Genomic DNA, 46372 nt, shown 5'->3' with positions numbered 1-46372 from the left:
CCCGCCTTGCCGTCCAGTACCAGCGCGGCAACTCCGCCCAGCGCCTCGACATGCAGGCGCAGCGAAACGGTAGGAAAGGCAACCGCGAACTCGCGCAGGATCCGCCCCAGCCGCTCGGCCGGCAGCATCACGTCGACCGCCAGGTGGACCTCCGCCTCCAACCCTTCCAGCAGCCCCTTCACCTTGGCGCGCAGCTCGTCGACGCCTTGCGCGATGCCGCGTGCCTCCGTCAGCACCGCACGCCCCGCCTCGGTCAGCTGCGGCTTGCGCGTCCCCTCCCGGTCGAACAGGCTCAGCCCCAGCTGTTCCTCCAGATTGCCGATGCCATAGCTGATGACCGACACCGCGCGGTTGAGCCGGCGCCCGGCCGCGGCGAAGCTCCCCGTCTCGACCACCGCCAGAAAGACGCGCAGTTGATCCAGCGTCGGCGTGCCGGGGTTCGCCATTTCAACTCCATCGAACGATGCCCCGCACTTTATCCGACTGATCGAACATGTCGAGGCACGCTATCTCTCTTGGCAACAAGCCGGACCCATCCGGTGCAGGAGACACGAGATGATCGAACTTCGCCCCTTTTCGAGCCTCGGCGGTGCCAACCACGGCTGGCTCGACGCCAAGCACCATTTCTCCTTTGCCAACTATTATGATCCGGCGCGGGAGAGCTGGGGGAGCTTGCGCGTCTGGAACGACGACACCATCGCGCCGCAGTCCGGCTTTCCGCCGCACCCGCATCGCGACATGGAGATCATCACCTATGTCCGCGAAGGCGCCATCACCCACCAGGACAATCTCGGCAACCAGGGCCGGACCGAGGCGGGCGACGTGCAGGTGATGTCCGCCGGCACCGGCATCGCCCATGCCGAATACAACATGGAGGACGTGACCACCCGGATCTTCCAGATCTGGATTCTCCCGACCCGCACCGGCGAGAAGCCGAGCTGGGGTGCCCGCCCCTTCCCCAAGGGCGAACGCTCCGGCCGGTTCGTCACCCTGGCGTCGGGCTTTGCCGAGGACGGTGACGCGCTGCCGATCCGCACCGACGCGCGGGTGGTCGGCGCCTCGCTGAAGGCGGGGGAGAGCATCCGCTACCCGCTCGGCAAGGATCGCCGCGGCTATCTGGTGCCCGCCACCGGTGCGATCGAGGTCGACGGCCAGCGCGCGAATGCCCGCGACGGCGTCGCCATCCGCGATCTCGACGCGTTCACCGTCAGGGCGATCGAGGACAGCGAGATCGTTCTGGTCGACGCTGCCTGACCCCTTCTCCGCCGGGCTCCGGCCCGGCGGATCCTTTTAGCAGGAGCCCCCCATGTCCATCCGATCCAGCGATATCGAAGGCGTCGAGCAGGTCATCCTGCCGCCGGTCCGCGACCTTGGCGACGGCTTCACCGTGCGCCGCGCGCTGCCTTCCGCGCATCGCCGCATGGTGGGTCCGTTCATTTTCTTCGACCAGATGGGCCCGGCGGCGTTTCGCGGTGGCGAGGGGCTGGACGTGCGCCCTCATCCCCACATCGGCCTCGCGACCGTCACCTATCTGCTCGAAGGCGAGATTCTGCACCGCGACAGCGTGGGCTCGGTGCAGGCGATCCGGCCGGGCGAGGTCAATTGGATGACGGCGGGCTCCGGCATCGTCCATTCGGAACGCGCCGGCCCGGAAACTCGCGCCGCCGGGGGCGGGCTGTTCGGCCTGCAGACGTGGCTGGCGCTGCCCGCGGACCAGGAGGAGGCAGCCCCCGAGTTCGCCCACTACAAGGCGGCCGATATTCCGGTGATCGAGGACGCGGGCACGCGCCTGACGCTGATCGCCGGCACCTCCGACGGGCTGCGTTCGCCGGTGAAGGCCTTTTCCGACCTGGTCTATGCCGACATTCAGCTTGGCACCGGCGCGCGCTACCAGCTGAAGGGCGAGCATGTCGAACGCGCCATCTATGTCGTTGCCGGTGCGATCGAGGTGGTCGGCCAGACCGGCGGCTTTGCGACCGGCGAGCTGGTGGTGTTCAAGCCGGGCGCCGAGATCATCGTCCACGCGCCCCAGGGTGCGAGGCTGATGCTGATCGGCGGCGAGCCCTTCCCCGAACGCCGCCACATCTTCTGGAACTTCGTGTCGTCGCGCGAAGACCGGATCGAGCAGGCCAAGGCCGACTGGCGCGAGGACCGTTTCGCTCATGTGCCCGGCGAGCAGGAGTTCATCCCGCTGCCCGCCGATCCCCGCCCCGTCCGCTATCCGTGAGCAAAACGGGCGAATAGGTTCGGAGCCGTCATCACAATTTCATCGAACGTGCGTAGCAGAGCGCCCGCGTCGCCCAAGAACAACACAGAAGAGGCGGCGCACTATAGGGAGGAACAGCTTTGCGGAACTGGAACAAGGTGGCGGCTCTGATCGGCGCGGCACCGACGGCACTCATCCTGGCAGCCGCGCCGGCGCTGGCGCAGGATGCGCAGCCGGCGATGGACGCCACCTCGCAGGCCCAGGCCGACGCGTCGGGGGACGCGCTGGGCGAGATCATCGTGACCGCCGAACGCCGCGAGCAGAACCTGCAGCGCGTGCCGATCTCGGTCGGGGTGCTGGGCGGCGACAGCCTGCGTGACTTCCAGGCAGGCGGCGACGACACGCTGCTGGCGCTGTCGGGCCGCGTGCCGAGCCTCTATGTCGAGACCACGACCGGCCGCATCTTCCCGCGCTTCTACATCCGCGGCCTCGGCAACATCGACTTTTACCTGGGCGCCTCGCAGCCGGTGTCGATCGTGCAGGACGATGTCGTCCTCGAACACGTCATCCTGAAGTCGAACCCCGTGTTCGACGTCCAGCAGGTCGAGGTGCTGCGCGGGCCGCAGGGCTCGCTGTTCGGCCGCAACACGACGGCCGGCATCATCAAGTTCGATACCTACAAGCCCACCCAGGATTTCCAGGGCCGCGCGCAGCTGAGCGCCGGCAGCTATGGCACGGTGAGCATGGACGCCGGCGTCGGCGGCGCGATCGTCCCCGACGTGCTGGCCGTGCGGGTCTCCACCCTGCTCCAGCACCGCGCAAACTGGGTCGACAACGTCTATGCCGGCCCCAGCGCCGACAGCACGCCCGTGCCGATGAAGAACGCGATGGGCGGCTATGACGACCGTAACGTCCGCGTCCAGCTGCTGTTCACGCCGACCGAGCGCCTGTCGTTCGAAGCGTCGGGCCATGTCCGCTCCTATAAGGGCACCTCGACGCTGTTCCATCGCGGCGCGCTGACCAAGGGCTCGAACGACGTCTCGGACGAGCCGCGCACCCGCGTCGCCTATGACGAGGCGAACAACAATCCCCAGGCGTACGACACCTATGGTGCGTCGCTGAAGGCGAGCTACGACTTGGGCGGCGCGACGCTGACCTCGATCACCGCCTATGAGACCAGCTCGGGCTACAGCCGCGGCGATACCGACGGCGGTGCCGCGGTCAACTTCCCGGTGGGCGGCGTCGCCAACGGCTATGGCGAGTCACAGGGCAATCTGCGCGACCTCGATCAGTGGACGCAGGAAGTGCGCCTCGCGAGTTCGGGCGACGGGCGCTTCACCTGGCAGGTCGGCGGCATGTATTTCGACAGCCGCGACATCACCGACTTCTATCAGCGCGCGTACTTCCTGACGACATCGGCCCGTAACCCCAACAACTGGGTGCGGCTGCACAACGTCAACACGTCCTGGGCGGGCTTCGGCCAGGTAAGCTACGAGCTGGTGCCCGACCTGACGCTGACCGCCGGCGGCCGCATCACCAAGGACACCAAGGTCACGGACCTGCTCAAGACCGCGGACACCGCGGCTGGCGCCGTCACCTATCGCGGCCGCACCCATGTGCGCCTGTCCAACACCGAGCCGAGCTGGGACGTGAGCCTGCTCTATGGGGTGAGCCCCGACGTCAGCCTCTACACGCGCGTCGCCCGCGGCTTTCGCGGGCCCACCATCCAGGGGCGCTCGGCGGTGTTCAACGCGGACTTCACCACCGCGGAGTCCGAGAGCAACCTGTCGTGGGAAGCCGGCGTGAAGAGCCGGTTGTTCGACAACACGCTGCAGCTCAACGCCACCGTCTTTGCCTATCGCGTCAGCGACATCCAGCTGAACGGCAATGACGTGAACGGCAATGGCGTGCTGTTCAACGCCGACAAGGCAGAGGCCTATGGCGCCGAGGCCGAGGCGACCTGGCGTCCGGTCCCCAACCTCACCATCGGCCTGGGCGCAAGCTGGCTGCATAGCGAGATCAAGGACAAGAACGTCTATGCTCAGGTCTGCGCGCTCAACGGGCAGGTCGTCTGCACCGTCGAAAACCCGACCATCACCCGCGGCACCAACGTCTTCGCCCAGATCGACGGCGAGCCGCTGCCGAACGCGCCGGAATACAACCTCGACCTGACCGCTCGCTATGACCAGCCGCTCTCGGACGGCGGCCGCGCGTTCATCTCGACCGACTGGAATCTGCAGGGCTACACCCAGTTCGTGCTCTACCGGACCAAGGAGTTCACCGCGAACGGCAACTTCGAAGGCGGTCTGAAGATCGGCTATGCGGCGCCCGACGACGCCTGGGAGCTGGCAGCCTTCGCCCGCAACATCACGAACGAGAAGAACCTGAAGGGCGTGATCGAGAACTACATGGCCGCGGTGTTCAACGAACCGCGCGTCATCGGCGTCTCGCTCAGCGGCAAGTTCCGCTGAGAACAGGGCGCGGCGGCCGGAACGGTCGCCGCGCCTTGTCCGCAATCCGCTCCGGCCAGGTGCCGGACCGGCGATTGTCGCGTTACGACCCGCTCAGCGCGCGCTTGGCGTCGAAGATCGCGTCGGCCGCCTTGTTCCCCACCCGCTCGGTGTCCTTGTCGAACTGCGCGGCGATGGCGGGCGTGGTCAGGCCATCCAGGCCCTGACGATATAGTCGCTGGAACTCGGCACGGTCGTTCGCCTTCGCAAAGGTGCGCGCGCGATATTCGGCGATCGCGGCTTCCACCTTCAGCCGGTCGCGCGGGCCCACGTCCTTCTTGGCGGCGCTCAACGTGCGCTCGAACGCTTCCTGGCTGCTGCCGTCGATGACCGTGGCACCCTGCTGCCCGCTACAGGCGACCAGCATCACGCACGCAACCACAGGCATCAGACGACGCATATCGCACTCCCTCACCAACGATACCGAAACGGCCTGCTGAGCAATGGGTTGCCTGCCGCTCCAGGCAGCCCCCTCGAAAGACCGATGGGTTGCGAGCGTCTTGATAGTACCTTTTCAGTGCAATCGACATACCAGTTAAAGTAATGCGCCGCTTTCCAGGGGACCTGGTAAGTACCTGCCCTCAACTAAGCAGATCTGCCGACTAATCTTAAAAGAAAATGCTTTACGATTAGGTGCGGGAAGCTATCCTTGGCCTCAGATGCCCGCCGCAAGAGCGGGCCTGAGGAGAGGTACCATGAACGTGCAGAAGGGGATCCTGCTGTCGGCCGTGTCTGGCTTGACGGTCATCTTCGCGTCGCCGGCCGCAGCGCAGACAGTTGCGCCCGTGTCGTCAGCACCATCTGAATCCGCCGGCGAAGCCCCGGCGTCGGCCGGAACGGACGAAGTCGTCGTCACCGGCCTTCGCCGCAGCCTTCAGAGCGCACAGGCGCTCAAGCGCAACTCGGACCAGATCGTCGACGCGGTCGTGGCCGAGGACATCGGCAAGCTGCCCGACAACAACGCGTCCGAGGCGCTGGCGCGCATCACCGGCGTCCAGGTCAACCGCGGCAGCGACGAAGCCGGCGGCGTGCAGGTCCGCGGCCTGCCCGACCTCACCACCACCTTCAACGGCCGCGAGGTCTTCACGGCGGAAATGCGCAACGTCGCGCTGCAGGACTTCCCCGCCGGGGCGCTTGCGGGGATCGAGGTATACAAGTCCACCACCGCCGACCAGATCGAGGGCGGCATCGCTGGCCTCATCAACGTGCGCTCGCGCCGCCCGTTCGACTTCCAGGGCTTCCAGATCGCCGGCGCGGTGCGCGGCACCTATGGCGACCAGGCGAAGAAGTACGACCCCAATTTCAACGTGCTGGTGACCGACCGCTGGGAAACCGGCATCGGTGAGATCGGCGCGCTGGTGAACGTGTCCTACACCCAGCTCCACTATCTGACATCGTCGCGCTACATCAACGGCAACATCGTCTCGCCCGGCGCCAACCAGCCGGTCGACGGCGCGCGCGACTTCGTGCTGCCGGAATCGATCGGCGTCTATTACGACCGCGGCAAGCGCTGGCGGCCCTCGGTCAACGGATCGCTCCAGTGGCGGCCCGCGCATAATGTCGAGATCTATGTCGACGGCCTGTTCCAGGGTGCGCGCACCAATGTCGAGAACGACTTCGCCGGCACGAACCTCGTCAACGACAATCCCGCGCTCACCAACATCGTCCGCAACCCGGACCAGCCGAACACGCTCGACAGCGTCACCGTGACGCCCGATTTCGCCGGCGGCCGCGGCATCGACTTCTCGCGCAGCACGCGCGCGGGCCGCACCAACACCTATCAGGGCGCGATCGGCGGCAGCTGGGAGATCGACGACCGGGCGACGCTCACCACCGACTTCGCCTACACCGACACCCGGGCAACCTATATCGACCACAACATCGACTATGCGCCCGCGACTGCGCAGTCGGCGGATGTCGTGTTCGACGTCGGCGGCGCGGACGGCGGGCCGCAGTTTACGATGCCGGGCTTCGACGCGCTCAATCCGGACAATTTCATCCTGCGCGGCATCTGGGACCGCCGCTCGCTCGCCAAGGGCAAGGGCATCCAGTGGCGCACCGACCTGAAGCTCAAGACCGAGCTGCCCGTCATCACCCAGATCGACTTCGGTTTCCGCTACACCGATCGTGACGCGCGCCTGCGCAGCGGCGGCCGCTATGCGACGCTGCGGTCGCTCGGCATCTCGCTCGCCGACCTCCCAGGCGCGGAGGATGGCGGCCCGATCCACGCCGGCTTCCGCGGCAGCGACGCGCAGCCCTTCCGCCAGTGGTGGGCACCGAGCCGCGACGCGATCTTTGGCAACATCGACGCGATCCGCGACCTGGCGCGTGCCGGCCTGGCGCAGATCGGCACGCCGGGCGCGCTGGAGGAACTGGCGCGCTATCAGTCGGACGTCCCCGCCTATGTCGCCAACGAGAAGTTCGACGCCATCGAGCGCTCCTATGCCGTCTACGGCCAGATCCACTATGGCTTCGACATCGGCACGGTGCCCATCGACGGCATCATCGGCGCACGCATCGTCAACACCACGGCGACCGCCACCGGCATCGGGCTGGTCGACAATGTGCTGACCCCCGCCACCTCGCGGCAGAACTATGTCGACATCCTGCCCAATGCCAGCTTCCGCGCACGGCTGACCGACCAGCTCCAGCTGCGCCTGTCCGCGACCGAGACGCGCAGCCGGCCCAACTTCAACCAGCTGAGCCCCGCGCTTACCTACAGCATCGGCGACACCCTGCCGATCCGCGGAAGCAGCGGCAACATCGACCTGCAGCCGGTGCAGTCAAAGAACTACGACGCGTCGCTGGAATGGTATTTCTCCAACACCGGATCGCTCACCGGCGCGATCTTCCGCCGCGACGTGCAGGGGTTCATCACCTACCTGAACGTGCCGATCACCATCCCCGACGTCGGGCAGGTCATCTTCAACCGGCCGGAGAATGGCGGCAAGGGTCGGCTGCAGGGTGTCGAGGTCGCGTTCCAGACCTTCTTCGACTTCCTGCCCGGCTGGCTGAGCGGCTTCGGCACCCAGCTCAACGCCACCTATATCGACGCGTCGCAGGCGCTGCCCGCGTCGCTGGGCGAAGCCGGCCAGGACACCGCCATCCCGGGCGTGTCCAAGTGGAGCTACAACGCGGTCGGCATCTATGAGAAGGGTCCGGTGTCGGCGCGCCTTGCGTACAACTGGCGCTCGCGCGTGACCAACTTCTTCGCCACCGACGATGAAGGCCAGCTGATCGGCGGCGAGTTCAACCGCCCGATCGAGCGGCTCGACTTCTCGCTCTCGCTGGAGGCGATGAAGGCGCTGACGCTCACCTTCGACGTCAGCAACATCACCGGCAGCCCGTATCGTGCGCTGCGTCAGGCGACCAACCTGCCGGACGTGAGCTATCCGCGCGACGTGCGCTACGAGAGCCGCGTCTTTGCACTCGGCGCGCGGTTCCGCTTCTGATGCGGCAGCCGATCCTCTCGCGCCGCGGCTTCGCGGCGGGTGCTGCCCTGGCCACGCTGCTTGCCGCAGCAGGCCGGGGGGCGCCCGCCGCCTCCCGGGCGGAGCAGTGGCGCGCGGCGATGGAACGCGGCTTCGCCCTGAACGACGGCACCGGCCTCTACCGCGAATACGCGCCGGCAGAAGCCGGCGACGCGAAATACGCGACCGAGTGGCCCTTCTCGCAGGCGCATATCGCCTATCTCGACCTCGCGATGACGGACGCTGCGGGGGCGAGACGCCATGGCGCAGCCCTTGCAAAGGTCCGCGCTGCCGAGCAGCTGTTCTGGTCCGACACCAGCACTAGCGGCCGCGGCGGCTATCTGTCGCGGGTCGTCGCACCGCTCGGCTCGGGGGATGACCTCTATTACGACGACAATGAATGGGTCGGGCTCGCCCAGGTCCAGCATTACCGCTTCACCAGGGACCCCGCCTCGCTGGCGCATGCCAGGGCAGTGTTCGAGCTGATCCGCTCGGGCTGGTCCGACGATGCCAGCCTCCCCTCGCCCGGCGGCGTGCGCTGGACGCAAAAGGCGGACAACGGCGACCGCAACACCGTGTCCAACATGCCCGCCGCACAGCTTGGGCTTCGCCTCCACCAGATCACCGGCGAGCGCGCCTATCTCGACGATGCGCTGCGCTACTATCGCTGGACCAACGCCGTGCTGCAGCGCCCGGACGGCCTTCACCACGATCACCTGAAGACCGACGGCACGATCGAAAAGACGGTCTGGACCTACAACCAGGGGGTTCCGATCGCGGTCAACGCGCTGCTGTCGCAAGTGACCGGCGAGAAGCGCTATCTGGACGAAGCGCAGCGCATCGCGGCTGCCAGTCGGCAACGCTTCACGATCGCGCAGCTGGATCGCCAGCCGCCGCCGTTCAACGCCATCTACTTCAAGAACCTGCTGCTGCTGGACAGCATCGCCCAGACGCGGGAGCATCGGCCCGCGATGCAGGCCTACGCCGATCACATGTGGCGCAATCGCCGCGATGCCGCGACCGGGCTGTGCCGCCCGCGCAAAGGCCGGATGGAACTGATCGACACGGCCGCGATGGTCCAGATCGAAGCGGTGCTGGGCTGGGCACCGGAGCAATGGGGCGGCCTCTACTGATGCAGCCCCGCAGCCGCGGGAGGTTCCCGCAACCAGGAAGGGCAACGCATGCCTGATGCTCATCTGCCGCAAAGCCGCGTCACCCTTGCCATGATCCTGAGCGCTGCCGGTGCGGCGCTCGGCGGCCTGTTGTTCGGCTTCGACACCGCCGTCATCTCCGGCACCACCGCCGCGCTCCAGGAACAGTTCGTGCTCAGCGATGCAGCGCTCGGCTTCACCGTCGCTTCCGCGTTGATTGGCACGGTGATCGGCTCGCTGGTGGCCGGCGCCCCCGCCGACCGGTTCGGGCGCAAGCCGATGCTGCTGGCGATCGCAGTCGCCTATCTGGTGTCGTCGCTCGGCTCAGGCCTGGCGCCCGCCTGGGCAGCGCTGGTGGCGTTCCGCTTTCTCGGCGGGCTCGCGATCGGCGCGGCCTCGGTCGTGACGCCAGTCTACATCGCCGAAGTCTCCCCGACCGAATATCGCGGACGGCTGGTGGCGCTCAACCAGCTCAACATCGTGCTCGGCATCGTGCTGGCGTTCGTGTCCAACTACGTCATCGCCTCGCTCGTCCCGCCGGAGGCGGCATGGCGCTGGATGTTCGGCATCGTCGCCGTGCCCTCTGCGCTGTTCCTGATCGTCACGGCGCTGCTGCCGGACAGCCCGCGCTGGCTGGTCCTCCGTGGCCGCGACACGCTCGCCAGGGGCATCCTTGCACGGCTGGGCTTTGCCGATCCGGACGCAGAGGTCGCGCACATGCGCCAGGCGGCCAGCCGCGTGCCCGATGCCACCGCCGGCCGGCTGTTCCAGCCCGCCTATTCGGTGCCGGTCGCCTGCGCCATCGCCATCGCAATGTTCAACCAGCTCTCGGGCATCAACGCGCTGCTCTACTACGCGCCGCGAATCTTCGCGCTCGGCGGCGCCGGTGCGGATTCCGCCATGCTCCAGTCGATCGCGGTCGGCGGCACCAACCTCGTCTTCACGATCCTCGCCCTGTTCCTGATCGACCGGTTCGGGCGCCGGCCGCTGATGGCGTTCGGATCGGTCGCCACCGCCCTCGCCCTCCTGCTCGTCGGCCTGCAGCTGGAGAGCGCCGCACCCAACGGCACGCTGGTGCTGGTCGGCCTGCTCGGCTTCATCGCCGCCTTTGCCGTGTCACAGGGCGCGGTGATCTGGGTGTTCCTCTCCGAAGTCTTCCCCAGCGCCGTGCGCGGCAAGGGCCAGGCGCTCGGCAGCACCACCCACTGGGTCATGGCCGCCGCCATCACCTGGGCCTTCCCGGTCTTTGCCGCGCGGCTCGGCGGCTGGGTGTTCGGCTTCTTCGGCGCGATGATGCTGCTGCAGTTGCTGTGGGTGTGGAAGTTCATGCCGGAGACCAACGGCGTCGCGCTGGAGGACATGGACTTCGGGCACTGAACGATGGCACCCCAAGCGGTCCGTTCAGGCGATTGACCCCGGAGACAACAGCCGGCGCCTGGTCAGACCCAGGTTCGCATGGATCCGTCTCAGGACAGCTTCACCCGTGTGCGAACACGGCGGTTCAGCGTGTCCGTAAGCCAAAGGAGCGATCCGCGACCAAGGCCGTGTAGGCGCGCCTGATATCGACGATACAGCATGGCATGGCCCAGCTGAGCGACCTTGCCCCGAATGAACCCGCCCTTGAACAGGCCAAAGCGTCCGAGCGTCCCATAGGCATCGTAGCCACCAAGGGACACGAGCGATCCGAAATCACGATAGCTCGCCGGCGGCGCTGCCCCGTCTGCGATCAGCGCCGGAAGGTGTCGGCAAAGGTAATCCGCCTGCTGGCTGGCCGCCTGCGCGGTTGTCGGCACGGGCGCGTCGCGGTTCGGCAGGCGCGGGTTCGCACAGTCGCCAAGCGCGTAGATCCGGGAGTCGCCCGGCGCCGACAACGTCGCCCCGACGACGAGCTGGCCGTTGCGCGATCGTTCGAGGTCGAGCGTGTCGAGTAGCGGCGGCGCCGTCACTCCGGCCGCCCAGACCATGAGCTGCGCGGCGATCGGCTCACCCTCCGCCATAACGAAGCCTTCTGCCTCGACCCCGGTCACCCGGTTGCCGGTCTGGACCATCACCCCGAGCTGTTCCAGCTTGTGCCTGGCTTCGTCTGCGACCTTTTCTGGAAACGCGCCGAGCAGTCGCGGTCCAGCCTCGATCAAAACAACACGCAAGTTCTCGGAGGCGTCTTTTGCACCATAATGCTCAAGCGTCGCGGTGGTCTCGATCAGCTCCGCTGCAAGCTCCACGCCGGTCGCCCCGCCGCCCACGATCCCGATCGTCAACGGCCGGCCGGTTGCCACGCTCTTCACCAGCTCCACCCGCAGCCGCTCGTTGAAGGCGATCGCGTCCGATCGGCAGTCGATGCGCGCACAATGGTCCGCCACGCCCGGGGTGCCGAAGTCGTCGGCGCGGCTGCCCACCGCGAGCACCAGCGTGTCATAGTCGATGCTGCGGGCGGCCGCGATCTCCTCGCCGTCGATCTTCAACGCAGCCAGGCTGACGCGGCGCCGCTCCCGATCGATGGCGACGGCTTCGCCGAACTCGAACCGGAAGCCGTGGCCGAGCGCGTGAGCGGCAAAGACCGTTTCCTGCGCCCCGGCATCCGAAGTGCCGGCAGCCACCGTATGGAGCATCGGTTTCCAGACATAGGCCGGCTCCCGGTCGATCAACGTGATGGCCAGGGGGTGATCGCCCGCCGTCTGGCCCGCAAGGCGGGTGGCGATATCGAGCCCTGCCACGCCGCCGCCGACCACAACCAGACGATGCGGCGTTGGAGCCGGTTCATTGCTCTCGGTCATCTCTTGGGATCCTGTTGGAAGGTCGGCGGCGCAAAGCGCGTGGGCACGCCGGTGATGACGTCAGCGCGCGAGAAAGCCGCCGTCGACCGGATAATAGGTGCCCGTCATGAACGAGGCGCGCTCCGACAGCAGGAAGCTGGTGAGCCCGGCGATCTCGTCCGGCTGCGCCAGGCGATCGACCGCGTGCAACCCGGCAAGGACGGCGCGCTCGTCGTCGGTCATGTCCTTCTGGAGCGCGGGCGTATCGACAAACGCGGGGCCCACCGCGTTGATGCGAACACCCGCCTTCGCGTAATCGAGTGCGGCCGTCTTCGTCATGCCGATGATCGCGTGCTTGGCCGTCACATAGGCGCCGTTGCCGGCCCAGCCGACCGCGCCGAGGATGGAGGCCATGTTGACGATCGCCCCGCCGCCGGCGTTCAGCATCGCCGGGATCTGGTACTTCATGCCATAGAATACGCTGTGCAGGTCGACACCGATCACGCGGTGCCAATCCTCGATCGCCACATCGGCGAGGGGCGTGGTGGGCATGCCGATGCCCGCATTATTCACGGCGAGATGCAGCGCGCCAAACCGTGCGACGGCGAAATCGACCGTCGCCTTCATGCCTTCGGCATCGCTGACGTCCACCTTGATCGCCAGCGCGCGATCCGCACCGAACGGCGCGACGAGCTGGTTTGCAGCGTCCTCGTTGAAGTCGGCAACGACGACCCTGGCGCCTTCGGCCAGAAGATCCCGCACCACAGCTGCACCGATCCCCGAGGCGCCCCCGGTGACGATCGCGACATGATCCTTGAACATCGGCATTCTTGATTCTCCTGCATGTCAGACAGAAAGAGGCGTGCGGAGCCACAAGGCCCTGTGGTCCAGGAAGCTTGCCTGCCTCGTCGTATCCACGGCTTGACGGGTTTAACACGGCTCAAAGTATACGGTTCCGTGTCTTTTTCGGCAGCATGGAGGGAGATGCGGATGAGCGTTGATGAAGAAGGCGCCAGGCCGGGGCGACCGGCCGGTCGCCCGTCAACGGCAGCGGCGGGTCAGCTCGAGGAGGATCTGCTCGATGCCGCACTGGGCGTATTTCTCGCCGGGGGTTTCCAGGCGGCCAGCATGGAAGCAATCGCCCGCGCTGCCGGTGTGACCAAGCGAACGCTCTATCGCCGCGCGCCGGACAAGCAGGCGCTGTTTCGCGAGGTGGTCGGCCGCCACGCCCAGCGTGCCGGGGCGCCGGCATTGCGGCGCATCCAGGGGGAAACCCTCGAAGAGCGCCTGAAGGTTGCAAGCGACGTGATGCTTGCGTGGTTTCTCCAGCCGGCGTCGCTCGCCCTATACCGCACCATCATCGCGGAGGCCGGACGTCATCCAGATCTCGGTCGTCTGGCCGAAGCGCCATTCCGGGAGGCAGCAGAGGCGATCGCCGCGATCCTCGCGGACGGCGACGCGCGCTCGCCCGAGCAGGTCGAACTTGGCGCGCAACTCTTCTTGCGCCTGATCACGGCTGAGCCCCTGGACAAAGCGATACAGGCGATCGAGCCACCAGGAACGTCCCCGGAGAAGCGGGCCAGAGCGCATGCGGCCGTCGACTTCTTCCTGGTGGGCTGGCGGAACTGGTAAATCCGGCAATCAACGGGACGTTGCGGATCGCCCGATCGAACCAAAATCAGCGTGCCGAACCTGCCTGTTCGCCGGCAGCCTGCCACCCGCCGCCGAGCGCCGCCCAGAGCGTGACCAGGTTGTTGATCTGCTCCTCCCGCACCGCGATGGCGTCGAGCTCCACCTGGTAGAGGTTTCGCTGGGCATCGAGCTGCTCGAGGTACGCGGCATAGCCGCCGCGGTAGCGATCGGTCGCGAACCCGAGCGAGCGCTGCAGGATCGCCCGACGTCGAAGCGCCGCATCGAAGCGCTCGCGAAGGGTCCGCTCGCCCGAAAAGGCGTTGTCGACCTCACCCAGGGCGCCGATCGTGGCTCCGCGATACGCAAAGGCGGCCTGGTCGCGCTGCGCGGTGGCGGTGTCGAGATTGGCCCGCAGTGCCCCGCCCTGGAAGATCGGCGCGAGGATGCTGGCGCCAAGCGACCAGATGCTGACCGGATCCCAATCCAGTCCGTCGACGAACAGCGCACCGCCGCTGGCCGACAGCTGCACGTCCGGCAGATATTCGGCGCGGCGCGAGGCAATCGTCTGATCGGCAGCGGCGAGCCGCAGCTCGGCGGCGGCGATGTCCGGGCGGCGGCGCAGCAGCTCGGCGGGGAGCGCTGCCGGAACCGCAGGGAGCTGGATGGCGGGCAGCTTGCCGCGCACGACGGCGCCTGGCGGATCACCCGTCAGTTCCCGCAGCGCATTCTCCTGCACGCGCCGGGCCTGCTCCAGCTGCGGAATGGCGAGTACGATGGCCTCGAATTCCGACTGGGACTGGGTGAGCTCGAGCTGCGAGCTATAGCCGGTTCGCGCGCGATCCTCGGCGATCCGCAGCGCCTCCCGCCGGCTGACGAGCGTGTTGCGCGTCACATCGAGTTGGGCATCGAGCGAGAGGAGCGAGACATAGGCGCGAACCGTGGCGGCGACCACCGACAGCCGCGCGGCGTCGCGGTCGGCCTGCGTTGCCCGATATTGCGCACGTGCCGCACCTTCCAGCGCGCGGACGCGCCCGAACAGATCGAGGTTCCATGCCGCCGAAAGCTGCGGCTGCACCGTCACGCTGTTCGTGCCCAGGCCAGTGATCTGGCTCAGCGACCGCTGCGCGCCCCCCGCCCCGCTGGCGTCGAGGGTCGGCAACCGCCCCGCCCGCGTCAAACGGATTGCGGCTTCGGCCTCCTCGACGCGTGCGACCGCGGTCAGCACGTCGACGTTGTTGGCGACGGCGCGCTCGACCAGCGGGACGAGTGCAGGATCCCCCAGCCGATGCCACCAGCTCGGCTCGACCGGCACCGTGTTCGAAGGGAGGGGATCGCGCCACGTCGTCATCGCGGGCAAGGCCGCGGTGGTGGGAAGCGGGCGCTCGGCCGGTGCACAGGCTGCGAGCGCGGTCCCCGCCAGGAGCAGCGATACCGCCACCCTCATCGGGCAAGCTCCTTGGGAGAGCCGGCGCCGCTGGTATCGACCGATGCCACGATCGACATGCCGGGGCGCAGACGGGCAGCGAGCGGCTGGTTCGGATCGAGCCGGATGCGCACCGGAATGCGCTGCACGATCTTGGTGAAGTTGCCGCTGGCGTTGTCGGCGCGGAGCACGCTGAACTCGGATCCGGTCGCAGGCGCGAGCTGCTCGATCCGCCCGTGCAGCCGCGCGCCCTCGAGTGCGTCGACGGTGAACGTCGCGGGCTGGCCCAGCCGCATGCGCGCGGTCTGCGTCTCCTTGTAATTCGCGACCGCCCAGAGCTGCTCGGGCACAAGGAACATCAGCTGCGAGCCTGCCGAAACATATTGGCCGACGCGCACCGATGCCTCGCTGATCTGTCCGTCACGCGGCGCGCGGATGACCGTGTTGCCGAGGTTGATGCGGGCGAGGTCGACCTGCGCCTCCGCCTGATCCACCTGGCCTTCCAGAGACTCACGCGACACCCGGGTGGACTCGATCGTCTCGCGCTGTGCGGCGATGTTGGCTTGCGCGCGGGTCACCCCCGCCTGTGCGGAAAGCTGGGTGGCACGCACCTGGTCGCGCTCCCGGTGCGACACGGAACCGCGACTGGCAAGCTCGCTTACGCGCTCCAGGTCCGCCGCGGCGCGGACGAGTTCCGCCTGCGCCTGGCCCAGGTCGGCGACGCGCGTCTGCAACGTGGCCTGGTTCTGGCCCAGCGTCTGCTCCCAGTTGGCGAGGTTGGCCTTGGCGACCCGCAACTGGGCCTCTGCCTGGTCGAGCTGCTGCTTGTAGATGCGGTCATCGATCCGCATCAGCACGTCGCCCCGCTTCACCTTCGAGAAGTCGCGGACGCGCACCTCGACGACATAGCCGTTCACCTGCGGCGCCATCGCGGTGATCTGCCCGCGAATATAGGCATTCTCGGTCCGCTGGATCGGGCTGGTGAACGGCCACAGGCGCCAGGCGTAGAGGATAACCACAATGCCAAGAACCAGCACGACCGCCATGATCGCCAGCGTCTTCTTGGACGTCTTCAGCTTCTTGGGGGGCGAGCCGGCGGATTCCTGCGCAGGCGCCTGCTCCTTCTGAGCGACGGCGGCGTCCGTGGTCTCGTCATCATTGTTGGTGCGCGTGTCGGTCATGGTTCAGACTGCTGCTGCGCCGGCGCTGGCGCCGGCAGGTTTGGGGTTCTGCTTCGCCTTGCGCGCCGCAACGGCGACGAGCCCGACGCCGTAGAGGAGGAAGAGCGAGGCGATGATCGCATTGAGCGTGAAGACGTCGTTGTAGGCGCGCACATGCGCCTCGCGCGTGGCCGTCTGGGCAAGCAGCGCCACACCCTGCGCCTGGCGGCGCACCGGATCGGTGATCACCGGCGCATAGACCTGCCCCTGGATCGCGAGGCGCTGCGCGACAACGGGGTCGGACGGCACCAGGTTGGCGGTGATCTGCCCGGAATATTCGTGCTCGCGGACCTGCTGGAAGGTTCCGTAGACGGCCGGCCCCGCGAGGCCGCCCAGCGCCTGGGTGGCCGAGAACAGCACCGCATAGGTGACGATATGGTCCGCGCCACGGCCGAGCGCCTTCATCACGGTGATGATCAGCAGCGGGGCCATGAACAGCCCCGCGGCCGCCGCGATCAGGAACTGGCTCAGCATCATGTCGTGCGGCCGGGTCATGCTCGTGGCGTCGCGATCGAGCAGGCTGCCAATGATCACCAGCACGACGGCGGACAGGATCTGGAGCGGCAGCGCCTTGGGCTTGAACGTCAGCGCGCTGATCGCAGTCCCCGTGGCGATCCCCAGCAGCATGATCAGGTAGAACAGCTGCAACTGGTCCGGCCCCATGCCGAGCTGGCGCAGCAGGCCCACCGCAGCGAAATTCTGCTCGGAAAGCAGCATCCGCATCAGGAACGCCCCGATCATGAAGCGCACCGCGTCCTGGCTTGCGAGCCAGCGGGTCATCACGAGCGGATTGGTGCGATGATGCTCGATCAGCCATGTCAGCGTGAACAGCACCAGCGCGACGATCAGCGCCACGCCCATCCAGGGTTGCTCGGTCCACCATTGGGTACGCCCCTGCGCAAGGACGGCGCCGACGATGGCCATGGCCGGTGCGAGCAGCGCAAAGGTCAGGAAATCCTTGGCTTCGAAGACCTGGATCCGGATGCCTGGCGGCAGCTTAACCGAGATCACCGCGGCAAGCGCGCACGCCGCAAGCCCGAACTCGAACAGGTACAGCGTCTGCCAGTCACCCAGATCGAGCAGCGGCGACGACAACATCCAGGCGACCGGCGTCCAGATCTGCGAGATGCCGAGCGCAATGCAAATGCCTTGGCCGAGCTTCGCCTTGGGAAAGGCTTGCAGCACGTAGAAGATCGCCAGCGTGCTGAGCGGTGCCGAGGCGAAACCAGCGACGGCGCGCACCAGCACCGCGGCGTGATACCCGCTGACGATGAGATAAAGGCCGGTCACGGCGAGATAGGCGACGATGCCCCATTCGGCGAACGTCCGCATGCCGAACTGCTGACGCGCCTTCATCAGGATGAGGTTGGCGCTGATGTTGGTCATCACATAGGCTGCGGGCAGCCACGCGCCTTCCACCGGCGTCAGTCCGAGTTCGCCCTGGATCTGGGGCAGGTTCGCGGACACCAGCGCATTGCCCAGGCCGGCGGCGGCGCTGACCAGCAGCCCCACTGCCAGATACAGGACGCGCATCGCAGGACTGTGTCCGGGCGTGGAGGGAGAACCCGGAAGCGCCGGCCGTTCTTCGTCCGTCCAGTCGGGCAAAGGCTCCAGCGGGGTTTTCGCGGCCGCGCTCATCGTCGCTGCAGACCCCCGACAAGGAGTTCCAGAACCCGGTCGAGCGAGGACAGCAGCGCCTCGTCCGGCGAACTGGTCGGGATCGCGTTGAGCATGGAAAGCACCGACAGGATATCGGCGATTGTCATGTCCGGCCGGCACAGCTGCGCTTCGACTGCACGCTCAAGCATCGGCTCGACGAGCGCGATCAGGCGGCTACGGGCAGCAACCAGCGCAGGACTCGATTGATCGGCGACGCGCCAGTAGCTCGCGAGCGCCGCATGCTCGCGAGCATGGCTGGCGTAGAAGCGAAGAAAGCGAAACAGCAGATTCGCCCCGTCCTGCTCCGCTGCAAATGCCTCCAACCGGTCCAGGGAACGGCCGATCAGCGCAATCAGTAGCGCCTGACGGTCAGGGAAGTGGCGATACAGCGTGCCCTGCCCCACCCCCGCCGCCTTGGCGATGGTGTGCATGTTCGCACCGATGCCATGCTCCGCCACGACAGCTTCCGCGGCCGCCAGCAGCTCGGCACGGTTCCGGACGGCATCCTTCCGAGCAGGTTCCATTCCCCTGAAGTGGACGATTCAATCCGTTTCGTCAATCGCGCAAGGCTTGCCAGATCTGCTGTGTCGCACGAGATGCTCACCCCCCAGGCCGGCAGAAAAAAAGAATTGTGCGTTGCAACCTAAAGGCCCTCGGCGCGTTCAGGCAACCAAAACGGACAGACTTGTCCGTGTCGGGAACGCAAACATGGCTTATGCGAATGCTGTCCGTGCAATCCAGCCGCGATCTGCAGGAAGGGCATCGTCGCTTGCTGGTTTCGGCATTTCCTCTGAGCGCGACGAACCGCTGAAGCGAGGTTTCGATCAGCAGAAGCTCGCCTCCGTACCGGCAGGCAAGCCGAACGTCGGCGCCGAGCCGGTCGGACGCATCCATGATCACGAGCGCGCCTTTGCACGGGATCTGGTCGACGTGACGCCGCGTCTGCAGAGCTTCGCACGCAAGCTCACCCGCGATGCGGCAGCTGCCGAAGACCTCGTGCAGGAAGCGCTGCTTCGAGCCTGGCGTGCGCGCAATCAGTTTCAGCCCGGGACCAGCCTGCGCGCATGGGTGGGCACGATCCTGCGCAACGTGCACATCAGCAGCATGCGCCGGCAGCGCTGGGTCGGCGAGTGGACCGATGAGCTCGAGCGTACCCTTTCAAGCGGCGAGCAGCAGAGTTCGACGATCGCGTTGAAGGAAGTGGTCGCGCTCACGCGGAGATTGCCGCCCGAACAACGTGCGGCATTGCAACTGATCGGCGTCGAACGGCTCTCCTATGAAGAGGCCTCAGCCCGGGCCGGAATCCCCATCGGAACGATCAAGAGCCGGGTTGCTCGCGCACGCGTCGCACTTACCAGCATGATCGAAGGAGCAGCGTTGCCGCCCCTGCCCGCGGCTCCAGCTGCCGAGATCGAGATCAAGGCGAATACACCGCCACTGGATCCCCGTGCCGCGATCGTCGCGCGCTGGCGCGCAGCGAAGACCTCAGGCCAACCCTTTCTGATCGGATGATTACCGGCATCCGGGTGTCGTCGCCCCAGCGATGATCAACGCCCTGCCCGAAGCACCTCACAACCAACAGCCCTCGTTTAGAGAGTAAACGATGCCAACGAAAAGCAGAACAGCGCCACGTCCACCGCGGCTCTATCCCACGATCCTCTTCATCGTTGCGCTCGTGCTCTTGGTCGGTGGCGTGCAGCTCGCCTCTGTCGGCGGCTCTCTCTATTATCTTCTGGCAGGGCTCGCGACGGGCGCCTCGGGCGTGCTGATCTGGAAGGGCAAGCGCGAAGGCGCATGGCTTTTCGCGAGCTTCCTGGTTGCGACGGTGGCCTGGGCCGTATGGGAGGCGGGTTTCAACGGCTGGGCCCTTGTTCCGCGGCTGGCGGCACCCTTGGTGCTGGGGCTCTGGCTCCTGCTGCCGCACTTTTCGAGGCGCCTGCAGTCGGCGAGCGACCGCTCGAGCAGATTTGCTCGCTGGGCCAATCCGGCCGGCTTCCTGGCCGCCGCGGTAGTGGCGGTCATGGTCGGCGCTCTGCTCCACCAGCTTCGGCCTGAACAGACCGATCCGATGTTCACGGTCGCCTCGTCGCCGTCGATGGCCGGTGACCGGACGGCAGCCGCCGGCAATGCGGCAGCCGGTGCCGACTGGACCGAATATGGCGGCGACGCCGGTGGCCGGCGCTACAGCTCGCTGGCGCAGATCACCCCTGCCAACGTATCCGGGCTCGAGCCGGTCTGGACCTATCATGTCGGTGCGGCGCCCAAGAACGCGAAGGCCAGCCTTGAAGTGACGCCGCTCAAGATCGGCGACACGGTGTATATCTGCAGCGGCTTCAACGACGTGATCGCGCTCGATGCGGAGACCGGCAAGCAGCGCTGGCGCTATAACGCGAACAGCAAGACCAAGGGCGTCTACAGCGCCACCTGCCGTGGCGTAGCCTATTACAAGGCGCCCAGCCCGGTCGCGGACTGCCCCGAGCGCATCATCACCAACACGATCGACGCACGCCTGATCGCGCTGGATGCGCGCACTGGCGCTCCCTGCCAGAGCTTTGGCCGCAACGGTGCGGTGTCGCTGCTCGCTGGCATGGGCAAGGTGCTCGACGGCTATTACTACGTCACCTCGGCGCCTGCGATCGTGCGCGGCAAGGTGGTGCTCGGCGGATGGGTGTCCGACGGGCAATATTGGGGCGAACCGTCGGGCGTGATCCGTGGCTTCGACGCGGTCACCGGCAACTTCGCCTGGGCGTTCGACATGGGCCGGCCGGACGAGCATGGCCAGCCGGGTCCCGGCGAGCAATATACCCACTCCACGCCCAACGCCTGGGCGCCGATGAGCGTCGATGAGACGCTGGGCCTCGTCTATGTGCCCACCGGCAACGCGACTCCCGACCAATATGGCGCACAGCGTCGTCCCTTCGACGACAAATACTCGAGCTCCGTTGTGGCGCTCGACGGGGCCTCCGGTGCGGTTCGCTGGAGCTTCCAGACGACCCACCACGACCTGTGGGATTATGACGTCAGCAGCCAGCCGACCCTGGTCGACCTGCCCGCCCCCGACGGCGGCGTGCAGCACGCGCTGCTTCAGGCCACCAAGCGCGGCGAGGTCTTCATGCTCGACCGGGTCACCGGGCGCCCGATCGCCGCAGTCGCCGAAAAGCCGGTGCCGACGAGCGGTGCCGCCCCGGGCGAGCGCGTCTCGCCGACCCAGCCGTTCAGTGTCGGCATGCCGAGCTTCCGCGGACCGGACCTGACCGAATCGATGATGTGGGGCGTGACCCCGATCGACCAGATGATGTGCCGCATCTGGTTCAAGCAGTTGCGCTACGACGGCACCATGACCCCGCCGGGCCTCACCCGCTCGCTCGTCTATCCCGGACCGCTCGGTGGCATGGATTGGGGCGGCGTCTCCGTCGACCCGGTGCGCCAGATCATGGTGGTAAACACCGCGCGTGTCGCGAACACGGCGCAGCTCATCTCTCGCGCCGAAGCCGATCGTCTCGGCATGCAGCCCGCCGGCGTCGGCAAGGCTGCCGGTGCGACCGTCCACGGCGGCGGCGTGCCCCAGGGCGGAACCCCGTTCGGCGCCCTGCCCAAGCTGTTCTTCAGCAAGCTTGGTGCACCTTGCATGCAGCCGCCCTACGGCCTCATGTCCGCCGTCGACCTGAAGACCCGGCGCGTGCTCTGGTCGCGCCCGATCGGCTCCGCGCGCGACAGCGGGCCGCTGGGGCTGCCCTCCTACCTTCCGGTCACGCTCGGCACGCCGAACATCGGCGGATCGGTGGTGACGGCAGGTGGCCTGATCTTCATCGGCGCCACCCAGGAGAAGGCGATCCGCGCGATCGACATCACGACGGGCAAGACGGTCTGGAAGGCACGCCTTCCGGCAGGTGGTCAGGCGACGCCGTCGACCTGGATCTCTCCCAAGACGGGGCGCCAGTTCGTGGTGATCGCGGCAGGCGGCAACATCCCGCTGCAGTCCGGCATGGGGGACGCGATCATCGCCTATGCGTTGCCGAAGCGCTGAACCAGGCGTCGCTGCGGCAGCCATATTGAATTCGTGAGGAGTAACGCGTGAGCACACGTCACTTGCTGGACCCCGAACTGGCGTCTCTGCCAGAGGTCATGCCTGCCTTCTCCTTTGATGAAGGCACGCTCAAGACCGTGCGCGCGCAGGTCGAGGAGCATCTGCCGCCTGACTCGCAGGGTCAGGTGGCGGCAAGCATCCGATCCGCGCCCGGGCGCGACGGGGGGCCGGACGTGCCTGTCCATGTCTATGATCCGCCGAGCGCCGATCGCCGCCGTCCTGCGCTCCTCTACTTCCATGGCGGCGGGATGGTGATGGGCACCGCCGGTATGGCCAGGGTGACGCTCGCGCCGCTCCTTCAGGAAACCGGCGCCGTCGGCATCTCCGTCGAATATCGGCTGGCGCCCGACACGCCCTTTCCGGGGCCTCAGGAGGACGCCTATGCGGCGCTGGAATGGCTCGTCGCCAATGCCGACGCACTGGGCGTGGACCCCGCGCGCATCATCGTGATGGGGGAGAGCGCCGGCGGCGGCATCGCCGCTTCGCTGGCGATCATGGCCCGCGATCGTGGCCAGTACGCGCTTGCCGGCCAGGCATTGTCCATGCCGATGCTGGATTACCGGACGGGAAGTGCGCAGAGCGTGTGGGACAATCCGACGTCGGGAGAGTTCGTCTGGAACCGGGCGGCAAACCAGTTCGGCTGGACCAGCCTGCGCGGCAGCTATGACCTGAACGATGCCCGCCGAGCCTGGTTTTCGCCTGCGCTGGCGGACGATCTTACCGGATTGCCCCCGGCCTATATGTCGGTTGGCGCACTCGACCTCTTTGTCGACGAGGACATGGACTATGCTCGCCGGCTCGCAGGTGCTGGCATACCGGTCGACTTCACCTTGTTCAGCGGAGCTCCGCACGCGTTCGGCGCGATCCCCGACACGGCTCTTGCCAAGCGCTCCCAGGCGGAACTGATCGCTGGGCTGAAGCGGCTGATCGCCCGAAGTGCGCCGGCGGCCGCAACCGCCAGCAAAGCGTCCTGATCATGGGCGGGGACACGACGCCAATGGCAATCGGAACGAGGGCACTGTGAACCAGGGGCTCGCGCCACCAGACTTTCGCGTCTACCATGACGAACATGGAACGACGCTGTCGCTCGAGGGCAACTGGGTAGGCACCAGGCTTGGTGACATCCCGGAGCGGATCGATCGCGACCTGGCGGAGCCCACGCCGCTTCGCGTGGACCTGTCCGGCTTGCGACGCATCGACACGGCCGGCGCCTTCGCCCTGGCACGCGTTCTGGCCGACGGACGCGACCTCAAGGTCGTGGGCGGAAAGCGTCCGGAGTTCGAGCGGCTCGCCGAACTGGTGCGTCAAGGACTTGAACAGCCGGTGGTGGCGCCTGCGCGCAAGCGCTCGCTGTCGGATCTATTTGCCGCCATCGGCCGGCCGGTGGCGGCGGTCGCTGCCGAAGGGTATCGGGGCCAGATCTTCGCCGGCCGGCTCGTGATGGCGGTCGGTCGCGTCCTTCGCCATCCCCGCCGCCTTCGCCTGACCTCGCTGGTTGCGATCATGCAGCAGGCAGGGCTGGCGGCGGTGCCGATCGTGGTCGTCATGACCTTCTTCATCGGCGCGGTACTGGCACTCGTCGGCAGCACCATGCTCCAGACGCTGGGCGTGACGATCTACGCCGTCGAACTGGTCGGCATCGGCATCTTGCGCGAGTTCGGCGCCGTGGTTGCCGCCATCCTGTTCTCCGGCCGGTCTGCCTCGGCCTTCGCAGCTCAGATCGGCTCGATGCGGATGAACCAGGAACTCGATGCCATGCAGGTCATGGGCGTCGACATCTTCGAGGCGCTGGTGGTGCCGCGTGTGCTGGCTGCACTGATCATGCTGCCGCTGCTGACGGTGGTGGCTGACCTGGGCGGCATTGTCGGCGGCATGCTGGTGTCCTGGACATTGCTGGGGATCGAACCTGCCCTGTTCCTTCAGCGGATGGTGGACTCGGTGGGCGCGCAGCAGTTCTGGGTCGGCATGGCAAAGGTGCCGCTGTTCGCCCTTGTCATCGCCGCCACCGGCTGCCGACAGGGGTTGGCCGTGGGGTCCGATGTGGAAGGACTCGGCCTGCGGGTGACAAGTGCGGTCGTGCAGTCGATCTTCCTCATCATCATGTTCGATGCGCTGTTCGCAGTGCTCTTTTACCGGCTCGACCTGTGAGCGCGCGACTGGACGCTCGGCCGCCCGAAGGCCGTGACGAGGAGGCGCCGCCGATCCGGGTTTCCGGACTGCGCACTGCGTTTGGCGAGCATGTCATCCACGACGGGCTCGATCTGGAAATCCGTCGGGGAGAGATCGTCGGCCTGATCGGCGGTTCGGGCACGGGCAAGTCGGTGTTGCTGCGCACCCTCCTGGGTCTCAAGGCGCCGGAGGGCGGGCACGTCGAGCTGTTCGGCGAGAATGTTCATGATCCCGAACAGCAAGGGGTGATCGAGCGTCGGGCCGGCGTCCTCTTTCAGTCGGGCGCGCTTTTCTCCTCGCTCAGCGTGCTGGAGAATGTGGAGGCGCCGATGCTGGAGCACACAAGGATGCCGCCGGCCTTTGTTCGCGAACTGGCCGGCTTCAAGATCAGGCTCGCGGGCCTCGCCGACGAGGCCGCGGCAAAGCGTCCGTCCGAGCTGTCGGGCGGCATGCTGAAGCGCGCCGGTATCGCCCGCGCGATCGCGCTCGATCCCGAGTTGCTCTTCCTTGATGAGCCGACCTCGGGCCTGGATCCGATCGCCGCAGAGGAGTTCGACGGGCTCGTGCGCGGCCTGCGCGACGCGCTTGGGCTGACGGTGCTGATGATCACGCACGACCTCGATTCGCTCTATGCGGTCTGCGACCGGGTGGCGGTGCTTGCCGACAAGAAGGTGCTCGCCTGCGCGCCGCTCGCCGAGCTCGAGCGCTCGGATCACCCATGGCTGAAACGATATCTGCGCGGCCCGCGTGGCCGGGCTGCCCATGACGCGGGCTCTCAACGGGACGAGAACTGATGGAACGGCATGCAAACTATGCGCTGGTCGGCGTGCTGACGACGGTGCTGCTGATCGGCGGGCTGGTGCTCGCGGTGTGGCTCGGCAACGTCCGTGCCGGGCACGACACTGACGTCTACCGCATCATCTTCCAGGGGCCCCTGCGCGGCGTTTCGGTAGGCGGAGAGGTGCAGTTCAACGGCATCAAGGTCGGTGAGGTCCGGTCGGTGCGGCTCTATCCACCCGACACGCGCAAGATCCTGGTCGATGTGGAAGTCGACGAAGCCACGCCGGTCCGCGCGGACTCGCTGGCCAGCACCGAGATGCAGGGGATCTCGGGGATGAATGCGGTCCTGATCAGCGCCGGCACGCCCAGTCGGCCGCTGCTGCGCGACGTTTCGCAGGACGATCCGCCTGTCATCCGCGCCAAGGCCAATGCGCTCGCCTCGCTGCTAAGCGGCGGCGGCAAGGTGGTGGAGAATGCGAACGAGACGCTCGACCGGCTGAACCGCCTGTTGTCGGACCGCAACATCGCGGCCCTGAGCGGAACGCTTGCCGATCTTCGGCTGACCGCCGGTGAAGTAGCGGCGAACCGCGCGATGTTCGCGCAGGCGTCGTCCGCCCTGGCGAAGCTGGACCGCACCATGGACGACGCGCAGCGTACCGTGAACCATGTCGACGGACTGGTTCAGGGCGACGGGCGGCGCGCGGTGGCCAACGCGGCGGACGCAGCCGAGGAGCTGAAGGCGACGATCGCACAGGCACGACAGGTGCTCTCGGGATTGTCCGCGACCAACGGGACGGTCGGCAATTCGCTGCTGCCGCAGGTCAACGACACGATGCGCGGGCTGCAGGAAGTCACGCAGGATCTCGACAGCTTGCTGACGAGCATACGCCAGGACCCGCGCGGAACGCTGCTCAAGGGTCAATCACGCGAACGGGAGTTGAAGCAATGAAGCATGCCGCAGGTGCCCGCGCGGCGGGAGCGATCGCGATGGTCACCCTGTTGGGGGGATGCATGGGTGGATTGCTCGGGGGCGGCAAGCCCGACCAGCTCTACCGCTTCGGCGATCCGCTGGTGGCCGAGGCTGCGGCAACCGCACCAGTGCCGGTACCGCGGCGGACGGTGACGCTCGCGCCCATCCAGCTCCCTGCCGCCGCCGCCGGCGACCGGATCCTGACGATCGAGGGGGCATCCGCCGCCTATGTGAAGGATGTACGCTGGGTGAGCCCCGCGACGTTCCTCTTCAGGGATGCTGTTCGCGGGGCGATGCAGGCGCGTATACCCGACCTTGCCCTGTCCGACCGGGCGAGTGCGCGGCAAACGCAGGGGATCGTGACGGTCCGGCTCAGCCGCTTCGAAGCCGAGTATGACGGCACGTCCGAGCAACCGACGATCCGGGTCGAGGGCGAGGCGGTGCTTGTCGCCCCCGATACGCGCGCCATCCTTGCCCGTCTGACCATCATGGAACGCGAAGTGGCCTCAGGCGGGGGTGCCGAAGCGGTCGCCAGATCGTTCGACACAGCGACCAGGCGTGCGTCCATTGCCGTTGCAGACTGGGTGAATCTCAGCCTGGTAGTCGCACCGGCCGCGCCTCGTAGCTGACCCCGGCTCGTGGTTGGGAGCAACCAGGAACGCTGCACCACCCGTGATACTGGAGCGCACCGGCGACCATGCGGTCGTTCCACGTTTCAGCACGGGTGGGTCGCGGCGCCTGAGGCAAGTCCGTCCACCCGAGTGGTCGTAAGCTGGCGGCCGTCGATCAGCATTTTTCATCGCGTTCGATCCGCGGCAGCGGGAATGCTGGGCGAAAGGTGCGGGGCGAGAACAGCACCCTGCGCTCGGCTTACCTCAAGATGGTCGTCACCGAAGTGCGTGTTGCACGACGAGATCGTGATCTCCGGGCCGTACAGCTTGGCGGAGCGTCACACCCGCGGAGAATGTTGCCGACCTTTCCCGGAAAGCAGCTGCGGCGGCATATAGGTGATCAAGTCGGGCAGGTGCCTGGTTGGCGCAGAAGAGCGACGACACCCCCTGCCCCGCGTACCAGCTGATGCCAGTGCTCGCCTGGGCCGGCGGATTGCCTGCATCACATGATGGATCGTCCAGCTTGCGCTTCTCCAAGCCCCTGGCGCGGTTTACGCTACCGGAATGAGAGCCACTCCCCCTCCGCTGCCTCGATGTCCACGAACTGGCGAACGTGGGGGCGTCGTGGCGGCACTCGGCGCGCTGGACAAGAAGTACGGCTTCACAGAGCGCCTTCGAAAGCAGCTTGATGTAGGCATCGCCGAATTGGAGCGGCAGAAGCAGGCACTGGCCGGGCGCGGAAAGATCCCCGCGCTGCACGCTGCTGGGAACGTGATCGACCTGTTGCGCGACGCCGCTGTTGCCCAGGCTAAGCGGCAGGTTCGAAACCTGGCCTCGACACTCGTACCGCGCTCGGCCCTGCGATGACGGGCGAACGGCGTCGCGCGGCGCTCTTGATGGCAGCCATCGGACTGACGCTGTCGGTGTTGTGCGGATGGCTGCTGGCGGAATCGGTAGCGGCATCTCTCACTGCGTGGCGAGCCGGTGCGCCAGAGGTGCGGATATCGGGTGGCGATTTCGGGATGTTTGCGTTGATGCCGATCCTTGTGGCGTTGGCGGTTTGGGGAACACTGGCCCTGTTCCGAGAGGACGCCGCCGTCAGGCGGATCGGTAACGGGATCGCGGTGGCGGCCATGATTGCAGTGCCCGTCGCGCTCGGTGGATCGTGGGTGTTGCAGGACATTGCGGAGCGGCGGCTTGCGGCGGAAGGCTATGTGCGGTGTAGGACGGAGCGCGCCGGCCGCTTTCCATCATTAACCCTGTGCGCCCGCAAGGTGCCGCCAGCAAAACTGGCACCCGGTGCCCGCGATGCGGCAAACGCGATCCCGCAAACAGACGCCCTACCCCGCAGCACACAAATTAATCAAAACACTGCGCGACTCCCAACTTAGGTCAAAGATGCGGCTGCCTCCTGAACGGTATCAAAGACCCCGCAGGAGGCAGCCATGATAAAAAGCGAGAGGGACTATTTCTACTCACGTGCTGAAGTAGAACTGCGAATGGCGCAGACTGCCCGCGACCCGAACGCGGTGCGGGCGCATTACACCTTGGCCGGACATTATCTGGATCGCGCTTTTGCGGGCAGCGTTGATGAACCGCCGTCCGTTGCTCAGATCAGGGCACAGATCCCGGTCGGCCCCGCCTCGCGGTGATCGTCGGTGCGCAGGAGCGCGCGGATCCTTCCGCCAACTGCCTTCGGGGGAACGTCATGGCGCTCGCCCGGGCTGGCGGCTCCAAAGCGCCAGGGCGGCAAAGCCCAGCAGGCTGGCGCCATGCAGCAGGTAATGCATGGGCCGCCCGGCGCCGGACGAGGCAAGCAGCAGCAAGTCGCCGACCGGGATAAGAGTTGTGCCGGTCAGCACAACGGACAGGGCCTTTCGTTGTCCGGTAACCGCCAGGCCGAGCAGATAGGCGGCAAGCGCCACGTCGCGGAACCCGATCGCGCGAACGTAGAGCATCGCCGCCGGGTCACGGGACGGGAAGCCATAGATGGAGGCGGCGATGCCCGGCATCGCCACGAACAGGCTGCCCAGGATCAGGAACACTCCCGCGAGCAGGCAGACGACCAGGAACAGGGGCTGCCTGAGCGTCATCGATGGGGCGACCATGTCAGGTCCAGATCGACGAGCGGTCCGCCCGGCCGGAGCGGACCAGGTCGGCGATCGCCTTTGCGATCTTCTCGCCGCCTCGTGCGGACGGCTCGATGGGATTGGCATAGTCGGCGGGATCATCGCAGATCAGCCGCAGGTCGACGACGTCCAATCCGCGCGCAAAAGCGACCCGCATGATCGCGTCGTTGAACAGGGACAGCGCGGAAACCACCAGCCGCCGATGCGGCTCGGGATAGTTCGCGTCGTAGATGGTGCAGACCGCAGTCGGCAAACCCAGCGTGAGCACCGCGTCGATCATCGCGCCATAGGATTGCGCGAAGCGTGCCTGCGCTTCCGCGAGGCGGCCTACCGCTTCCGCAACCGATCGGGCGCTCTCGTTGAGGATCGAGGCTCGCCCGAGCGCGTCATTGCCACCGACCGAAATGACGATGTGGCTGGTGCCATCCGGTACCCGGGCAATCTGACGATCCCGCACGTCGCTCGCGACGTGCCCGTCGACCGCCACCAGGCTCACCGTCCAGTCCCTGCCCAGCTGGCTGCGCAACTGCTCCCCGACATCCGGCGCAGGGGCTACATAGACGCGATTGTCGAAGATCGAATCTCCCAGCAGCGCGACGTGGTTCATGGCCAGCTCCAGTGGACGGCGGCAAGGGTCGATGCCGGTTGGTCGGACGGCCTGTGCATGCCCGTGTTCCAGGCGGCTGATGTGCGAACCCACGGCGTCGTCCGGACCAATGAAGTTGAACGGCGGGAGTTCCGGAGTGGCCAGTCCGTCCGCGTTCAGGTCCCGCAGAAGGTGGCCGCCACCCGCTCATGCGGCAGCGGGGGCTCGGCAAGATCGAGAGCGTCGGGTTGATCCTCGAAAGGACGGGAGAGCACGTCCAGCATCCGGTGGAAGGGCGTGTACTCCTGCCTCTCGACCGCGGCGGTGATCATTGCCTCGACCTGATGGTTGCGCGGGATGAAGGCGGGGTTGACCCGGTCCATCGCCGCTCGGCGATCTGCGGCGGCTTGCCCATCGCGCGCGAGGCGTGCGCGCCATTGCGTCGCCCATGCATCGAACGCCGTCGGATCCACGAAGAGCGCGCGTGCCGGTTCGTCCTCACCCGAGGCGGCACGCCCAAGAGCGCGGAACAGCAGCGTGAAGTCCACCTGGTTCTCTGTCATGCGCGTCAAAAGCGCATTCATCAGCTCCATGTCTTCCGGTTCGTCGGACAACAAGCCCACCTTGCGGCGCAGCCCGCCGAAGTAGGTCTGCTCGAACATGGCACCAAAGCCGCCAAGCGCGTCCTGGGCTTGTTCCACCGCCGCGTTCTCATCCTCGTCGAGGAGCGGCAGCAGCGTTTCGGCAAGGCGGGTGAGGTTCCAGTGCGCGATCCGCGGCTGGTTGCCATAGGCATAGCGACCCGCCCGGTCGATCGAGCTGAACACGGTGGCCGCGTCATAGACGTCCATGAAGGCGCAGGGTCCATAGTCGATCGTCTCGCCTGCGACCGACATGTTGTCCGTGTTCATCACCCCATGAATGAAGCCGACCAGCAACCAACGGGCAACGAGCGCCGCCTGGGCGGAAATCACCGCATCCAGAAGCGCTCGATAGGGCTGAGGGTTTTCTGCAGCCGCTGGATAGTGCCGCGCGATGACATGGTCGGCGAGGTGCCGCACCGCCTCTTCGTCGCCCCGCGCGGCGAAGAACTGGAAGGTGCCGACCCGGATGTGGCTCGATGCGACCCGGGTCAGCATGGCTCCGGGCAGGATCGTCTCGCGGACGACCGGCTCGCCTGTGGTCACCGCCGCAAGCGCGCGGGTGGTGGGGATGCCCAGCGCCGCCATGGCTTCGCTGACGAGATATTCCCGGAGCACGGGGCCGAGGGCGGCGCGCCCGTCGCCCCCGCGCGAGAACGGCGTGCGCCCCGCCCCCTTGAGCTGGATGTCGCGGCGGCGACCCGCTCGATCCACGACTTCGCCCAGGAGGATGGCGCGACCATCCCCGAGTTGCGGCACGAAGTTTCCGAACTGGTGCCCGGCATAGGCCTGAGCGATAGGTTCCGACCCTTGCGCGATCGCGCGGCCGGAGAGAACATCGAGACCCGCAGGACTCTTGAGCCACTCGGAATCGATGCCAAGCTCGGCCGCGAGTGCCTCATTCACCTGGATCAGAGCCGGCGAAGGGCTTTGCAGCGGCTGCGCGGCTGCAAAGAACTGCTGGGGCAGACGGGCGTAGCTGTTGTCGAAGGGGATCGGCATGCGTCTAGGAACCGTCTGCGGTCCGTGAAGTTTCGCGTGGTTGAGCAATGTCGCAACTCCTGGCCAGCACAGGTCCGCCGAACATGCTCCGCGATGCTGGCGTCGCGCCCAGGACGCCGGTCGGCCCTGCCGGCAGAGCGATGCCGCACTCCGTCGCCTGGGCCGGCTCTGCGTCAGTGGCAAAAGCAATGGAAAAACAAACGGATGGGAACCCGGCAGGTGACTGCCCGTTAAGCTCCTCCGCGTAGCCCGTGACACCTGTCCCGGCCGCATGGCTGGCAGGGCCCCCACTATGGGAATGGCGATACTCCGGGCAGCGTTCGGCTACCTGTTTCTGGTCCTGATCGTACGCGTGGTCGGCCGGCGGCCCGGCAAACAGCTGACTCCCTTCGAGTTCGTGCTGATCTTCTATCTCGGCGGGCTCACCTTGACCGGAATGGTGGGGAACGAGGCATCGCTCACCAACGCCGTGTGCCAGATCCTGACGATCGCGCTGTGCCACTATGGCCTCTCCTCGCTCCGCTTCCGCTCCGACACGGCCATGAAGCTGCTCGACGGCGTGCCGCTGATCCTGCTGGAGGCGCGCGGGTGGCGGACCGATACGCTCAGCCAGATGATGATCGAGGACGACGACGTCATGAACGTGGCGCGCGAGCAAGGCATTCGCGACCTGTCGGGAATACGAATCGCCGTTCTCGAGACCTACGGGCAGATCAATGTGCTGCCGAAATCCTCTCAGAACAGCAGCGGAGACGCGTGATGGCAGCGGAGCCCCACGTCGACGCCTTGGGCGACACGATCGCCAAGGTGGATGAGGAGGTCGCCGTCGGCGAGAACCTCGACTTCCAGCGCGGGTGGTGGCGATTCGAACGCTGGATCTGGGCCCTGTTCCTGATCGTGATCCTGTGCGACCTCGTCGGCCTGTTTGGCCATGGCTGGCTTTCCAAGGCAACGGCTTCGGTGCCGGACAAGTCGCTGACGGTGGAGTATGAGCGGGTCGAACGGGCCAACACCCCGTCGATGATGACGCTGCGCTTCGGCCCCAGGGCGATCCGGGGCGGACAGGTGCAGGTCTATGTCAGCGATTCGGTGGTCGAGGATCTCGGCGCGCAGCGGATCGCACCGCAGCCTGCGCGTTCGACGGTCGGCGGAAACGGGACCACCTACCTCTTTCCGGCCACGGCAAGCCCTGCGGCGGTTCGCATCCAGCTCCAGCCCGCGCTGCCCGGGCTACGCCGCTTCCGGGTGCAGGTCGTCGGCGCGCCGCCCATCGAGGCGCGCGTCCTGGTGATGCCCTGAACCGCCATGGAATCGATCCCCCGCGCCCTCGCCGGCTATTTCGTCCTGCTGCTCGTCGTCCGCGTCCTGAAGCGCCGCGCCGGTTCGCAGATGACGCTGTTCGAGTTCGTGCTCGTCTTCCTGATGGGCGGCGTGATCATCCTTGCGACCGTCGGCAACGATCGCTCGGTCACCAACTGCACCTGTGCGGTGGTGGCGGTCGCCCTGATCCACCGCACCGTCGCCTGGGCCAAGAGCAAGAGCACGCTGGTCGGGGCCGTGGTCGACGGCACGCCCCTGCTGCTGATCAAGCAGGGCGAGTGGCAGGAGGCGGTGCTGCGCAAGATGCGGATCCGCAAGGAGGACCTTGCGGCCGCAGCGCGCGCGCACGGCATCTCCTGCGTCGACGAGATCGACTATGCAATCCTGGAGCGAAATGGCGGCATCAGCATCATAAAGACGAAGGCCGGCGCCACCGACTCCCCTGCAAGCTGAGCGCCTGAGCCCGGCTCAGCCAGGCAGGTTTTTCGCCCACAAGGATGGCGTCGCGGCGCGGCCCCGCTCCGGGTATGGGATCGATCGGCGGAACGCCTCGCTGAATATGCCGTCGACGCGGATGCTGAAGGACAGGCCGTGCGTCGCATCGGCACCGTGGAACTGGTTGACGGTGTCGAACCACGCCGCGTGGGAGCGGACGTACTGCTTCTCGCCGGTTGCAGGGTCCAGCATGTAGAAGGGCTTGGCGAAGTTCGTCCGGAACCAGACGAACTCGTGGCACAAGTCCGCGCTATCGTGGTCACGGTGCGCCGAGACGGCACGGCCGCTGGGATCGTACAGGATCAGCATGCGTGCGGTCGCCTGGAACGGCAGCGTCGCGATGAAGTCCATCAGCGGCGCGAACTCTGCCGCTTCTTCGCTCCGCTCCCACAGCGCGCACCGGTTCAAATCGTAGTAGTTTTCCGGCGCGCGCGATCGGGACAGGTAGATCATCCGGGTGCCCGGCACCGTAGGAACCTCGCTCCGAAGCAGGAACGGGCCTGTGCAAAAGGCGATGTCGGCCGCGGTCATGCGCGCCTGAATGCGCTCGACGAGGAACGGGTCGAGGGACCGCAACCGCTCCACGTCGATGAAGCGGTCCAGGTCCATGTAGGACGGATAAAGAGCACCCATGGCGGCCCCATGTTCCCCAATGAAGATCCAGCACGAACCAGATTTGAATTAGTTGCTGCTTATATTTATTTATTTGGGTTAACCTACGTTTGGTTTGGAATCCGGCGAAGCTACTACGATCCCGCACAAGAAAACATAACATAGCCAGCGCTTTCTTCGGGGGATGCGGCGGGGCGGAGGATGTCGTGACTGCATGAAGCTCTACGTCAGCGGACTTTATTCCGGGGGCAATCCGCAGCCTGGGATCGGCATCGTGCGCTCGTTGCGCGAGGGCTTCCCCGAAGCCTCCATCGTCGGCGTCGAGTACAGCAACCGCGTGTCGGGCATCCATTGGGAAGAACTGGACGAACTGTGGATCCAGCGCCCGTGGGACGAACTCGACCTTGATGCCTATGGCGAGCGCGTCCGGGAGAAGCTGGATGCCGGGGGGCTGTGGATCTCCGGCAGCGACCTGGAGGCACTGTGGCTGGCCGACCTGTTTCCCGATGGCCACCCCAATCTGCTAGCCCCGTCGATGCCGGCGCTGGACCGGATCACCAAGCCTGCGGTGGAGGCGGCGTCCGGCCTGCCGGTCCGCATCCCGACCTATACGTCGACGGACCGCAGCGATTGGGATCTCCATGCCTTTTGCCGGCAGCACAATTGGCGGGTGTGGCTGAAGGGTCCCTATTACGACGCCGCGCGCACCCCGAGCTGGGACGTGTTCGAAGCGGCCCGCAATGCACTGACCAAAGTGTGGTCCACCGAGCGGCTGTTCCTCCAGGCGCATGTCAGCGGCTATGAAGAGTCGGTGATGCTCAGCGCCTATCGGGGCGAGCTGCTGGGTGCGGTCAGCATGCGCAAGCGCGACATCACGCCCGAGGGCAAGACCTGGGCGGGCGACGTGAGCGACGTGCCCGCCGACTTCCTCGACCCCCTGCGGCAGATGGTGAAGGCGCTCAACTGGACCGGCGGCGGCGAGCTGGAAATGGTTCGCGATGCCGCCGGGCAGCTATGGCTGCTGGAGATGAACCCGCGCTTCCCGGCCTGGGTGCACGGCGCAACGCTTGCCGGGCAGAACCTGCCCGCGCTGCTGGTCGAGCGGGCGAGCGGAATGCGCGCCATGCCGTCGCCGTGCCGCGCCGAGGAGTTCACGCGAGTGGTGCTGGAAGTGCCGGTACGCGCCGAATATCCCCTGCCCCCGCTTCCCGAGCCGTTCGCGGGCGCCGTCGGCCATTCGATGAAGCACCCCTCGGGCCTCACATTGCTCGCCAAGAAGCTGCACAAGGCCAACCCCGAACTATTGGGCGGGAGCGAGCCAGACGGTGAAGCGGGCGACAGGCTCCCGCAGATCCCGGAAACCTTCCTCGCGGATATCCGCAGCTACGACTTCGACACGGTGCAGACCCCGCAGTTCCTGTTCATGGATTCCACCGCGGCCAGCCTGTTCCAGCGCGCGGCCGAACGCTCGCACCGGCTCAGCACCAACGATGTGACGGTGGCGAGCGGCTATTCGATCAAGACCAACCCCGACGCGCGGCTCATCAAGCTTGCGCTCGACAACGGCTTTCATGCCGAGGCGATCAGCCTGCTGGAGGTGCACAAGGCGCTGGAGGTCGGGTTCCGGCCGGATCAGGTGATCCTGAACGGCCCCGGCAAATGGTGGCCCGAGGGGATAATGCCGCGCGAGAAGCTGCACGCGGTGTTCTGCGACAGCATCGCCGATCTCGACCGCGTGGTGGCCGCAGTGGCGGCGGGCGAGATGCAGTCGGCGCACATCGGCATCCGCATCCGCACGCCCAACATCCCCTCGCGCTTCGGCATCCCGCTCGACAGCCCGGCAAACCTTGCCAGGCTGGTGGACGCGGTGAAGCGCCTGCCCCCGGAAAGCGCGTTCGGCATCCACTTCCATATGGCGAGCGCGAACGTCGGCGTGGCGCAATGGTGGCACCTGTTCGAATCCATGCTGAAATGGTGCCAGGCGATCGAGCGGCTCACCGGGCGCACGGTCGAGATCCTCGACATGGGTGGCGGCTGGTTCCCCGACGACTGGCATGCGAGCGAGGACGGCAAGTTCGCGACCGCGGTCGAAAAGGTCCGCGCGATGCTGCCGGGCGTGCGCGAGATCGTGTCGGAGCCTGGCAAGGCGATGGCCCAGCCCTCCATGGCACTCGCGATGCGCGTGCTGGAGATCCAGGAGCATGAGGAGGAAGAGGTCGAAGCGGTGGTGGACGCCTCCATCGCCGAGCTTCCGATGTACTTCTTCTATCCCCATCGGATGCTGCACCAGAATGCCCGGACCGGCGAATTGCAGCCGATCGGTCGTGGCAAGACCCATTTGATGGGGCGACTGTGCATGGAGCACGACATCGTCGCGGCCAACGTTCGCCTGCCCGAAGGGACGCGTGCCGGCGACCTTCTGATCTTCTGCGACGCCGGCGGTTATGACAGGAGCATGTCCTATGTATTTGGACGCGGATAACGGCGTGCCGACGGAGGAGCAGGCTCCCGCTCCTGAACAGCATCCTGGCGGCCGCTGGGAGAACTTCCCCTTCAGCTGCCTGTCCCACCACGGACAGGCATGTTGCGACATCGCGCGCGAATGGGTGATCGCCAATGACTTCGCCCAGTCGAACGGAGGCGACCCGTTGAGCGGTCCGCGCTGGCTGCGGCAGAAGTTCGAATGGGGACCCTCGCTATGGCCGTTGCACTGGTGCGAGGCGGTGGGACGCAAGTCGATCGACTGCGGCGCGCATGCTGCGCTGGCGCATGCGGCATTCACCGCTCGCGGCATCCCCGCCTATCGCGCCCAGTTCGTCCAGCGTTACAGCGCCGAGGCCGCCGGCGAGTGGCGCCGCAAGTGGGGAGCGGATCAGGCGTCCGATCACTGGATCACCGACGACTTCATCTATCATGAGGGCAATGCCGTGCCTGTCGGCGACGGCGAGGTGAAGCTGTGGGACGGGAGCGCCGGCTGGTGGCTCAACCAGCGCCAGGCGGCGGGCGGTTACGGCAGCCTTGCCGCGGTACGGATCTTTGTTGAAGACTGGGACGGATCCGCGTTGCGCTGGGGCCGCCACAGCATCCAGCCCAATTGCTGGCATCAGCTGGAACCACCGCCTGCACAAAGATAGGCGGGTGTCCGACTGGCGGTTGGGGCGCCGAAGGATTAGCCCCGCGCCTCGTCCCGCTCGCGGTCGACGGTCTGCAGGGCGCGGCGAACGTCGAGCAAGCCGCGCCCGGTAAGCGGATCCGGGCCGCGGTCCGCAAGGTCCCGCGCGCTGCCAAGCAGCGCTGCCGCCGCCTCCGGCCCGGTCAGCCCGGGATCGCGGCTGAGCAACAGCGCCGCGGCGCCTGCTGCATAGGACACCGAATAGGAGGTGCCGGACGTGAGGCGGCAAAACCGGGTGGTGCAATTCACCACCACCTGCTCGCCAGGCGCCGCGATGTAGCGGTCAAGGGCAAGGCCGGCCTTGTTCGACCAGCGGGTGAGATCGCCGCGCCTGCTGCTGGCCCCGACCACGATCATCGCGTCCCTGAAGCGGGGGTCGGACGCATAGCGGCCGGGCCAGTGCGGCTGGTCGGAACCATCGTTGCCCGCAGCGGCCACGATGACGACGCCCCTGGCCGCTGCGCGCGCAAGCGCCGGCTCGATCTGGGGTATCGGCCGCCTGGAAGCCATCGGCATTCCGATGACGCGGGCGCCATGATCGACCGCGTACTCGATCGCGCGCGCCAGCACGTCGGCATCGAACGCACAGGTCTTGCGGCAGGAGCCATCCCGGTCGGCGCGGATCGACAGCAGGGTTGCGCCATAGGCAATGCCGAAGGTGCCCGCTCCGTCGAGGCGCCCGGCGAGCAACGACGCAGTCTGGGCTCCATGTTCATGGTCGCCGTCATCTTCATGGCGGTCGGGCACCAGGTCCGTGGAAGCAGGGGAAAGGTCGGCGAAGAGATCCGCAGAGGTGCCGCCGATGCCGGTGTCGATCATCGCGACCACGACACCGCGGCCCGTGACACCCTTGCTATACGCGCGCGCCGCGCGGCTGGCCTCCACACCCCAGCTCAGCCGGTATTCGATGCTTCCCGGCCGAGGCCGGCCGTCTCGCCCTACCCCGGCGGTATCCGCAGGCATGGCAGGGAGCGGAGACGCCAGCGCGCCGACGGCAAGGATGAGGGACAGCGCAGCGGCATACGCGCTGCGAACACGAGAACGGCTCACGATCAGCTCCGGGAGGCGCGCCCGACCGAACTCGGGCGCTACCTGGATGTAGGATGGCCGTAAGCGATTGAAAGATAGGCATTTGCTGGATTGGGGCGAGGCGCCGTCTCGTTCGGGAGCCGCCAGTTCGAACCGGTGCTCGGCGTCGTCCGGTTCCTCCCGGACGCCCGGCGCCATGTGCCGCCCGCCCGTGCTGGTTCAAGCCGTCGACCAGGATGTCGAACCCTCAAGTTCCGCCGACTGTCACCGGAGCACAGATCAGAGCGGGAAAAAACCGGCATGCGGTTTGATGGAAATATTAAAAGTAGATAATCAACATACATCAAGTTGTCATTCGACCTAACCTAAATTGGTCGTGGCGAAATCTTGAAACCATTGCTCCGCGCCTTTGTTGCATTAGAGAATGCTTACAGGGTGGCTTATGTTTCAAGATCTTAGCAAACCGCCTGCCAATTCCGAAGTGCGCCCGCTCGAACTGTGGGGAGGCCACGAGTGCACGGTCAACCGGGTCGGCGACCAGTGGTTCGACCAGACCTTCTGGAGCGGCCACCAGGATCGACTCGAGGATTTGAGCCTGTTTGCAGGACTGGGCATCCGCTCGTTACGATATCCGGCGCTTTGGGAGCGCATCTCCCCCGATAACCCAGATCATCAGGACTTCGCCTGGACCGACGCGCGACTGGCGGAGATACGGCGGCTGGGGATGAACCCGATCCTGACGCTGTGTCATCACGGCAGCGGCCCGCACTATACGTCGCTGCTTGACGAGGGTTTCGCGCCTGGCCTTGCCCGCCACGCCGCAGCGGTCGCTGCTCGGTACCCCTGGGTACGGGATTACACCCCGGTCAACGAACCGCTGACCACCGCCCGCTTCAGCGCCCTGTACGGCTATTGGTACCCCCACAGAACGGACGAGCGATCCATGTGGGTCGCGCTGCTCAACGAGATCGATGCAACGCGGCTGGCCATGCGGGCGATCCGGGAGATCAACCCCGCGGCTCGACTGATCCAGACCGATGATCTCGGCCATTGTCATGCCACCCCTCCGCTCCAGGGCGAGGCGGATTTCCAGAACGAGCGCCGGTGGATGGGATGGGACCTGCTGTGCGGCATGGTCGTACCAGGGCATGCGCTGTTCGAGCGCCTCGCTGGCCTGGGGCTGGCAGACCGCCTGCGCGCCATCGCCGAGGACCCCTGCCCGCCCGACATCATCGGGGTGAACCATTATCTTTCGAGCGAGCGCCTGCTTGACCACCGGATCGAGCGCCACGAGGCACGGTCCTTTGCCGATCGCGAGCTCGGCGAGATCGACGGAGTCGTGCACGTGGATGTGGATGCGATCGCGCACATCGGCGAGGATGCGGTCGGCTTCGCCGCCTTGCTGGAGCAGGCCTGGCAGCGGTATCGGCTGCCAGTGGCGGTAACCGAGTGCCACCTGGGTGGTACGCGCGACGATCAGGCGCGCTGGTTCGTGGAAGTCTGGGAACTCGCGAGCGACCTTCGGCGCCGCGGCGTCGATCTGCGCGCCGTAACCGTCTGGTCCCTGCTTGGAGCCTGGGACTGGAATCGCATGGTTACCCGCCCGGTCGGCCACTATGAAAGCGGTGTGTTCGACGTGCGCATGGGCTCACCCCGCCCGACGATGATGGCCCGCGTGCTGAAGGATCTTGCCCAGGGGCGTCAGCCCGACGTCCCGGGGCTTGGAACGCCCGGCTGGTGGCGGAAAGACCAGGGCTTCGCTCGCGCATCGGCTGTGAGAGGTTCTTCTGCGCCGATCCTGATCGTCGGCACAGGCGCGCTTGCGGAAGCGGCTGCGGCCGCATGTCGCGCCCGCGATCTTCCGCATGTCGAAACGGCAGAGCTGGACACCAGCGCCAGCACGCGGAGGATACCCTGGGCGCTCCTCGACGTCCGCCTCGACGTCACGGACGCTCGACTGGATGCGCTCCACCGGTGGTGCACCGCGCGCGAGATTGGCGGCGTCGTGTTCGGGCGAGCGGAGCTCCCGCCCAGCGGTGGCGCAGGGGACCGCCTGCTGGTGGCAGAAGTGAAGGATAGCTTCACACCGGCCGATGCGTCTGCCCTGCCGGCGCGCATCCTCGACGCGCTGGACGCGGGCGAGCCGATCAAGGTCCATGCGGATTCAACCTGGCACCAGCTCTACGTCCCGGATCTCGCGGATGCCGCGATCGACCTCCTGCTGGACGGGATGACGGGCACCGCCGCGTTCGAGCGCCGCTGCACGGAAGTGGATCTTGCGCGTACCATCGCGCTCATTGCCGACGGCGATCCTTCCTTGCTGAACGAGCGGGGGCGCGGCGATGCTCCAGCGTCAGCAGGGCACGTGGCTTCGCGCTCCTTCATCCCCACCCTCGAGTCCACGATCGAGCGCTTCGTCCGTGAGCGGCGGCAGCTACGCTGCTAGCCTGCCTCTCCCGGGCGGACCGCCTGCCGCAGCCGCCAGGCGGCACCTGCAGCATCCGAAGCTCGGGAGCGGACCTGCTGATTCCGCGATCGGACACAGATCTAGAACCAGCGTCATCATGATGAACCGGTTGAGAATCGAAGTCATTAGGAACGGTGCGGAGGTTGGTTCGCTGAAGCAGGCGAATTCTTCGGAGCACCCACACCATGTTCATGCACAACAAGCGCCTGCAATATACCGTCCGCGTGTCGGAGCCGAACCCGCGGCTGGCGACCATGATGATGGAGCAGTTTGGCGGGGCGGACGGTGAGCTTGCCGCTGCCATGCGCTACTTCACGCAGGGCCTGGGCGAGGACGATGCCGGTCGCAAGGACCTGCTGCTCGACATTGCGACGGAGGAACTGAGCCACCTGGAGGTGATCGGATCGATCGTCGCCATGCTCAACAAGGGCCTCAAGGCGCAGCTGGCCGAGGGTACGATGAAGGAGGCCGATCTCTACATGATGGTCGGCCAGACCGGCAGCAGCGCCAAGGAATCGATCCTGTTCGGCGGCGCGCCGGCGCTGTGCGACTCCGCAGGCGTGCCATGGACGGCGGCCTATGTGGACTCGCGCGGCGAGCCGACCGTGGACCTGCGCTCCAACATCGCGGCAGAGGCGCGTGCCAAGATCGTCTACGAGCGGCTGATCAACATCACCGACGATCCCGGCATCAAGGATGCCCTGGGCTTCCTGATGACGCGCGAGGTCGCGCACCAGAAGTCGTTCGAAAAGGCGCTCTATGCGATCGAGAACAACTTCCCGTCGGGCAAGCTGCCGGGCGTGGAGAAGTACGCGAGCATGTACGTCAACACCTCGCAGGGCGAAGGCGACACGACCGGCCCGTGGAACACCGGCGAGGAATGGGATCGCGTCGACGACTTGGAGCAGGTGATGCCGGTCGATGGCGGCGATGGTACCGCGAGCGTGAAGCTGGGGGCCAAGGACAAGAAGGTTGCCGCCAAGATGGCGGAGCGCACCATGTCCGATCCTGCAGCCGACCCGACCACCGGTGCCGACCTGGGTGCAGGACCCGGCGCGGGCCGCACCAAGAATGGTGACATGGGTGGCGCACCGGACATCGAGTCCGCACCCGCGATTGCGGAAGCGACCACGGCCAAGTGAGGTGAAGGGCAGCGCTCTTCCAAAGGAGCGCTGCCTTTCAACAACGGTCAACGCGTAGGCGGCCCGCCTACGCGTACTGCTATGTCGTCACTCCGGTCCTGCTGCCGGTCCCTGCAAACCCGGTGGGGCGACGCCCTTGGCTTCGGGGTCGATGCCGCGCTGCTGGTCCAGCGTGCGCATGATCGGCGTCACGGTCAGGCCATGCAGCAGGATCGACATCAGCACCACCAGGCCGACGATCCCCCACAGGCGTTCGGCATCCCCCACGGCCATGTGGTTGATCCCGAATGCCATGTAATAGATGGAACCCACACCGCGGATGCCGAAAAAGGCCAGCGTCCGCTTCTCGCCCTGATCCGCGGGATAGCCGATCATCGCGATCCATCCGGTAAGCGGGCGGATCACGAGCAGGATGACCACGGCGACGATGACCTCGCGCCAGCCGACGCTGGCGAGCAGCCCGCTGACCAGGGCGCCGCCGAACAGGATCAGCAGCACCATCATCGCGAGCCGTTCGATCTGTTCCGTGATCGCATGCATCTCAAGCTGGAACTTGTGCTCGCGGTGGGCACTGCGCAGGGTCAGGGCCGTCACGAACACGGCCAGGAACCCATAGACGTGCACGATCTCGGTCAGGCCATAGGATACCAGGGTCGCCGACAACGCGATCAGTCCGTCCCCGGTATGGGCGAGCTTGGCCTTGGACGGCACATGAAAGGTCAGCCATCCGAACACCCGGCCGACGATCCAGCCGCCGACGATCCCGCCGCCGATCTCCCACAGCACGCGGTAGCTCAGCCATTCCAGGAGCCAGGGTTTGCCGCTGGGCAGTGCGACGGCCAGCATGATGGCGAGGTGCACGAACGGGAAGGCGGCACCGTCGTTCAAGCCCGCCTCCGACGTGAGGCCGAACCGGACGTCGTCTTCGTCGCCGGTCTTGGGCGGTCCTACCTGCACATCGGCTGCCAGCACGGGATCGGTCGGGGCCAGGCTTGCCGCAAGCAGCAGGGCGACCGCCAGCGGCAGGCCAAGCATCGTCTGGCCAAGCACGGTGATGGCGACAATGCCAAGCGGCATCGTGATCGCCAGCAGCCGCCAGGTGATGCCCCATCTCCGCCATCCGAACAGGCGATCGATCTTCAGGCCGGCACCCATCAGCGCGATGATGACGACGAACTCGGCAAAGCGTTCGGTGATCTCGGGATAGCGCACCGGCAGGGGCTGCAGCGTCACCCGGGGCAAGAGAAACCCGGCTGCGCCGATACCGATGCAGATGATCGGCAACGACAGCGGCAGGCGTTTGAGCGCCATCGGCAGCCACGCGACCAGAGCGATCAGCACGCCGAGCCCCGTGAGGACGAGAATGTACGGATCCGGGGCTAGGGTCGGCAGCATGGTGATGTAACGATGCATCCATGAAATCGGCGCTGGAAAATCAGCCCGTCTGGCCGGTCCAACGCGAGCTTTCGACGCGTTGCGTCCGAGCGGAGTCTTCGCGCGGGCGCAGCCTTGCCAAGCTGCCCTCCGGCCGGGGTCGAGTAGCTACGATCTCGACTCTGCTCTCCTGCATCGGCGCACCGAGGCGCGGACCTCTGGCCCTGCCGGAGTTCGCCAATGGGGTAGACGCTCACAGGCGACGATGAAGGGCAATCGTGCTGCGGATCTGCAATCGGCGGGATGCGCCGGTCGGGCTGCGCCTTGGCACCTGACCGGGGCCGCGTTCCCATAGATCACGACCGGCATCGAGACTTGAGCCGGCCGGATAGAGCATTTGAAAACCTGCGCCGACCGAGCCGGCGCAGGTTCACAATCATCAGATGACGGGCTTGTCGCTCGTTCCGAAGCCGCTGCGGTTCGTGTCGAGGTCGCTGTCGCGTTCGATCTCGACGTCCGTCCGGCGGACCGTCTCGTCGATGTTCTCGACATGCTCTTCGGCAGTCTTGGAGACCACGACCTCTTCGACGACGCGCGCGTTCTTGCCGACAACGGCTTCCTCGCCGGTTGCCGTCATGTCGATCGTGCGCTCGCGGAACGCATCGCCATCGGCAGCCGAAAGCGGCAGGTCGACCGAGCGGCGCTGTACGTCGACGCGCTCGTTGCGCAGGCGGATCTGCTCGTGGACCGGCGTCTCCGACACGTAGGAACGGACCCGGACGCCACCGCGGCTCACATCGCGCTTGCCGACGACCAGGTTCTCCTCGACGATCGGGATCACCTCCTCGCGCTCGCCGCGCACCGTGTCGCGATCGGTGTCGTTGCCGTAGCTACCGAACGCCGCTGCGGCGCCGGCCGAACCTGCGGCGGCCGTGGCGCCATGGTTCCAGCCCGACGAACGCCACTGGCTGGAGCGGTCGTCGATGTCGACCGTGTTCGCGTCCTCAAGCACGCGGACCGCTTCGTCGATGCAATCGTCGTCCACGTCGGCGGTCAGCAGGGTGCCGCCCCGGCGAACGCCTTCCTCATAGGTGTGGCGGTCTTCGTCCGGCGCGAACGCGTTCTTCACCGAGTCCCAGATGCCGCGATCCTCATGGCTGGAATAGCCGTCCTCGCGGTAGCCGGCGCTCGACTTGTCATGAAGGTGAACGTGATCCGCATCCACCCGGGCATCCTGCAAGCGCTGCTTGGCGGCCTCGGCGTCGGCACGGTTGTCGAACAATGCGGTGATGGTAGTCGCCATGGGTCTTCTCCTGCACTTGTTTTGGGGATTATCGCGCCGTCACCACCAGTTCGGTGCGGCGGTTCTCAAAGCGGCCGCTGGCGGTCGCATTGGTGTCGACCGGATCGTTCTCACCGCCCGAGACGGTTTCGATACGACCGGCGGCGATGCCCTTGCCGACCAGCGCTTCCTTGATGCTGTCCGCGCGGGCCTTGCCGAGCGCGATGTTCGCAGGCTCGGCACCGCGAGCGTCGGCATAGCCGGCGATGCGGATACGGGCGTTCGGATACTGCTGCAGGGTAGCTGCAATCTGGTCGATCTCCGCCGCATCGGCTGCGCGGACTGAACTTTGGGCGGTGTCGAAGTTCAGCTTCTCGAACTGGAACGTGCGCGGGGTCGGCTCGGTGCCGGCAAGAAAGCCGCCGAGCCCGGACGTGCCAGCCACTGCTGCGGAGGTGTCCGCATTGGGCGTCGTGGCAACGACGGCGCCCGCGCCCGCTGCTGCTCCGTTGACGCCCGCGTCCGGCGTTGGCGAAGCAACGGGAGCTACGACGTTCGTCTCATCCCGGTTGCATCGGCTGAGCGCCAGGAGCAGCGCGAGAATGCCAAGTGCGAGCAGCAGCCAGGGCAACCATTTGAAGCCCTTCTTCTTTTCGATGTGAATGTGGCTGGGGGCACCGTCGCGGTGTTCGCCGTTGGGTCCGGGCATCAATGTTCCTCCTGTTGATCGAGTTGCGTCCGCTCGACCTCCACTCGCGTCCGACGCAGCGTCGTGGGCAGCTCGACCGGATCGACGATGACCGTCCGCCGGACATGCAGCTCCTCGACAAGGAACAGGCGTTTCTCGACCACCAGCCGCTCTTCGAAGACCGGTACGATCGTGACGTCGCCTTCGGTGCGAGTTGCAGGCACTTCCGTCACCTCACGCCCGATGGGCACGCGGGTGACATCCACCTGTTCACGGCGCAGCGTCTCACGGACCAGGACCTCTTGTTCCTCGGCCGTCGTGCTGACCCGTACCTTCTCGGTAGCGACCACACGTTTGGAGACGTGTGCCTCTTCCTGAACGATCGGGATGTGAAGGTCGTCGGACATGGCAAGCCTTGCAGTTCGGCTGCCTCAACCACTCGGGGACTCATCCGGGTCCAAGCGGTGCAGAAATACAACGATCCACATTAGTAGATCGATACCAGCGGCCTTAGTACTCCTGGCGCGCGATGCCCCGTCGCGAACGCGGAACAACGACGACGCGAACGCGCTTCCCGGTCATGGGCACACCAATTCCAACCACCTTGGCCGGCGGCACCCTGCAGCACCTGGAGCAGCTGATCGACGGCCTTACCGCCGGCGTCATCCTGATTGATCTGTCCGGCACAATCGTCTGGTGCAATGACGCGGCGCTGGCCATGCACGGCGTCGACGAGGCGGGAGACCTGGGCAGCACCGCGGATGAGTATGCGACGCGTTTCGCGCTCACGTTGCCCAACGGCCATCGGTTGAACACGCGCGAGTATCCGGTGATGCGCGCGCTGGCAGGCGAAAACATCCCAGACCTTACCGTGCGGGTAAGTGCCTCGGGCACAGACGAGCCGCGCTGGACTCACCATGTGCGCGACGTCGTGATGACGGGCGACGATGAGGAGCCCGACTGCATCGCTCTGGTTCTTCAGGACCTGTCAGAACAGACGGAAGCGGAAGCGCGCTTCGAGGCCATGTTCCAGGCGAACCCGGCACCTGCTCTCATTCTGCGGCTGGCCGACCAGCGGTTCGTACGGGCAAACCGCGGGTTCCTGGAAATGACCGGCTATGGGCGTACCGCGGTGATCGGGCGAAGCCTCTACGAGCTGGATGTCCTCAACGAAGCGGAGCGTGTCGAGTTCGCGCGGCAGCGGCTGCTGGAAGGCAAGACGATTCCTCAGATGGAAGCCGAACTGCCGCTTCCCGATGGCCACACCAAGCTCGTGATCCTGGCCGGCCAGCCGATCGAGATCAGCGACGACAAGTGCATGCTGTTCACCTTCGCCGATCTCGAACCGCGCCGGAAGGCGGAGCGCTCGCTGCGTGAAAGCGAAGCTCATTTCTCGACCTTGTTCCGCATGGCCCCGGTGGCGATGGCCCTGACCTCGCCCGATGACCATCGCATGATAGAGGCGAATGACGCGTTCTGGCAGCTGACCGGCTACTCGCCGACGAGCTTCCTGGGTCGCGCGGCAGGCGATCCCGAACTCTGGGCGGATGTGGCGGAGCGGAATGCTGCGGAATCGGAGATCGCGCGAGCCGGAGGACTGCGCAACCGTGACGTGCGCCTGTCGGATGCGGAGGGCCGGCCGGTCGACTGCCTGCTCTCGGCGGAGCGGATGGTGCTGCACGGTGAACGCTGCACCTTGTGGCTGTTCCAGGACATCACCGCGCGCCGGCACAGCGAACTGGATCTGGTGAACGCCATCGAGGCGGTGATGAAGGACGCCAGCTGGTTCAGC

Annotated in this window: 43 protein-coding genes (1 of these 43 running past the window's edge); 26 read left to right on the top strand and 17 right to left on the bottom strand. The window is 66.5% G+C overall.

The genetic code is table 11. The features are described 5' to 3' along the window. Positions 1–446 (bottom strand): LysR family transcriptional regulator (locus tag LK533_RS15395; protein ID WP_229363962.1); only part of this gene is annotated, 446 nt, incomplete at its 3' end. A gap of 109 nt (positions 447–555) precedes the next feature. Here LK533_RS15395 and LK533_RS15390 point away from each other — a divergent pair. From LK533_RS15390 to LK533_RS15380, 3 genes are all read left to right on the top strand, one after another. Next, positions 556–1254, top strand: coding sequence for a pirin family protein (locus LK533_RS15390; protein ID WP_229363961.1), 699 nt, complete (start codon positions 556–558; stop codon positions 1252–1254). Between the two features lie 52 nt (positions 1255–1306). After that, entirely contained in the window at positions 1307–2227 is a 921-nt protein-coding gene (locus LK533_RS15385; protein ID WP_229363960.1) for a pirin family protein, read from the top strand. A 218-nt stretch (positions 2228–2445) separates the two neighbouring features. Continuing rightward, positions 2446–4677: a TonB-dependent receptor gene (locus LK533_RS15380; protein ID WP_229363965.1), complete on the top strand. Its 2232-nt coding sequence runs from the start codon at positions 2446–2448 to the stop codon at positions 4675–4677. Positions 4678–4759: 82 nt separating this feature from the next. On the opposite strand, the gene LK533_RS15375 is transcribed toward LK533_RS15380, so the two are convergent. Beyond that, on the bottom strand, positions 4760–5116 hold the full coding sequence (locus LK533_RS15375) for a hypothetical protein (RefSeq protein WP_229363959.1): 357 nt from the start codon (positions 5114–5116) through the stop codon (positions 4760–4762). Positions 5117–5411: 295 nt separating this feature from the next. On the opposite strand from LK533_RS15375, the gene LK533_RS15370 reads away from it, so the two are divergent. Genes LK533_RS15370 through LK533_RS15360 form a run of 3 tightly spaced genes read left to right on the top strand, consistent with a single transcriptional unit; the run spans position 5412 to position 10714 of the window. Next, positions 5412–8168 (top strand): TonB-dependent receptor, encoded by a 2757-nt coding sequence (locus LK533_RS15370; protein ID WP_229363958.1) that lies wholly within the window; start codon positions 5412–5414, stop codon positions 8166–8168. After that, complete coding sequence (locus LK533_RS15365; protein WP_229363957.1) at positions 8168–9319, top strand: glycoside hydrolase family 76 protein; 1152 nt, start codon at positions 8168–8170, stop codon at positions 9317–9319. Before LK533_RS15370 ends, LK533_RS15365 begins: the two co-directional genes overlap by 1 nt. A 48-nt stretch (positions 9320–9367) precedes the next feature. Continuing rightward, on the top strand, positions 9368–10714 hold the full coding sequence (locus LK533_RS15360; RefSeq protein WP_229363956.1) for a sugar porter family MFS transporter: 1347 nt from the start codon (positions 9368–9370) through the stop codon (positions 10712–10714). Between the two features lie 89 nt (positions 10715–10803). Here LK533_RS15360 and LK533_RS15355 read toward each other — a convergent pair whose 3' ends face one another. Together LK533_RS15355 and LK533_RS15350 are read right to left on the bottom strand one after the other, a co-directional pair. Further along, positions 10804–12111, bottom strand: a complete 1308-nt coding sequence (locus LK533_RS15355) for an NAD(P)/FAD-dependent oxidoreductase (RefSeq protein WP_229363955.1) — start codon at positions 12109–12111, stop codon at positions 10804–10806. Positions 12112–12171: 60 nt separating this feature from the next. Continuing rightward, positions 12172–12918 carry an SDR family NAD(P)-dependent oxidoreductase gene (locus tag LK533_RS15350; protein ID WP_229363954.1) on the bottom strand — a complete coding sequence of 249 codons (747 nt, stop codon included), beginning with the start codon at positions 12916–12918 and terminating at the stop codon, positions 12172–12174. 162 nt (positions 12919–13080) lie between these two features. On the opposite strand from LK533_RS15350, the gene LK533_RS15345 reads away from it, so the two are divergent. After that, the gene (locus LK533_RS15345) at positions 13081–13722 is read left to right on the top strand and encodes a TetR/AcrR family transcriptional regulator (RefSeq protein WP_229363953.1); all 642 of its coding nucleotides are present in this window, start codon (positions 13081–13083) and stop codon (positions 13720–13722) included. A gap of 46 nt (positions 13723–13768) precedes the next feature. On the opposite strand, the gene LK533_RS15340 is transcribed toward LK533_RS15345, so the two are convergent. The 4 genes from LK533_RS15340 to LK533_RS15325 all read right to left on the bottom strand — a co-directional run bounded on the left by LK533_RS15340 (position 13769) and on the right by LK533_RS15325 (position 18455). Next, the gene (locus tag LK533_RS15340; RefSeq protein WP_229363952.1) at positions 13769–15166 is read right to left on the bottom strand and encodes an efflux transporter outer membrane subunit; all 1398 of its coding nucleotides are present in this window, start codon (positions 15164–15166) and stop codon (positions 13769–13771) included. Beyond that, positions 15163–16326: an HlyD family secretion protein gene (locus LK533_RS15335; protein WP_229363951.1), complete on the bottom strand. Its 1164-nt coding sequence runs from the start codon at positions 16324–16326 to the stop codon at positions 15163–15165. Before LK533_RS15335 ends, LK533_RS15340 begins: the two co-directional genes overlap by 4 nt. 3 nt (positions 16327–16329) lie before the next feature. Next, complete coding sequence (locus tag LK533_RS15330) at positions 16330–17898, bottom strand: MFS transporter (protein ID WP_229363950.1); 1569 nt, start codon at positions 17896–17898, stop codon at positions 16330–16332. A gap of 101 nt (positions 17899–17999) precedes the next feature. Continuing rightward, positions 18000–18455: a TetR/AcrR family transcriptional regulator gene (locus tag LK533_RS15325; protein WP_229363949.1), complete on the bottom strand. Its 456-nt coding sequence runs from the start codon at positions 18453–18455 to the stop codon at positions 18000–18002. A 15-nt stretch (positions 18456–18470) separates the two neighbouring features. Between LK533_RS15325 and LK533_RS15320 the strand changes: the two genes are divergently transcribed. The 11 genes from LK533_RS15320 to LK533_RS15270 all read left to right on the top strand — a co-directional run bounded on the left by LK533_RS15320 (position 18471) and on the right by LK533_RS15270 (position 28293). Further along, a complete protein-coding gene (locus LK533_RS15320; RefSeq protein ID WP_229363948.1) occupies positions 18471–18671 on the top strand; it encodes a hypothetical protein in 201 nt (66 codons plus the stop codon). A gap of 61 nt (positions 18672–18732) precedes the next feature. Further along, a complete protein-coding gene (locus LK533_RS15315; protein WP_229363947.1) occupies positions 18733–19536 on the top strand; it encodes a sigma-70 family RNA polymerase sigma factor in 804 nt (267 codons plus the stop codon). Positions 19537–19627: 91 nt separating this feature from the next. Then, complete coding sequence (locus LK533_RS15310; RefSeq protein ID WP_229363946.1) at positions 19628–22051, top strand: membrane-bound PQQ-dependent dehydrogenase, glucose/quinate/shikimate family; 2424 nt, start codon at positions 19628–19630, stop codon at positions 22049–22051. Between the two features lie 47 nt (positions 22052–22098). Further along, positions 22099–23085 (top strand): alpha/beta hydrolase, encoded by a 987-nt coding sequence (locus LK533_RS15305; RefSeq protein WP_229363945.1) that lies wholly within the window; start codon positions 22099–22101, stop codon positions 23083–23085. 46 nt (positions 23086–23131) lie between these two features. Next, entirely contained in the window at positions 23132–24259 is a 1128-nt protein-coding gene (locus LK533_RS15300; protein WP_229363944.1) for an MlaE family ABC transporter permease, read from the top strand. After that, on the top strand, positions 24256–25074 hold the full coding sequence (locus tag LK533_RS15295) for an ABC transporter ATP-binding protein (protein ID WP_229363943.1): 819 nt from the start codon (positions 24256–24258) through the stop codon (positions 25072–25074). The genes LK533_RS15300 and LK533_RS15295 overlap by 4 nt, the downstream gene beginning before the upstream one ends. After that, complete coding sequence (locus tag LK533_RS15290; RefSeq protein WP_229363942.1) at positions 25074–26009, top strand: MlaD family protein; 936 nt, start codon at positions 25074–25076, stop codon at positions 26007–26009. The genes LK533_RS15295 and LK533_RS15290 overlap by 1 nt, the downstream gene beginning before the upstream one ends. After that, the gene (locus LK533_RS15285) at positions 26006–26659 is read left to right on the top strand and encodes an ABC-type transport auxiliary lipoprotein family protein (RefSeq protein ID WP_229363941.1); all 654 of its coding nucleotides are present in this window, start codon (positions 26006–26008) and stop codon (positions 26657–26659) included. Before LK533_RS15290 ends, LK533_RS15285 begins: the two co-directional genes overlap by 4 nt. A 606-nt stretch (positions 26660–27265) precedes the next feature. After that, a complete protein-coding gene (locus tag LK533_RS15280; RefSeq protein ID WP_229363940.1) occupies positions 27266–27508 on the top strand; it encodes a hypothetical protein in 243 nt (80 codons plus the stop codon). Beyond that, positions 27505–28032: a hypothetical protein gene (locus LK533_RS15275; protein WP_229363939.1), complete on the top strand. Its 528-nt coding sequence runs from the start codon at positions 27505–27507 to the stop codon at positions 28030–28032. The genes LK533_RS15280 and LK533_RS15275 overlap by 4 nt, the downstream gene beginning before the upstream one ends. A gap of 54 nt (positions 28033–28086) precedes the next feature. Then, the gene (locus tag LK533_RS15270) at positions 28087–28293 is read left to right on the top strand and encodes a hypothetical protein (protein ID WP_229363938.1); all 207 of its coding nucleotides are present in this window, start codon (positions 28087–28089) and stop codon (positions 28291–28293) included. A gap of 54 nt (positions 28294–28347) precedes the next feature. On the opposite strand, the gene LK533_RS15265 is transcribed toward LK533_RS15270, so the two are convergent. The 3 genes from LK533_RS15265 to LK533_RS15255 all read right to left on the bottom strand — a co-directional run bounded on the left by LK533_RS15265 (position 28348) and on the right by LK533_RS15255 (position 30999). Further along, positions 28348–28749, bottom strand: a complete 402-nt coding sequence (locus LK533_RS15265) for a DUF4267 domain-containing protein (RefSeq protein WP_229363937.1) — start codon at positions 28747–28749, stop codon at positions 28348–28350. A gap of 1 nt (position 28750) precedes the next feature. Beyond that, complete coding sequence (locus tag LK533_RS15260; protein ID WP_229363936.1) at positions 28751–29377, bottom strand: SGNH/GDSL hydrolase family protein; 627 nt, start codon at positions 29375–29377, stop codon at positions 28751–28753. 155 nt (positions 29378–29532) lie between these two features. Beyond that, the gene (locus LK533_RS15255) at positions 29533–30999 is read right to left on the bottom strand and encodes a protein adenylyltransferase SelO (protein ID WP_229363935.1); all 1467 of its coding nucleotides are present in this window, start codon (positions 30997–30999) and stop codon (positions 29533–29535) included. A 298-nt stretch (positions 31000–31297) separates the two neighbouring features. On the opposite strand from LK533_RS15255, the gene LK533_RS15250 reads away from it, so the two are divergent. From LK533_RS15250 to LK533_RS15240, 3 genes are read left to right on the top strand one after another with little or no spacing between them, the layout of a single operon-like run. After that, entirely contained in the window at positions 31298–31759 is a 462-nt protein-coding gene (locus LK533_RS15250; protein WP_229363934.1) for a DUF421 domain-containing protein, read from the top strand. After that, entirely contained in the window at positions 31759–32298 is a 540-nt protein-coding gene (locus LK533_RS15245) for a hypothetical protein (RefSeq protein ID WP_229363933.1), read from the top strand. The genes LK533_RS15250 and LK533_RS15245 overlap by 1 nt, the downstream gene beginning before the upstream one ends. Positions 32299–32304: 6 nt before the next feature. Continuing rightward, positions 32305–32772 carry a DUF421 domain-containing protein gene (locus tag LK533_RS15240; RefSeq protein ID WP_229363932.1) on the top strand — a complete coding sequence of 156 codons (468 nt, stop codon included), beginning with the start codon at positions 32305–32307 and terminating at the stop codon, positions 32770–32772. A gap of 15 nt (positions 32773–32787) precedes the next feature. Here the strand turns inward: LK533_RS15240 and LK533_RS15235 are convergent, their stop codons facing one another. Further along, positions 32788–33447 (bottom strand): hypothetical protein, encoded by a 660-nt coding sequence (locus LK533_RS15235; RefSeq protein WP_229363931.1) that lies wholly within the window; start codon positions 33445–33447, stop codon positions 32788–32790. A 193-nt stretch (positions 33448–33640) separates the two neighbouring features. Here LK533_RS15235 and LK533_RS15230 point away from each other — a divergent pair, with 193 nt between their 5' ends. Continuing rightward, positions 33641–35908 (top strand): ATP-grasp domain-containing protein, encoded by a 2268-nt coding sequence (locus LK533_RS15230; RefSeq protein WP_229363930.1) that lies wholly within the window; start codon positions 33641–33643, stop codon positions 35906–35908. After that, positions 35889–36560, top strand: a complete 672-nt coding sequence (locus LK533_RS15225; protein WP_229363929.1) for a hypothetical protein — start codon at positions 35889–35891, stop codon at positions 36558–36560. Before LK533_RS15230 ends, LK533_RS15225 begins: the two co-directional genes overlap by 20 nt. Before the next feature lie 35 nt (positions 36561–36595). Here the strand turns inward: LK533_RS15225 and LK533_RS15220 are convergent, their stop codons facing one another. Further along, positions 36596–37561 carry a S8 family serine peptidase gene (locus LK533_RS15220; RefSeq protein WP_229363928.1) on the bottom strand — a complete coding sequence of 322 codons (966 nt, stop codon included), beginning with the start codon at positions 37559–37561 and terminating at the stop codon, positions 36596–36598. Positions 37562–38108: 547 nt separating this feature from the next. On the opposite strand from LK533_RS15220, the gene LK533_RS15215 reads away from it, so the two are divergent. After that, complete coding sequence (locus LK533_RS15215) at positions 38109–40073, top strand: family 1 glycosylhydrolase (RefSeq protein WP_229363927.1); 1965 nt, start codon at positions 38109–38111, stop codon at positions 40071–40073. Positions 40074–40279: 206 nt separating this feature from the next. Beyond that, positions 40280–41236, top strand: coding sequence for a manganese catalase family protein (locus LK533_RS15210; protein ID WP_229363926.1), 957 nt, complete (start codon positions 40280–40282; stop codon positions 41234–41236). An 87-nt stretch (positions 41237–41323) separates the two neighbouring features. Here the strand turns inward: LK533_RS15210 and LK533_RS15205 are convergent, their stop codons facing one another. The 4 genes from LK533_RS15205 to LK533_RS15190 all read right to left on the bottom strand — a co-directional run bounded on the left by LK533_RS15205 (position 41324) and on the right by LK533_RS15190 (position 44987). Then, a complete protein-coding gene (locus LK533_RS15205) occupies positions 41324–42631 on the bottom strand; it encodes a cation:proton antiporter (RefSeq protein WP_229363925.1) in 1308 nt (435 codons plus the stop codon). A gap of 418 nt (positions 42632–43049) precedes the next feature. After that, positions 43050–43913 carry a YsnF/AvaK domain-containing protein gene (locus LK533_RS15200; RefSeq protein ID WP_229363924.1) on the bottom strand — a complete coding sequence of 288 codons (864 nt, stop codon included), beginning with the start codon at positions 43911–43913 and terminating at the stop codon, positions 43050–43052. Positions 43914–43941: 28 nt separating this feature from the next. Next, positions 43942–44601, bottom strand: a complete 660-nt coding sequence (locus LK533_RS15195) for an OmpA family protein (protein WP_229363923.1) — start codon at positions 44599–44601, stop codon at positions 43942–43944. Continuing rightward, positions 44601–44987 (bottom strand): YsnF/AvaK domain-containing protein, encoded by a 387-nt coding sequence (locus tag LK533_RS15190; protein WP_229363922.1) that lies wholly within the window; start codon positions 44985–44987, stop codon positions 44601–44603. The genes LK533_RS15195 and LK533_RS15190 overlap by 1 nt, the downstream gene beginning before the upstream one ends. 197 nt (positions 44988–45184) lie before the next feature. On the opposite strand from LK533_RS15190, the gene LK533_RS15185 reads away from it, so the two are divergent. Beyond that, positions 45185–46372 carry the 5' portion of a PAS domain S-box protein gene (locus LK533_RS15185; RefSeq protein WP_229363921.1) on the top strand. It continues 258 nt past the right edge of the window, so the window shows 1188 of its 1446 coding nt (coding positions 1–1188); the start codon lies at positions 45185–45187; its stop codon lies off the right edge, out of view.

The organism is Sphingomonas sp. PL-96 (assembly GCF_020707215.1).
In the GTDB taxonomy this organism is placed as follows: Bacteria; Pseudomonadota; Alphaproteobacteria; order Sphingomonadales; family Sphingomonadaceae; genus Sphingomonas.
Note: the sequence above shows the minus strand (reverse complement) of the source record. Positions and strands in the feature narration are given on the sequence as shown.

What these genes read in the sequence shown, in the direction of transcription:
- LK533_RS15390 (WP_229363961.1), top strand. Translation starts at nt 556, where the DNA reads ATGATCGAACTTCGCCCCTTTTCGAGCCTCGGCGGTGCCAACCACGGC.
- LK533_RS15385 (WP_229363960.1), top strand. Translation starts at nt 1,307, where the DNA reads ATGTCCATCCGATCCAGCGATATCGAAGGCGTCGAGCAGGTCATCCTG.
- LK533_RS15380 (WP_229363965.1), top strand. Translation starts at nt 2,446, where the DNA reads ATGGACGCCACCTCGCAGGCCCAGGCCGACGCGTCGGGGGACGCGCTG.
- LK533_RS15375 (WP_229363959.1), bottom strand. Translation starts at nt 5,116, where the DNA reads ATGCGTCGTCTGATGCCTGTGGTTGCGTGCGTGATGCTGGTCGCCTGT.
- LK533_RS15370 (WP_229363958.1), top strand. Translation starts at nt 5,412, where the DNA reads ATGAACGTGCAGAAGGGGATCCTGCTGTCGGCCGTGTCTGGCTTGACG.
- LK533_RS15365 (WP_229363957.1), top strand. Translation starts at nt 8,168, where the DNA reads ATGCGGCAGCCGATCCTCTCGCGCCGCGGCTTCGCGGCGGGTGCTGCC.
- LK533_RS15360 (WP_229363956.1), top strand. Translation starts at nt 9,368, where the DNA reads ATGCCTGATGCTCATCTGCCGCAAAGCCGCGTCACCCTTGCCATGATC.
- LK533_RS15355 (WP_229363955.1), bottom strand. Translation starts at nt 12,111, where the DNA reads ATGACCGAGAGCAATGAACCGGCTCCAACGCCGCATCGTCTGGTTGTG.
- LK533_RS15350 (WP_229363954.1), bottom strand. Translation starts at nt 12,918, where the DNA reads ATGCCGATGTTCAAGGATCATGTCGCGATCGTCACCGGGGGCGCCTCG.
- LK533_RS15345 (WP_229363953.1), top strand. Translation starts at nt 13,081, where the DNA reads ATGAGCGTTGATGAAGAAGGCGCCAGGCCGGGGCGACCGGCCGGTCGC.
- LK533_RS15340 (WP_229363952.1), bottom strand. Translation starts at nt 15,166, where the DNA reads ATGAGGGTGGCGGTATCGCTGCTCCTGGCGGGGACCGCGCTCGCAGCC.
- LK533_RS15335 (WP_229363951.1), bottom strand. Translation starts at nt 16,326, where the DNA reads ATGACCGACACGCGCACCAACAATGATGACGAGACCACGGACGCCGCC.
- LK533_RS15330 (WP_229363950.1), bottom strand. Translation starts at nt 17,898, where the DNA reads ATGCGCGTCCTGTATCTGGCAGTGGGGCTGCTGGTCAGCGCCGCCGCC.
- LK533_RS15325 (WP_229363949.1), bottom strand. Translation starts at nt 18,455, where the DNA reads ATGCACACCATCGCCAAGGCGGCGGGGGTGGGGCAGGGCACGCTGTAT.
- LK533_RS15320 (WP_229363948.1), top strand. Translation starts at nt 18,471, where the DNA reads ATGCTCCGCCACGACAGCTTCCGCGGCCGCCAGCAGCTCGGCACGGTT.
- LK533_RS15315 (WP_229363947.1), top strand. Translation starts at nt 18,733, where the DNA reads ATGGCTTATGCGAATGCTGTCCGTGCAATCCAGCCGCGATCTGCAGGA.
- LK533_RS15310 (WP_229363946.1), top strand. Translation starts at nt 19,628, where the DNA reads ATGCCAACGAAAAGCAGAACAGCGCCACGTCCACCGCGGCTCTATCCC.
- LK533_RS15290 (WP_229363942.1), top strand. Translation starts at nt 25,074, where the DNA reads ATGGAACGGCATGCAAACTATGCGCTGGTCGGCGTGCTGACGACGGTG.
- LK533_RS15285 (WP_229363941.1), top strand. Translation starts at nt 26,006, where the DNA reads ATGAAGCATGCCGCAGGTGCCCGCGCGGCGGGAGCGATCGCGATGGTC.
- LK533_RS15275 (WP_229363939.1), top strand. Translation starts at nt 27,505, where the DNA reads ATGACGGGCGAACGGCGTCGCGCGGCGCTCTTGATGGCAGCCATCGGA.
- LK533_RS15270 (WP_229363938.1), top strand. Translation starts at nt 28,087, where the DNA reads ATGATAAAAAGCGAGAGGGACTATTTCTACTCACGTGCTGAAGTAGAA.
- LK533_RS15265 (WP_229363937.1), bottom strand. Translation starts at nt 28,749, where the DNA reads ATGGTCGCCCCATCGATGACGCTCAGGCAGCCCCTGTTCCTGGTCGTC.
- LK533_RS15260 (WP_229363936.1), bottom strand. Translation starts at nt 29,377, where the DNA reads ATGAACCACGTCGCGCTGCTGGGAGATTCGATCTTCGACAATCGCGTC.
- LK533_RS15255 (WP_229363935.1), bottom strand. Translation starts at nt 30,999, where the DNA reads ATGCCGATCCCCTTCGACAACAGCTACGCCCGTCTGCCCCAGCAGTTC.
- LK533_RS15250 (WP_229363934.1), top strand. Translation starts at nt 31,298, where the DNA reads ATGGCGATACTCCGGGCAGCGTTCGGCTACCTGTTTCTGGTCCTGATC.
- LK533_RS15245 (WP_229363933.1), top strand. Translation starts at nt 31,759, where the DNA reads ATGGCAGCGGAGCCCCACGTCGACGCCTTGGGCGACACGATCGCCAAG.
- LK533_RS15240 (WP_229363932.1), top strand. Translation starts at nt 32,305, where the DNA reads ATGGAATCGATCCCCCGCGCCCTCGCCGGCTATTTCGTCCTGCTGCTC.
- LK533_RS15235 (WP_229363931.1), bottom strand. Translation starts at nt 33,447, where the DNA reads ATGGGTGCTCTTTATCCGTCCTACATGGACCTGGACCGCTTCATCGAC.
- LK533_RS15230 (WP_229363930.1), top strand. Translation starts at nt 33,641, where the DNA reads ATGAAGCTCTACGTCAGCGGACTTTATTCCGGGGGCAATCCGCAGCCT.
- LK533_RS15225 (WP_229363929.1), top strand. Translation starts at nt 35,889, where the DNA reads ATGTATTTGGACGCGGATAACGGCGTGCCGACGGAGGAGCAGGCTCCC.
- LK533_RS15220 (WP_229363928.1), bottom strand. Translation starts at nt 37,561, where the DNA reads ATGCCTGCGGATACCGCCGGGGTAGGGCGAGACGGCCGGCCTCGGCCG.
- LK533_RS15210 (WP_229363926.1), top strand. Translation starts at nt 40,280, where the DNA reads ATGTTCATGCACAACAAGCGCCTGCAATATACCGTCCGCGTGTCGGAG.
- LK533_RS15205 (WP_229363925.1), bottom strand. Translation starts at nt 42,631, where the DNA reads ATGCTGCCGACCCTAGCCCCGGATCCGTACATTCTCGTCCTCACGGGG.
- LK533_RS15200 (WP_229363924.1), bottom strand. Translation starts at nt 43,913, where the DNA reads ATGGCGACTACCATCACCGCATTGTTCGACAACCGTGCCGACGCCGAG.
- LK533_RS15195 (WP_229363923.1), bottom strand. Translation starts at nt 44,601, where the DNA reads ATGCCCGGACCCAACGGCGAACACCGCGACGGTGCCCCCAGCCACATT.
- LK533_RS15190 (WP_229363922.1), bottom strand. Translation starts at nt 44,987, where the DNA reads ATGTCCGACGACCTTCACATCCCGATCGTTCAGGAAGAGGCACACGTC.